Annotated in this window: 49 protein-coding genes, 1 tRNA gene, 1 rRNA gene and 1 pseudogene (1 of these 52 only partly in view); 29 read left to right on the forward strand and 23 right to left on the reverse strand. The window is 71.2% G+C overall.

The genetic code is table 11. From position 1 onward, the window contains the following. The 3 genes from rrf to ABT171_RS19065 all read left to right on the forward strand — a co-directional run. Positions 1-91 (forward strand): 5S ribosomal RNA (rrf, locus tag ABT171_RS19055); the annotation flags it as partial. A 115-nt stretch (positions 92-206) separates the two neighbouring features. Continuing rightward, positions 207-869: a DegT/DnrJ/EryC1/StrS family aminotransferase gene (locus ABT171_RS19060; RefSeq protein WP_351245581.1), complete on the forward strand. Its 663-nt coding sequence runs from the start codon at positions 207-209 to the stop codon at positions 867-869. 85 nt (positions 870-954) lie between these two features. After that, positions 955-1,030 (forward strand) — tRNA-Thr (locus tag ABT171_RS19065). 43 nt (positions 1,031-1,073) lie between these two features. On the opposite strand, the gene ABT171_RS19070 is transcribed toward ABT171_RS19065, so the two are convergent. Beyond that, on the reverse strand, positions 1,074-3,833 hold the full coding sequence (locus tag ABT171_RS19070; protein ID WP_351245182.1) for a SpoIIE family protein phosphatase: 2,760 nt from the start codon (positions 3,831-3,833) through the stop codon (positions 1,074-1,076). A gap of 427 nt (positions 3,834-4,260) precedes the next feature. Between ABT171_RS19070 and ABT171_RS19075 the strand changes: the two genes are divergently transcribed. From ABT171_RS19075 to ABT171_RS19115, 9 genes are all read left to right on the forward strand, one after another. After that, positions 4,261-9,720 carry a HAMP domain-containing protein gene (locus ABT171_RS19075; RefSeq protein ID WP_351245184.1) on the forward strand — a complete coding sequence of 1,820 codons (5,460 nt, stop codon included), beginning with the start codon at positions 4,261-4,263 and terminating at the stop codon, positions 9,718-9,720. A gap of 297 nt (positions 9,721-10,017) precedes the next feature. Beyond that, positions 10,018-10,698, forward strand: a complete 681-nt coding sequence (locus ABT171_RS19080; protein ID WP_351245186.1) for a response regulator — start codon at positions 10,018-10,020, stop codon at positions 10,696-10,698. Between the two features lie 124 nt (positions 10,699-10,822). After that, complete coding sequence (locus ABT171_RS19085; protein WP_351245188.1) at positions 10,823-13,558, forward strand: DNA translocase FtsK; 2,736 nt, start codon at positions 10,823-10,825, stop codon at positions 13,556-13,558. A gap of 315 nt (positions 13,559-13,873) precedes the next feature. After that, positions 13,874-14,719 (forward strand): helix-turn-helix domain-containing protein, encoded by an 846-nt coding sequence (locus tag ABT171_RS19090; protein ID WP_351245190.1) that lies wholly within the window; start codon positions 13,874-13,876, stop codon positions 14,717-14,719. A 91-nt stretch (positions 14,720-14,810) separates the two neighbouring features. Next, complete coding sequence (gene rimO, locus ABT171_RS19095) at positions 14,811-16,283, forward strand: 30S ribosomal protein S12 methylthiotransferase RimO (RefSeq protein ID WP_351245192.1); 1,473 nt, start codon at positions 14,811-14,813, stop codon at positions 16,281-16,283. Further along, positions 16,280-17,038 carry a CDP-diacylglycerol--glycerol-3-phosphate 3-phosphatidyltransferase gene (gene pgsA / locus ABT171_RS19100; RefSeq protein ID WP_351245194.1) on the forward strand — a complete coding sequence of 253 codons (759 nt, stop codon included), beginning with the start codon at positions 16,280-16,282 and terminating at the stop codon, positions 17,036-17,038. The genes rimO and pgsA overlap by 4 nt, the downstream gene beginning before the upstream one ends. After that, positions 17,035-17,580 (forward strand): CinA family protein, encoded by a 546-nt coding sequence (locus ABT171_RS19105; RefSeq protein WP_351245196.1) that lies wholly within the window; start codon positions 17,035-17,037, stop codon positions 17,578-17,580. The genes pgsA and ABT171_RS19105 overlap by 4 nt, the downstream gene beginning before the upstream one ends. Before the next feature lie 109 nt (positions 17,581-17,689). Continuing rightward, positions 17,690-18,064 carry a helix-turn-helix domain-containing protein gene (locus ABT171_RS19110; RefSeq protein ID WP_014675397.1) on the forward strand — a complete coding sequence of 125 codons (375 nt, stop codon included), beginning with the start codon at positions 17,690-17,692 and terminating at the stop codon, positions 18,062-18,064. Between the two features lie 205 nt (positions 18,065-18,269). Then, positions 18,270-18,740, forward strand: coding sequence for a Dps family protein (locus ABT171_RS19115; protein ID WP_351245199.1), 471 nt, complete (start codon positions 18,270-18,272; stop codon positions 18,738-18,740). A gap of 349 nt (positions 18,741-19,089) precedes the next feature. Here ABT171_RS19115 and ABT171_RS19125 read toward each other — a convergent pair whose 3' ends face one another. The 4 genes from ABT171_RS19125 to ABT171_RS19140 form a co-directional block, all read right to left on the reverse strand. Continuing rightward, on the reverse strand, positions 19,090-19,854 hold the full coding sequence (locus ABT171_RS19125; RefSeq protein ID WP_351245203.1) for an SDR family NAD(P)-dependent oxidoreductase: 765 nt from the start codon (positions 19,852-19,854) through the stop codon (positions 19,090-19,092). A gap of 112 nt (positions 19,855-19,966) precedes the next feature. Continuing rightward, complete coding sequence (locus tag ABT171_RS19130; RefSeq protein ID WP_351245205.1) at positions 19,967-20,812, reverse strand: Fpg/Nei family DNA glycosylase; 846 nt, start codon at positions 20,810-20,812, stop codon at positions 19,967-19,969. Between the two features lie 74 nt (positions 20,813-20,886). Then, entirely contained in the window at positions 20,887-25,878 is a 4,992-nt protein-coding gene (locus ABT171_RS19135) for an ATP-dependent helicase (RefSeq protein ID WP_351245207.1), read from the reverse strand. Between the two features lie 451 nt (positions 25,879-26,329). Beyond that, a complete protein-coding gene (locus ABT171_RS19140; RefSeq protein WP_351245209.1) occupies positions 26,330-27,274 on the reverse strand; it encodes a hypothetical protein in 945 nt (314 codons plus the stop codon). A gap of 80 nt (positions 27,275-27,354) precedes the next feature. Between ABT171_RS19140 and ABT171_RS19145 the strand changes: the two genes are divergently transcribed. The 5 genes from ABT171_RS19145 to ABT171_RS19165 all read left to right on the forward strand — a co-directional run bounded on the left by ABT171_RS19145 (position 27,355) and on the right by ABT171_RS19165 (position 33,903). Then, entirely contained in the window at positions 27,355-27,549 is a 195-nt protein-coding gene (locus ABT171_RS19145) for a DUF3046 domain-containing protein (RefSeq protein WP_351245211.1), read from the forward strand. Positions 27,550-27,663: 114 nt separating this feature from the next. After that, positions 27,664-28,908, forward strand: a complete 1,245-nt coding sequence (locus ABT171_RS19150) for an AI-2E family transporter (protein ID WP_351245213.1) — start codon at positions 27,664-27,666, stop codon at positions 28,906-28,908. Positions 28,909-29,160: 252 nt separating this feature from the next. Then, complete coding sequence (gene recA / locus ABT171_RS19155) at positions 29,161-30,288, forward strand: recombinase RecA (protein WP_351245215.1); 1,128 nt, start codon at positions 29,161-29,163, stop codon at positions 30,286-30,288. A 3-nt stretch (positions 30,289-30,291) separates the two neighbouring features. Then, positions 30,292-31,149, forward strand: a complete 858-nt coding sequence (recX, locus tag ABT171_RS19160) for a recombination regulator RecX (protein ID WP_351245217.1) — start codon at positions 30,292-30,294, stop codon at positions 31,147-31,149. A 216-nt stretch (positions 31,150-31,365) separates the two neighbouring features. Continuing rightward, positions 31,366-33,903 (forward strand): FtsX-like permease family protein, encoded by a 2,538-nt coding sequence (locus ABT171_RS19165; RefSeq protein WP_351245219.1) that lies wholly within the window; start codon positions 31,366-31,368, stop codon positions 33,901-33,903. Between the two features lie 28 nt (positions 33,904-33,931). Here the strand turns inward: ABT171_RS19165 and ABT171_RS19170 are convergent, their stop codons facing one another. The 5 genes from ABT171_RS19170 to ABT171_RS19190 form a co-directional block, all read right to left on the reverse strand. Next, positions 33,932-34,345 carry a rhodanese-like domain-containing protein gene (locus tag ABT171_RS19170; RefSeq protein WP_351245221.1) on the reverse strand — a complete coding sequence of 138 codons (414 nt, stop codon included), beginning with the start codon at positions 34,343-34,345 and terminating at the stop codon, positions 33,932-33,934. Next, positions 34,342-34,875: a cupin domain-containing protein gene (locus ABT171_RS19175; protein WP_351245583.1), complete on the reverse strand. Its 534-nt coding sequence runs from the start codon at positions 34,873-34,875 to the stop codon at positions 34,342-34,344. The genes ABT171_RS19170 and ABT171_RS19175 overlap by 4 nt, the downstream gene beginning before the upstream one ends. Positions 34,876-34,947: 72 nt before the next feature. After that, positions 34,948-35,034, reverse strand: a complete 87-nt coding sequence (locus ABT171_RS19180) for a putative leader peptide (protein ID WP_313960178.1) — start codon at positions 35,032-35,034, stop codon at positions 34,948-34,950. 77 nt (positions 35,035-35,111) lie between these two features. Then, positions 35,112-36,755 (reverse strand): FAD-dependent monooxygenase, encoded by a 1,644-nt coding sequence (locus ABT171_RS19185; protein WP_351245223.1) that lies wholly within the window; start codon positions 36,753-36,755, stop codon positions 35,112-35,114. 145 nt (positions 36,756-36,900) lie between these two features. Beyond that, complete coding sequence (locus ABT171_RS19190) at positions 36,901-37,470, reverse strand: LuxR C-terminal-related transcriptional regulator (protein ID WP_351245225.1); 570 nt, start codon at positions 37,468-37,470, stop codon at positions 36,901-36,903. A 354-nt stretch (positions 37,471-37,824) separates the two neighbouring features. On the opposite strand from ABT171_RS19190, the gene ABT171_RS19195 reads away from it, so the two are divergent. Together ABT171_RS19195 and ABT171_RS19200 are read left to right on the forward strand one after the other, a co-directional pair. Then, positions 37,825-38,295: a hypothetical protein gene (locus ABT171_RS19195; RefSeq protein ID WP_351245227.1), complete on the forward strand. Its 471-nt coding sequence runs from the start codon at positions 37,825-37,827 to the stop codon at positions 38,293-38,295. A 77-nt stretch (positions 38,296-38,372) separates the two neighbouring features. Continuing rightward, positions 38,373-38,819, forward strand: a complete 447-nt coding sequence (locus ABT171_RS19200; RefSeq protein WP_351245229.1) for a hypothetical protein — start codon at positions 38,373-38,375, stop codon at positions 38,817-38,819. Positions 38,820-38,880: 61 nt separating this feature from the next. Here ABT171_RS19200 and ABT171_RS19205 read toward each other — a convergent pair whose 3' ends face one another. The 4 genes from ABT171_RS19205 to ABT171_RS19220 form a co-directional block, all read right to left on the reverse strand. Further along, positions 38,881-39,801: an amino acid ABC transporter permease gene (locus tag ABT171_RS19205; RefSeq protein WP_351245231.1), complete on the reverse strand. Its 921-nt coding sequence runs from the start codon at positions 39,799-39,801 to the stop codon at positions 38,881-38,883. Next, complete coding sequence (locus ABT171_RS19210) at positions 39,798-40,445, reverse strand: amino acid ABC transporter permease (RefSeq protein WP_351245233.1); 648 nt, start codon at positions 40,443-40,445, stop codon at positions 39,798-39,800. Before ABT171_RS19210 ends, ABT171_RS19205 begins: the two co-directional genes overlap by 4 nt. A 197-nt stretch (positions 40,446-40,642) precedes the next feature. Then, complete coding sequence (locus tag ABT171_RS19215; RefSeq protein ID WP_351245235.1) at positions 40,643-41,560, reverse strand: glutamate ABC transporter substrate-binding protein; 918 nt, start codon at positions 41,558-41,560, stop codon at positions 40,643-40,645. A gap of 54 nt (positions 41,561-41,614) precedes the next feature. Further along, positions 41,615-42,391, reverse strand: coding sequence for an amino acid ABC transporter ATP-binding protein (locus ABT171_RS19220; RefSeq protein ID WP_351245237.1), 777 nt, complete (start codon positions 42,389-42,391; stop codon positions 41,615-41,617). Positions 42,392-42,681: 290 nt separating this feature from the next. Here ABT171_RS19220 and ABT171_RS19225 point away from each other — a divergent pair, with 290 nt between their 5' ends. Further along, positions 42,682-43,368 carry a response regulator transcription factor gene (locus ABT171_RS19225; protein ID WP_351245239.1) on the forward strand — a complete coding sequence of 229 codons (687 nt, stop codon included), beginning with the start codon at positions 42,682-42,684 and terminating at the stop codon, positions 43,366-43,368. A gap of 9 nt (positions 43,369-43,377) precedes the next feature. Further along, positions 43,378-44,781 (forward strand): sensor histidine kinase, encoded by a 1,404-nt coding sequence (locus tag ABT171_RS19230; protein ID WP_351245241.1) that lies wholly within the window; start codon positions 43,378-43,380, stop codon positions 44,779-44,781. A gap of 54 nt (positions 44,782-44,835) precedes the next feature. Here the strand turns inward: ABT171_RS19230 and ABT171_RS19235 are convergent, their stop codons facing one another. After that, the gene (locus tag ABT171_RS19235; RefSeq protein ID WP_351245243.1) at positions 44,836-45,834 is read right to left on the reverse strand and encodes a TAXI family TRAP transporter solute-binding subunit; all 999 of its coding nucleotides are present in this window, start codon (positions 45,832-45,834) and stop codon (positions 44,836-44,838) included. Between the two features lie 105 nt (positions 45,835-45,939). Between ABT171_RS19235 and ABT171_RS19240 the strand changes: the two genes are divergently transcribed. Next, positions 45,940-46,383 carry a pyrophosphohydrolase domain-containing protein gene (locus tag ABT171_RS19240; protein WP_351245245.1) on the forward strand — a complete coding sequence of 148 codons (444 nt, stop codon included), beginning with the start codon at positions 45,940-45,942 and terminating at the stop codon, positions 46,381-46,383. A 19-nt stretch (positions 46,384-46,402) separates the two neighbouring features. Here ABT171_RS19240 and ABT171_RS19245 read toward each other — a convergent pair whose 3' ends face one another. The 3 genes from ABT171_RS19245 to ABT171_RS19255 form a co-directional block, all read right to left on the reverse strand. Then, positions 46,403-47,839 carry a hypothetical protein gene (locus ABT171_RS19245; RefSeq protein WP_351245247.1) on the reverse strand — a complete coding sequence of 479 codons (1,437 nt, stop codon included), beginning with the start codon at positions 47,837-47,839 and terminating at the stop codon, positions 46,403-46,405. A gap of 233 nt (positions 47,840-48,072) precedes the next feature. Then, positions 48,073-48,516 (reverse strand): MarR family winged helix-turn-helix transcriptional regulator, encoded by a 444-nt coding sequence (locus ABT171_RS19250; RefSeq protein ID WP_351245249.1) that lies wholly within the window; start codon positions 48,514-48,516, stop codon positions 48,073-48,075. A gap of 76 nt (positions 48,517-48,592) precedes the next feature. Continuing rightward, a complete protein-coding gene (locus ABT171_RS19255; protein ID WP_351245251.1) occupies positions 48,593-48,952 on the reverse strand; it encodes a DUF6204 family protein in 360 nt (119 codons plus the stop codon). An 87-nt stretch (positions 48,953-49,039) separates the two neighbouring features. On the opposite strand from ABT171_RS19255, the gene ABT171_RS19260 reads away from it, so the two are divergent. Beyond that, positions 49,040-49,789 carry a PP2C family protein-serine/threonine phosphatase gene (locus ABT171_RS19260; protein WP_351245253.1) on the forward strand — a complete coding sequence of 250 codons (750 nt, stop codon included), beginning with the start codon at positions 49,040-49,042 and terminating at the stop codon, positions 49,787-49,789. Positions 49,790-49,853: 64 nt separating this feature from the next. Then, on the forward strand, positions 49,854-50,132 hold the full coding sequence (locus tag ABT171_RS19265; RefSeq protein WP_351245255.1) for a hypothetical protein: 279 nt from the start codon (positions 49,854-49,856) through the stop codon (positions 50,130-50,132). Positions 50,133-50,136: 4 nt separating this feature from the next. On the opposite strand, the gene ABT171_RS19270 is transcribed toward ABT171_RS19265, so the two are convergent. Next, the gene (locus ABT171_RS19270; RefSeq protein WP_351245257.1) at positions 50,137-50,559 is read right to left on the reverse strand and encodes an SRPBCC family protein; all 423 of its coding nucleotides are present in this window, start codon (positions 50,557-50,559) and stop codon (positions 50,137-50,139) included. Between the two features lie 161 nt (positions 50,560-50,720). Between ABT171_RS19270 and ABT171_RS19275 the strand changes: the two genes are divergently transcribed. Both ABT171_RS19275 and ABT171_RS19280 read left to right on the forward strand, forming a co-directional pair. After that, positions 50,721-51,590 (forward strand): ATP-binding cassette domain-containing protein, encoded by an 870-nt coding sequence (locus ABT171_RS19275; RefSeq protein WP_351245259.1) that lies wholly within the window; start codon positions 50,721-50,723, stop codon positions 51,588-51,590. Next, positions 51,587-52,246, forward strand: a complete 660-nt coding sequence (locus ABT171_RS19280; RefSeq protein ID WP_351245261.1) for a hypothetical protein — start codon at positions 51,587-51,589, stop codon at positions 52,244-52,246. The genes ABT171_RS19275 and ABT171_RS19280 overlap by 4 nt, the downstream gene beginning before the upstream one ends. A gap of 78 nt (positions 52,247-52,324) precedes the next feature. Here ABT171_RS19280 and ABT171_RS19285 read toward each other — a convergent pair. The 3 genes and pseudogenes from ABT171_RS19285 to ABT171_RS19295 form a co-directional block, all read right to left on the reverse strand. Further along, a pseudogene (locus tag ABT171_RS19285) lies at positions 52,325-52,447 on the reverse strand (50S ribosomal protein L32); the annotation flags it as partial. A gap of 93 nt (positions 52,448-52,540) precedes the next feature. Next, positions 52,541-52,966: a DUF4267 domain-containing protein gene (locus ABT171_RS19290; protein WP_351245263.1), complete on the reverse strand. Its 426-nt coding sequence runs from the start codon at positions 52,964-52,966 to the stop codon at positions 52,541-52,543. Positions 52,967-53,305: 339 nt separating this feature from the next. Then, positions 53,306-53,656, reverse strand: a complete 351-nt coding sequence (locus tag ABT171_RS19295; RefSeq protein ID WP_351245265.1) for an antibiotic biosynthesis monooxygenase family protein — start codon at positions 53,654-53,656, stop codon at positions 53,306-53,308. A gap of 183 nt (positions 53,657-53,839) precedes the next feature. Between ABT171_RS19295 and ABT171_RS19300 the strand changes: the two genes are divergently transcribed. Continuing rightward, positions 53,840-54,421, forward strand: coding sequence for a TetR/AcrR family transcriptional regulator (locus tag ABT171_RS19300; RefSeq protein WP_351245267.1), 582 nt, complete (start codon positions 53,840-53,842; stop codon positions 54,419-54,421). Between the two features lie 17 nt (positions 54,422-54,438). On the opposite strand, the gene ABT171_RS19305 is transcribed toward ABT171_RS19300, so the two are convergent. Further along, positions 54,439-55,794: a glutamine synthetase family protein gene (locus tag ABT171_RS19305; protein ID WP_351245269.1), complete on the reverse strand. Its 1,356-nt coding sequence runs from the start codon at positions 55,792-55,794 to the stop codon at positions 54,439-54,441. A 271-nt stretch (positions 55,795-56,065) separates the two neighbouring features. Between ABT171_RS19305 and ABT171_RS19310 the strand changes: the two genes are divergently transcribed. Together ABT171_RS19310 and ABT171_RS19315 are read left to right on the forward strand one after the other, a co-directional pair. Beyond that, positions 56,066-56,641: a MarR family winged helix-turn-helix transcriptional regulator gene (locus tag ABT171_RS19310; protein ID WP_351245271.1), complete on the forward strand. Its 576-nt coding sequence runs from the start codon at positions 56,066-56,068 to the stop codon at positions 56,639-56,641. A 225-nt stretch (positions 56,642-56,866) separates the two neighbouring features. Further along, positions 56,867-57,042: the start of an aldehyde dehydrogenase gene (locus tag ABT171_RS19315; protein ID WP_351245273.1), read on the forward strand. It continues 1,294 nt past the right edge of the window; 176 of the gene's 1,470 nt are visible here — the first part of the coding sequence; it begins with the start codon at positions 56,867-56,869; its stop codon lies off the right edge, out of view.

Here is a 57,042-nt window from a genome sequence, read left to right on the forward strand (position 1 = left end):
GCCCGGTTACATTCCGAACCCGGAAGCTAAGCCTCACAGCGCCGATGGTACTGCAGGGGGGACCCTGTGGGAGAGTAGGACGCCGCCGAACAATTTTTCAGAAAGGTCGGATCCTGAACTTCGGTTCGGGGTCCGGCCTTTTTACGTTTTCCTTAACGTGTCGTTCACGTCGCGCACCCAGCATCCAGCACATGGGAACTGCTGCAATGCTCAGGGCCGCCGGTGTCGGAGTCGGTGACGAGGTCGTCGTACCGGCCTTCGGGAACGTCGAGGTCGCCGAGGCCGTGACCCTGGCCGGTGCACTCCCGGTGTTCGCCGACATAGACCCGGTGACGTACTGCCTCGATCCCGGCGCCGTCGAGGCGGCCGTAACTCCCCGTACCGCCGCCGTCGTTGTCGTACACCGCTTCGGACGGGGAGCCGATCTGGGGCGGTTGCACGCGATCGGGCAGCGTCACGGGTTGCTGGTGCTGGAGCAGGGCGAGTCCGAGGCGCCGTACGACGAGATAGCGCAGCGCAGGGAGCGGGCCGCGTATCTCGACGCCAAGTTGAAGGGCGTACGGACACCGGACGGCGGTGACGGGCACACCTATCAGCAGTACGTCGTGCGGGTGCCGGGGAACGGCCGGCCGGACCGGGACGCCTTCGCGATGGCCCTGCGGGGCAAGGGAGTTGAGTGCCGGGTGCCGGTCAAGACGCCCGTGCACCGGCTGCCGGAGTTCCGCCGGTGCGTGTCCCTGCCGGAGACCGAGCTGGCCGCCGACGAGACACTGACGCTGCCCGTGGACGCCTCGCTCACCAAGCGGGAGATGCAGCGGATCGTCTCCGCCTGCAATGCCCTGGGGGGCCTGCTCCAGCCTGCCTTCTGAGCGGGTGCCCGAACGAATTTGGGAACTCGGGCCTGCTCGGGGTACAGTTTCTTCGTCGCCGCGAGGGAAACCTCGAAAATGACAGGCCCCTATAGCTCAGTCGGCAGAGCGTCTCCATGGTAAGGAGAAGGTCAACGGTTCGATTCCGTTTGGGGGCTCCAGCAAAAAGGCCCACCCTTCCGGGTGGGCCTTTTTCGTGCCTCCTCACACGTCCTTGTGGATTCCCGGGACGCGCATCGCAAGGATCGCCATGTCGTCCGACGGGGCGTCCGACGCGAAGCGTTCCACCGCGCGCATGATGCGTGCCGCGACCGCGCCCGCCGTCAGACCCGTGCACGTCGTGAGGACGTCGGCGAGGCCGTCGTCGCCCAGCATGCGCGTGCCCTCACGGCGTTCGGTGACCCCGTCGGTGACGCAGAGCAGCACGTCACCGGGGTCGAGGGTGACCGTCTCCTCGTGCAGCTCCAGGTCCTCGATCACGCCCAGCAGCGGCTGCGGTTCGGCGGCCGGCGTGACCGTGCCGTCCTGGCGCAGGCGCAGCGGGAGCGGGTGCCCGGCGCAGACCACCTTCAGCTCGGCACTGCCGTCCGCCTGCGGGCGCATCTCGCCGTACAGCAGGGTCAGGAAGCGGCTGCGGTCGCCCTCGTCGAGGATCGCGGAGTTGAGGCGCTGCAGGACGGCGGGGCCGCTCAGGCCCTCGCGGGCCAGCAGGCGCAGGGCGTGCCGGGCGAGGCCGGTGACCGCCGCCGCGTTCGGGCCCGTACCGCACACGTCGCCGATGGCGAAGCCGTAGGCGCCGTTGCCGATCGGGAAGAGGTCGTAGAAGTCACCGCCGACCTCGTTGCCCTCGCCGGCCGCGCGGTAGATGACCTCGACCTCGACGCCGTCGATGTGCGGCGTACCCGGCGGGAGCAGGCTGCGCTGGAGTGCCTGGCTGATGGCCGTGCGCTCCGAGTAGAGACGGGCGTTGTCCAGGGCGAGGGCGGCCCGGCGGGAGAGGTCCTCGGCCAGTTCCAGGATCTCCTGGCGGAAGTGTTCGTCGGTGGGTTTGCCGAGGACCAGCATGCCGATGACGCGGTTGCGGGCGACGAGCGGGAGCACGACCGTCTCGCCGCCGACCGCGGAGGCCGTGGCGAGCGTCGGGCCGATGCCCGAGGAGATCTGGTGGGTGGGTCCGCCGGCGAGGCCGAGGCTGCGCATGGAACTGCGCAGGGCGGCCTGGTGGGCGACCTCGGAGGGGGTCGTCCAGACGCGGGCGCCGGGCGTCGGTACCGGATCCGGCGGCTGGATCTTGGAGAGCAACGACTTGATGCCGTCGATCAGTTCCTCGTCCTCGTGCAGGACGTACGACAGGTACGGCTCCGAGGCCTGGTCGGCGATCGTGTAGACGGCGCACCAGGTGGCCAGGGTGGGGACCGTCATCTGGGCCATCAGGGCCAGCGTCTGGTCGCGGTCCAGGGTGCCGGCGAGCAGGTCGGAGGCCTCGACCAGGAAGCTCAGGGAGCCGCGGCGCAGCCGCTCCAGCTCGCCCAGGCGCGCCGACTCGACGGCCAGCGCGATGCGGTCGGCGGCGAACTGCAGGCGCAGGGCCTCCTCGTTGGAGTAGCGGCCGGGTGCCTCGGCGGCGACGCCGAGCGAGCCGGTCAGGCGGCCCTCGACCTTCAGCGGGACCGTGACGACCGAGCGCATGCCGGTGCCGTTCAGCAGCGGTACGGCCCCGGGGACGGATGTGAGGTCGTCGTGGACGGCCGGCATGCGCGCGGAGCCGTAGCGGCCGGGGCCGGCCTCGACGGGCACGCGCGCGAAGCGCTGGCGGGCGGAGGGCAGGCCGGTGGAGGCGCGGACCTCCAGCTCGGTCTCGTCGTCGGTGGCCAGCAGCAGGAACGCGGAGTCCGCGTCGAGCATGTCGCGGGCGCGCTCCACCGTGCGCTGCAGCAGGCTGTCGAGGTCGTCCGGGGCGGGGGAGCCGATGAACACCTCGAAGGGGTCGGTGCCCTGGCCGTCGGCGGTCTGGTTCTGGTCGCCGGCCGGGACGCGCGGCGGGGTCTGCAGGACGGCGCGTTCGTGGTCGCGGACCAGCAGGCAGACGGTGGAGGGTTCGCCGCCCGTGTCGCGGACCCGGAGGTGGGAGGCGTAGACCGGGGTCACCCGGCCGTCGGCGCCGCGGATGCCGTAGGTGCCCTCCCAGCGGGAGAGCTGGAGGGCCTCGGCCACGCCGGTGCTGGTGCCCGGGGTGTGCGGCCAGGCCGCGAGTTCGTTGAGGGGCCTGCCGACGACGTCGGCGGCCGGGTGGCCGAAGAGTTCCTCGGCGTCCTCGTTCCAGGAGGTGATGGAGCCCTTGCGGTCGACCTGGACGACGGCGACCCGGACCCGGCCGTCGGCCAGCGGGAGCAGGTCGGCGGGGAGGGACGGCCCTGCGGTGCGGGTGCCGACGATGCGTTCGGGGAGGTTGAGCTGGAACCAGACGTTCTTGTGGGTGGGTGTGTAGTCGACGCCCCAGCGGGTGGCCAGGGCGGCGCACAGCTGGAGTCCGCGGCCGCCCTCGCGGTCGGGGCTGCCCATGGTGGCGGGGGAGCTCTGGAGGGGGACCTCGCGCTCGGGATAGCGGTCGGAGACCTCGATGCGCACGCCGTCCTCGGTGCGCAGGCACAGGACGTCCGCGTGCGTGCCCGCGTGGACGACGGCGTTCGTGACGAGCTCGCTGGTGAGGACGACGGCGTCGTCGACGATGTCGGCGAAGCCCCAGCCCTGCAGGGTGTCGCGGACGAAGGACCGGGCGGTCGCGACCGATCGCCCGACGGGCTCGAAGGTGGCGGCCGCGCGCGCGGTGATCACAGAACTCCTCGGCCGGTTGTCTACGTGCAGGGCTGCGTGGCCGGCGGGCTCGTTCCGCTGCTGCGGCATCAGCGCGCCCGTCGGCTGTGGCTCCGGGGGCTGTCCCCCGGGGATGACTCCGGTGGTCATTGGTCTGCGGCCGCCCCTCCGATGCCCGCTCGTTCTCGTGCCACCGCCCAGGCCGGTCGGACCGGTGCGGCTGGACAGCCGCATGCAAGGTTACTTACCTTCGCCGTCCGAGCGGGTGCCGGTCGCCGGTGTTTACCCCCCAGGGTGTGCGGACGATGTGCGAAGCTGCCGAACTGTTATGGCCTGGTTCGGGCAGGGTGAAACACTGGGCAGGCTTCTGATGAAGGTCGGTCGGGCTGCGTGTGTTCCGTGTACGGCGGGCAGCAGCCCCTGGTGTGGCCGGATCTCATCTGGCAGAAATCCGCAGCAGTAACACATACGCAGCAGTAACAGGTACGCAGAAGCGACCGGTGTGCCGATGACCGGCACGCCGGGCCGAAGCGGCCGAGCACAGCAGTAACGGGTCTACCCCTCCGGGAGGGACACAGTGGAGTCTGGCGCGGCGACGCGTGGCACGAAGACGCGCGCGAAAGGCGGACCGTCCCTGGGCAGGCGCGGCGGCACCACCGAGGTGGACACGGCTGCCCTGAACCGGCTGCTGGCGGCCCTCGTCTCGATGCGTGACGGGAACTTCCGCAAGCGGCTCACCGTCTCCGGGGACGGTGTGATGTCGGAGATCGCGGCCGTCTTCAACGAGGTGGCCGACCGGAATCTGCATCTCACCGGTGAGCTGTCGCGGGTGCGGCGCATGGTGGGGCGTGAGGGAAAACTCACGGAACGGCTGGAGACGGGGGCCTGTGAGGGCTCCTGGGCGTCCGCGATCGACGCCTCCAACGCGCTGGTGGACGATCTCGTCTGGCCGGTCTCGGAGGTCGGCCGGGTGCTCACGGCCGTGGCCGAGGGTGATCTGTCGCCGCGGATGGAGCTGCGGACGCAGGCGCCGGACGACGGTGCGGGGCATCCGCTGCGGGGTGAGTTCCTGAAGGTCGGCCGTACGGTCAACAACCTGGTCGACCAGCTGTCGACGTTCACGGACGAGGTCACGCGCGTGGCCAGCGAGGTCGGCACCGAGGGCAAGCTCGGCGGTCAGGCCCAGCTGCGCGGTATGTCGGGTTCGTGGAAGGACCTGACCGAGTCCGTCAACACCATGGCCAACCGGCTGACCGCACAGGTGCGCGACATCGCGCTGGTGACGACCGCGGTCGCGCGCGGTGACCTGTCACGCAAGGTCACCGTGCATGTCGCGGGCGAGATGCTGGAGCTGAAGAACACCGTCAACACGATGGTGGAGCAGTTGTCGTCCTTCTCCTCGGAGGTCACGCGGGTGGCCCGCGAGGTGGGCACCGAGGGCATCCTGGGCGGTCAGGCGCAGGTGCCGGGCGTGGCCGGGGTGTGGAAGGAGCTGACCGACTCCGTCAACACGATGGCGGGCAACCTGACCGCGCAGGTCCGGGGGATCTCGCAGGTCACGACCGCTGTGGCGAACGGTGATCTGTCGCGGAAGGTGACGGTTCCGGCGCGCGGCGAGGTGGCGCAGCTCGCCGAGACGATCAACCAGATGACCGAGACGCTGCGGATCTTCGCGGACGAGGTCACGCGCGTGGCGAACGAGGTCGGTGCGGAGGGGCGGCTGGGCGGTCAGGCGAACGTGCCGGGTGCGGCCGGTACGTGGAAGGACCTGACGGACTCCGTCAACACGGTGTTCCGGAACCTGACCACGCAGGTGCGGGACATCGCCACCGTGACGACGGCTGTGGCCAGTGGTGATCTGTCGCAGAAGGTCACGGTCGACGTGGCCGGCGAGATGCTGGAGCTGAAGAACACCGTCAACGGGATGGTGGACCAGCTGTCGGCGTTCGGTGCCGAGGTGACGCGGGTCGCCCGGGAGATCGGTGTCGAGGGCGAGCTGGGCGGCCAGGCGCAGGTGCCGGGCGCGGCCGGTGCCTGGAAGGATCTGACCGACTCCGTCAACACGGCGTTCCGCAACCTCACCGGTCAGGTGCGCAACATCGCCCAGGTCACGACGGCGGTGGCCAACGGCGACCTGTCCCAGAAGGTCACCGTGGACGTCTCCGGCGAGATGCTGCAGCTGAAGAACACCGTCAACACGATGGTGGACCAGCTCTCCAGCTTCGCCGACCAGGTCACGCGAATGGCCAGGGACGTGGGTACGGAGGGCCGGCTGGGCGGTCAGGCCCGGGTGGACGGTGTGTCCGGCACGTGGAAGGAGCTGACGGACTCCGTCAACTTCATGGCCGGCAACCTCACCTCCCAGGTGCGGCAGATCGCCCAGGTGACGACGGCCGTGGCGCGCGGTGACCTGTCGCAGAAGATCGATGTTGACGCGCGCGGCGAGATCCTTGAGCTGAAGAACACGATCAACACGATGGTTGATCAGCTGTCCGCCTTCGCCGACCAGGTGACCCGGGTCGCGCGGGACGTGGGTACGGAGGGCCGCCTCGGCGGTCAGGCGCAGGTGCCCGGTGTCGCCGGTGTGTGGCGGGACCTGACGGACTCCGTGAACGGCATGGCCGGCAACCTGACGGCCCAGGTGCGCAACATCGCGCAGGTCGCCACCGCGGTGGCCCGCGGTGACCTCTCCCAGAAGATCACCGTGGACGCCCGCGGGGAGATCCTGGAGCTGAAGAACACGCTGAACACGATGGTCGACCAGCTGTCGTCGTTCGCGGAGGAGGTCACCCGGGTGGCCCGTGAGGTGGGTACGGAGGGCATCCTCGGCGGCCAGGCCGAGGTGCAGGGTGTCTCCGGCACCTGGAAGGACCTCACGCAGTCCGTGAACTTCATGGCGAACAACCTGACCATCCAGGTGCGCAACATCGCAGAGGTCACGACGGGGGTGGCCAAGGGCGACCTGTCCAAGAAGATCACTGTTGACGCGAAGGGCGAGATCCTTGAGCTCGTCACGACGGTCAACACGATGGTTGACCAGCTGTCGAGCTTCGCCGAGCAGGTGACCCGGGTGGCCCGTGAGGTGGGCACCGAGGGCATTCTGGGCGGCCAGGCGCACGTTCCGGGCGTCACCGGTATCTGGAAGGACCTCAGCAACAACGTCAACCTGATGGCGAACAACCTGACCATGCAGGTGCGGAACATCTCGCAGGTGGCCGCGGCGGTCGCCAACGGTGATCTGACGCGTCAGGTGACCATCGAGGCGCGCGGTGAGGTCGCGCAGCTCGCCGACACCATCAACACGATGGTCAAGACGCTGAGTTCGTTCGCCGACCAGGTCACCAAGGTGGCCCGCGAGGTGGGCACGGACGGCATCCTGGGCGGCCAGGCGCACGTGCCGGGTGTGGCCGGCACCTGGAAGGACCTGACCGAGTCCGTGAACCAGATGGCGTCCAACCTGACCGGGCAGGTGCGCAACATCGCCATGGTCACCACGGCCATCGCCAAGGGTGACTTGACGAAGAAGATCGACATTGACGCCCGGGGCGAGATCCTTGAGCTGAAGACGACGATCAACACCATGGTTGATCAGCTGTCCAGCTTCGCCGAGGAGGTCACGCGCGTGGCCCGCGAGGTGGGCACGGAAGGCCAGCTCGGCGGCCAGGCACGCGTGCGTGACGTCGACGGCACCTGGCGGGACCTGACCGAGTCGGTGAACGAGATGGCCGGGAACCTGACCCGGCAGGTGCGTGCCATCGCGCGCGTGGCGACCGCGGTGACCCGCGGCGACCTGAACCTGAAGATCGACGTGGACGCCTCCGGCGAGATCCAGGAACTGCAGGACTACATCAACAAGATGATCGCCAACCTGCGCGACACCACGATCGCCAACGAGGAGCAGGACTGGCTCAAGGGCAACCTGGCCCGTATCTCGGCGCTGATGCAGGGGCGCCGGGACCTGGAGGACGTCGCCTCGCTGATCATGAGCGAGCTGACGCCGGTGGTGTCCGCCCAGCACGGCGCGTTCTTCGTGGCGATGTCCCTCATGGACCAGGAGCTGAGCGGCGACGCCGAGGACCGGTACGAGCTGCGCATGCTCGGCTCGTACGGCTACTCGATGGGCTCCATGCCGACGTCGTTCCGGCCGGGTGAGGCGTTGGTCGGTACGGCCGCGCAGGAGAAGCGCACGATCCTGGTGGAGAACGCGCCCAGCGGGTATCTGAAGATCTCCTCCGGGCTCGGCGAGGCCCCGCCGGCGCAGGTGATCGTGCTGCCGGTGCTGTTCGAGGGCACGGTGCTCGGTGTGATCGAGCTGGCCTCCTTCACGCCGTTCACGCAGATCCAGAAGGACTTCCTCAACCAGATCGCCGAGATGATCGCGACCAGCGTCAACACCATCTCGGTCAACACCAAGACCGAGCAGCTGCTGAAGCAGTCGCAGGAGCTGACGGAGCAACTGCGCGAGCGGTCGGCCGAGTTGGAGAACCGGCAGAAGGCGCTGCAGGCCTCCAACGCCGAACTGGAGGAGAAGGCCGAGCTGCTGGCCCGGCAGAACCGCGACATCGAGGTGAAGAACACCGAGATCGAGGAGGCCCGGCAGGTCCTGGAGGAGCGTGCGGAGCAGCTCGCGGTGTCGATGCGCTACAAGAGCGAGTTCCTCGCCAACATGTCGCACGAGCTGCGTACGCCGCTCAACTCGCTGCTGATCCTGGCGAAGCTGCTCGCGGACAACGCCGAGGGCAATCTCTCGCCCAAGCAGGTGGAGTTCGCCGAGACCATCCATGGCGCGGGCTCCGACCTGCTGCAGCTGATCAACGACATCCTGGACCTGTCGAAGGTCGAGGCGGGCAAGATGGACGTCTCGCCGACGCGGATCGCGCTCGTGCAGCTCGTGGACTACGTGGAGGCCACCTTCCGGCCGCTGACCGCGGAGAAGGGCCTGGACCTGTCCGTACGGGTCTCGCCGGAGCTGCCGGCGACACTGCACACCGACGAGCAGCGGCTGCTGCAGGTGTTGCGCAACCTGCTGTCGAACGCGGTGAAGTTCACCGACTCGGGGTCGGTGGAGCTGGTGATCAGGCCGGCCGGCGCGGCCGTACCGGTGGGCATCCGGGAGCAGCTGCTGGAGGCCGGCTCGCTGACGGATCCGGACGCACCGCTGATCGCGTTCTCGGTGACGGACACCGGCATCGGCATCGCCGCCAGCAAGATGCGGGTGATCTTCGAGGCGTTCAAGCAGGCGGACGGCACGACCAGCCGCAAGTACGGCGGCACCGGCCTCGGCCTGTCCATCTCCCGGGAGATCGCACAGCTGCTCGGCGGTGAGATCCACGCGCAGAGCGAACCGGGCCGCGGCTCGACGTTCACGCTGTACCTGCCGCTGCACCCGAGCGAACTGCCGCCGCAGGGCTACCAGCAGTCCGTGCCCCCGCTGGAGGCCGGTGAGCTGCTCGCCTCCGAGGCGGAGCAGTCCTCGGAGCTGTCGGCCGTGGAGATCGAGACCCCGGCCGAGGTGAAGTCGTACCGCGAGACGCAGAACGGCGCCGCGGCGCTCTTCCGGCGCCGGAGGCGGAGTCTTCCGCAGGGTGAGCAGCGGTCCGAGCAGCGGCTGGCGGTCCCGGAGCAGGAGAGCGCGGCGCACACCGCGCGCGGGGTGCGGTTCGGCGGCGAGAAGGTGCTGATCGTCGACGACGACATCCGCAATGTGTTCGCGCTGACCAGCGTCCTGGAGCAGCACGGTCTCTCGGTGCTGTACGCCGAGAACGGCCGCGAGGGCATCGAGGTGCTGGAGCAGCACGACGACGTGGCGGTCGTGCTGATGGACATCATGATGCCGGAGATGGACGGGTACGCGACGACCACGGCGATCCGCAGGATGCCGCAGTTCGCCGGGCTGCCGATCATCGCGCTGACGGCGAAGGCGATGAAGGGCGACCGGGAGAAGGCGATCGAGTCGGGTGCCTCCGACTACGTGACCAAGCCGGTCGACCCGGATCATCTGCTGGCCGTGATGCAGCAGTGGATGGGCGGCGAGTGACCTGGCCGGCCCACCCGGATGCGCACGGCCGGGAACACTCGGCGCGTGTCGGGAGTTGCCCACATGAGGTGCCGGTGAACGGACGGCTTAGGGTGGCCGGGGACGTATGGGAATGCGGGATTCCGGGAACCATCCCGGCTCCCGCCGCGTTTCCGGTACGTGCACAGTGACATCGCGGTGACAGGGTGTGTCGACAGGCGGGGTGCGGCTACGATGACCGGCACAAGGACGGGCGGCGAAAGGGAGTCGTCCCCTGGGGCGGCGCCCGGTGTACCGCCGGGGCGAGGAGGGCGGGCCATGGTGCAGAAGGCCAAGATCCTCCTGGTCGATGACCGGCCGGAGAATCTGCTGGCGCTGGAGGCCATCCTCTCTGCGCTCGATCAGACGCTGGTGCGGGCATCGAGCGGGGAGGAAGCGCTCAAAGCACTGCTCACGGACGACTTCGCGGTCATTCTGCTGGACGTCCAGATGCCGGGCATGGACGGGTTCGAGACCGCCGCGCACATCAAGCGGCGCGAGCGGACCCGGGACATCCCGATCATCTTCCTCACGGCGATCAACCACGGACCGCACCACACCTTCCGCGGCTACGCGGCGGGAGCGGTCGACTACATCTCCAAGCCGTTCGACCCGTGGGTGCTGCGCGCGAAGGTCTCGGTGTTCGTCGAGCTGTACATGAAGAACTGCCAGCTGCGCGAGCAGGCGGCGCTGCTGCGGCTCCAGTTGGAGGGCGGCGGCAAGGGCGCGGTCGGCGGCAAGGAGTCCGCCGGGCTGCTTGCCGAGCTGTCCGCGCGGCTCGCGGCCGTCGAGGAGCAGGCCGAGGCGCTGTCCAAGCAGCTGGACGACGACTCGGCGGACGCGGCCGCGGTGGCCACGGCGGCCCATCTGGAGCGCAAACTCACCGGGTTGCGGCGCGCGCTCGACGCCCTGGAGCCGGGCGCCGGCACCGGCGGTTCGTCGGTCCCGGCGCAGAACTGACATACGCCCGGGCGGCGGTTGTCCATGAGCGCGCGTCAGTTCCGCGCCCCGGCAAGGGCGACACGAACGGGTGAAGCCGTGGGCACACGTTTCCGCTGTCGTCTCCCCCGGTAACCTCACACCCATGGCCTCACGTCCCTCCGCAGCCAAGAAGCAGCCCGCCAGGAAGGCGGCTGCTCCCGCGAAGGCTCCGGCGAAGAAGGCCGCAGCGAAGAAGGCCCCGGCCAAGAAGGCGCCCGCGAAGAAGGCTCCGGCCAAGAAGGCGGCGCCGAAGCCGGCACCGAACCCCACCGGGGGCGTGTACCGGCTTGTGCGCGCCCTCTGGCTGGGCCTCGCGCACGCCGTCGGCGCCGTCTTCCGCGGCATAGGGCAGGGCGCGAGGAACCTCGACCCGGCGCACCGCAAGGACGGCGTCGCGCTGCTGCTGCTCGGCGTCGCCCTGATCGTCGCGGCCGGCACCTGGGCGGATCTGAAGGGGCCCGTCGGCGACCTGGTGGAGATCCTCGTCACCGGCGCCTTCGGCAGGCTCGACCTGCTGGTGCCGATCCTGCTCGCGGTGATCGCCGTACGGTTCATCCGGCACCCGGAGAAGCCGGAGGCCAACGGCCGGATCGTGATCGGCCTGTCCGCGCTGGTCATCGGCGTGCTCGGCCAGGTCCACATCGCCTGCGGCTCGCCCGCGCGCAGCGACGGCATGCAGGCCATAAGGGACGCCGGCGGCCTCATCGGCTGGGCGGCGGCCACCCCGCTGACGTACACCATGACCGAGATGCTGGCCGTACCGCTGCTGGTGCTGCTGACGATCTTCGGTCTGCTCGTGGTGACCGCCACCCCGGTCAACGCCATCCCGCAGCGGCTGCGGGCGCTCGGCGTACGCCTGGGCGTGCTGCACGACCACGAGGCGCTGGAGTACACCGAGGACGACGCGCGCTACGACGAGCAGTGGCGCGAGGCGCTGCCCGCGCGCCCCCGCAAGCGCTCGTCCGCCCCACGGGCGTACGACGCGGACAGCGCCGAGGAGGACGCCCTCTCGCAGCGCCGCAGCCGCCCCAGGCGCTCCGCGGTGCCCCAGCCGGATCCGCAGCGCCAGATGGACGCCGTGGACGTCGCGGCGGCCGCCGCCGCGGCGCTCGACGGCGCGGTGCTGCACGGCATGCCGCCCTCCCCGCTGGTCGCCGACCTCACCCAGGGCGTCAGCGTCGGTGACCGCGAGGAGACCACGCCGGTGCCCGCACCGGCGCCGGAACCCGCGCCCTCGCCGGTCCCGGCCGCACGCCCCAAGCAGGACAAGCCCAGGCCCGGGATCGTCCCCGACCTGACCAAGAAGGCCCCCGACGAGCCGCGCGACCTGCCGCCCCGGGCGGAGCAGCTCCAGCTGTCCGGGGACATCACCTACGCACTGCCGTCGCTGGACCTCCTCACCCGCGGCGGTCCGGGCAAGGCGCGCAGCGAGGCCAACGACGCGGTCGTCGCCTCGCTCACCCAGGTCTTCACCGAGTTCAAGGTCGACGCCGCCGTCACCGGCTTCACCCGCGGCCCGACGGTCACCCGCTACGAGGTCGAGCTCGGCCCCGCCGTGAAGGTCGAGCGGATCACCGCGCTGACCAAGAACATCGCGTACGCCGTCGCCAGCCCCGACGTGCGGATCATCAGCCCCATCCCCGGCAAGTCCGCGGTCGGCATCGAGATCCCGAACACCGACCGCGAGATGGTCAACCTGGGCGACGTGCTGCGCCTCGCGGAGTCCGCCGAGGACGACGACCCGATGCTGGTCGCCTTCGGCAAGGACGTCGAGGGCGGGTACGTGATGCACTCGCTGGCGAAGATGCCGCACATGCTGGTCGCCGGCGCCACCGGTTCCGGCAAGTCGTCCTGCATCAACTGCCTGATCACCTCGGTCATGATGCGGGCGACCCCGGAGGACGTCCGGATGATCCTGGTCGACCCCAAACGCGTCGAGCTGACCGCCTACGAGGGCATCCCGCACCTGATCACACCGATCATCACCAATCCCAAACGGGCCGCCGAGGCGCTGCAGTGGGTCGTACGCGAGATGGACCTGCGCTACGACGACCTCGCGGCCTACGGCTACCGGCACATCGACGACTTCAACCAGGCCGTCCGCGAGGGCAGGGTCAAGCCGCCGGAGGGCAGCGAGCGGGAGCTGCAGCCGTACCCGTACCTGCTGGTGATCGTGGACGAGCTGGCCGACCTGATGATGGTCGCCCCGCGCGACGTCGAGGACGCGATCGTGCGCATCACGCAGCTCGCGCGCGCGGCCGGCATCCACCTGGTGCTCGCCACCCAGCGGCCCTCGGTGGACGTCGTGACGGGTCTCATCAAGGCCAACGTGCCCTCCCGGCTGGCCTTCGCCACCTCCTCGCTCGCCGACTCCCGGGTCATCCTCGACCAGCCGGGTGCCGAGAAGCTGATCGGCAAGGGCGACGGCCTGTTCCTGCCGATGGGCGCGAACAAGCCGACCCGTATGCAGGGCGCGTTCGTGACCGAGGCCGAGGTCGCGGCCGTCGTCCAGCACTGCAAGGACCAGATGGCGCCGGTCTTCCGCGACGACGTCACGGTCGGCACCAAGCAGAAGAAAGAGATCGACGAGGACATCGGCGACGACCTCGACCTGCTGTGCCAGGCGGCCGAGCTGGTCGTCTCCACCCAGTTCGGGTCGACCTCCATGCTCCAGCGCAAGCTGCGCGTCGGCTTCGCCAAGGCCGGGCGGCTCATGGACCTCATGGAGTCCCGCAACATCGTGGGACCGAGCGAGGGCTCCAAGGCACGTGACGTTCTCGTGAAGCCCGACGAGCTGGACGGCGTGCTCGCCGTGATCCGCGGGGAGTCAGAGGAGTAGCGGGGAGTCAGAGGAGTAGGGGAACACAGGGAGCAGGGCGAAGGGCCGTCCGGCGGAAGCCGCTTACGCCGGGTGGCCGGATCGCCGTGATCCAGCTGTTAGAGAACGGCGAGCAACCGTTTCCCTTTGTCGTACGTCCAGTTGAGCGAGAGGACAGGTAGTAGTCCCATCATGGGGTATCTGCCTGTCAAGCCCTCGGTGCGTCCGGCCGTTCCGATGGCGTACAAAGTCCCACCGCCCGGTTGCCCCACCCTTTCGTCCCACCCCTAGACTGAGCTTCCAGCACAGGTGGCTACACGCTCGAAAGGCGCCCCCGTGTCCATCGGCAACTCCCCTGAAGACGAGCGTCCGTTCCCCGACGAGTCCCGGGAGGCCCGTGTCTCCGTGGGCCGTGCCCTGCAGCAGGCGCGGATCGCGGCCGGGCTCACCGTGGACGACGTCAGCAGCGCCACTCGAGTCCGTATCGCCATCGTGCACGCCATCGAGGCGGACGACTTCGGCCCGTGCGGCGGCGATGTGTACGCCCGCGGGCACATCCGCACGCTGGCCAGGGCCGTCCGCCTCGATCCCGCCCCCTTGATCGCCCAGTACGACGCCGAGCACGGCGGCCGTCCCGCGCCCACCCCGGCCGCACCCCTGTTCGAGGCGGAGCGCATCCGGCCCGAGCGGCGCGGCCCGAACTGGACGGCGGCCATGGTCGCCGCGATCGTCGTCGTGATCGGCTTCGTCGGCTTCACCGCGGTCAGGGGCGGTGGCTCCGGAAACGATGCGAAGTCGCAGGTCGCCGAGGGCGGCGGTACACCCGCCGCGAGCAGGTCCGCCTCGCCCACGCCGAAGAAGGGCAAGCCCGCCGCGCCGAGCACCGAGCCCTCCGACAGCGCCATCGCCGCCGCACCCCAGGACAAGGTGACGGTCCAGGTCAGCGCGCCGGGCGGACGCAGCTGGATCTCGGCCAAGGACCACAACGGCCGGATGCTCTTCGACGGGCTGCTGAAGAAGGGCCAGTCCAAGACCTTCCAGGACAGCTCGAAGATCAACCTGATCCTCGGCGACGCCGGCGCGATCGAGCTGTACGTCAACGGCAAGAAGATCGACGACAACTTCCAGCCGGGTGCGGTGGAACGCCTCACCTACACGAAGGGCGACCCCGTCGCGGGCTAGCGGGTCCTCGACAGGGCGATGTGACGGGGTCGTCCAAGATCGGCAACCCCGTCGACGTGGGCTGTCGGTGGGACGAAGTAGTCTTGAGCCCATGCCTGAACGCCGTACCGTCGCCCTCGTCACTCTTGGCTGCGCCCGTAACGAGGTGGACTCCGAGGAGCTCGCAGGCCGTTTGGAGGCGGACGGCTGGCAGCTCGTGGAGGACGCCGCGGACGCCGACGTCGCCGTGGTCAACACCTGTGGCTTCGTCGAGGCCGCCAAGAAGGACTCCGTCGACGCCCTCCTTGAGGCCAACGACCTCAAGGATCACGGCAGAACCCAGGCCGTCGTGGCGGTGGGCTGCATGGCCGAGCGGTACGGCAAGGAGCTGGCCGAGGCGCTGCCCGAGGCCGACGGCGTGCTCGGCTTCGACGACTACGCGGACATCTCCGACCGCCTGCAGACCATCCTGTCCGGCGGCATCCACGCCTCCCACACCCCGCGTGACCGCCGCAAGCTGCTCCCGATCAGCCCGGCCGAGCGGCAGGAATCGGCCGGCGCCGTCGCCCTGCCCGGGCACGCCCCGGCCGACCTCCCGGAGGGCCTGGCGCCCGCCTCCGGCCCCCGCGCGCCCCTGCGCCGCCGCCTGGACGGCGCCCCGGTCGCCTCGGTGAAGCTCGCTTCCGGCTGCGACCGCCGCTGCTCCTTCTGCGCCATCCCGTCCTTCCGCGGCTCCTTCATCTCCCGCCGCCCCAGCGATGTGCTGAACGAGACGCGGTGGCTGGCCGAGCAGGGCGTGAAGGAGATCATGCTGGTCTCCGAGAACAACACCTCCTACGGCAAGGACCTGGGCGACATCCGCCTGCTGGAGTCCCTGCTGCCGGAGCTGGCCGAGGTCGACGGCATCGAGCGGGTGCGGGTCAGCTACCTGCAGCCCGCCGAGATGCGCCCGGGCCTGATCGACGTGCTGACCTCCACCCCGAAGGTCGCCCCGTACTTCGACCTGTCCTTCCAGCACTCCGCGCCCGGCGTGCTGCGCGCCATGCGCCGCTTCGGCGACACCGACCGCTTCCTGGAGCTGCTCGACACGATCCGCTCCAAGGCCCCCGAGGCCGGTGTGCGCTCCAACTTCATCGTCGGCTTCCCCGGCGAGAGCGAGGCGGACCTGGCCGAGCTGGAGCGCTTCCTGAACGGCGCCCGCCTGGACGCCATCGGTGTCTTCGGCTACTCCGACGAGGAGGGCACGGAAGCGGCGACGTACGACAACAAGCTCGACGAGGACGTCGTCGCCGAGCGCCTCGCGCGGGTGTCCCGGCTGGCCGAGGAGCTGGTCTCGCAGCGCGCCGAGGAGCGCGTCGGCGACACGGTGCACGTCCTGGTCGAGTCCGTCGACGAGGAGGAGGGCGTGTACGGCCGCGCCGCACACCAGGCGCCCGAGACCGACGGCCAGGTGCTCCTCACGAGCGGCGAGGGCCTGGGCGTCGGACGTATGGTCGAGGCAAAGGTGGTCGGTACGGAAGGTGTCGACCTGGTGGCCGAGCCGATGGCCGGCTCGCCCACGTGTCGTGAGGAGGCGGGCAGATGACCGGAGTCCCGGCATCCGCCGCGGGCGGCTCCTCCGGCGCGCACGGCGCCCGGGGGCCCGCCGCCGCTGCCGACGGCGCCGCGTCCGAGGTCTCCGGTTCTGCTTCAGGTCCCGAGGGCGGCGGCAGGACACCGCGCGGCGGGAAGATCGCGGCCGCGGCCGTCAACCAGGCCAGCGTCTGGAACGTCGCCAATCTGCTGACCATGCTCCGGCTGGTCCTCGTGCCCGGCTTTGTGGCACTGATGCTGGCGAACGGCGGCTACGACCCGGCCTGGCGCTCGCTGGCCTGGGCGGCCTTCGCCATCGCCATGATCACCGACCTGTTCGACGGGCATCTGGCACGCACCTACAACCTGGTCACCGACTTCGGGAAGATCGCCGACCCCATCGCCGACAAGGCGATCATGGGGGCGGCGCTCATCTGTCTGTCGGGCCTGGGCGATCTGCCGTGGTGGGTGACGGGCGTCATCCTCGGCCGGGAACTCGGCATCACGCTGCTGCGTTTTCTGGTCATTCGCTACGGAGTGATCCCGGCCAGCCGCGGCGGCAAGCTCAAGACCCTCACCCAGGGCGTGGCGGTCGGGATGTACGTCCTGGCACTGACGGGATGGCTGGCCACTCTGAGGTTCTGGGTGATGGCCGCGGCCGTCGTCCTCACCGTCGTCACCGGCCTCGACTACGTGAGACAAGCCATTGTGCTGCGCCGAAGGGGAATCGCCGAGCGCGCGGCAGCGTTGGAGGAGAAGGAAGCGTGAGCTCAACGGCCACCGAACTGGTGCGACTACTGACCGTGAGGGGCGAGACCCTCGCCGTCGCCGAGTCGCTCACCGGTGGTCTGGTGGCGGCGGAGATCACTGCGGTTCCCGGAGCGTCCAAGGTGTTCCGGGGTTCGGTCACCGCCTACGCCACCGAGCTGAAGCATGAGCTGCTGGGTGTCGACGCCACCCTGCTGGCGCAGCGAGGAGCGGTGGATCCGCAGGTCGCAGGCCAGATGGCAGCCGGCGTACGGAAGGCTCTGGACGCCGACTGGGGCGTCGCCACCACCGGGGTCGCCGGCCCCGAGCCGCAGGACGGCAACCCCGTCGGGACGGTCTTCGTGGCCGTGGACGGGCCGCTCACGGACCGCCTCGGTTCCGCCGGTGGCGGAAAAGTGGAGGCCCTGCGGTTGAACGGCAGCCGTGCGGAAATTCGTATGGAGAGTGTACGGAGCGTACTCGCACTGCTTTTGAGAGAGCTTGCGGGCGAACAGACCGGGAATGAGCGGGCACAGGATACGGAACGGAACGGGGGGTTTTGATGTTTGCAGCCCTGAGTGAACACGACATCGCTCCCCGCACGGCCGCGGCGCAAGGCGGTACGGTGGGGCGAGAAGGTTGCGGCTACGCGGTCCGAGGAGGGAGCCACCGATGATTCTGCTCCGTCGCCTGCTGGGTGACGTGCTGCGTCGGCAGCGCCAACGCCAGGGCCGTACTCTGCGCGAAGTCTCCTCGTCCGCCCGAGTCTCACTCGGCTATCTCTCCGAGGTGGAGCGGGGGCAGAAGGAGGCTTCCTCCGAGCTGCTCGCCGCCATCTGCGACGCGCTGGACGTACGGATGTCGGAACTCATGCGGGAAGTGAGCGACGAGCTGGCGCTCGCCGAACTGGCCCAGTCCGCCCGGGCCACCGAGCCCGTGCCCACGCCGGTCCGTCCGATGCTGGGTTCGGTGTCGGTGACCGGTGTGCCACCGGAACGGGTGACCATCAAGGCGCCCGCGGAAGCGGTGGACGTCGTCGCCGCGTGATGTACGCGCGCGGTTCCGCGAACGTGTGAGGCCCCGGCCGGGCTTCTCGGGGCGAACCCGGGGAGCGTGGTCGGGCCTTTCGTTTTGCCGGCCTACGTTTACCGGCCTACGTGCGACGTGTGTCACTTCTGCTCCCGTTTGCCGGGCTCGGTCGGTGCGGTCATGGTGGAGGGACGTGGCGGCGCAGAGGCACCGGAGGAAGCGGATGTACGTCGTGAAGAGCCAGTTGGCCGAGGCTGATCTGAAGACCGTGGCCGAGGCGCTGCAGGGCGCCCTCGTCGACCTGGTGGACCTCTCGCTGGTCGCCAAGCAGATCCACTGGAATGTCGTCGGGCCCCGCTTCCGCTCCATCCACCTTCAGCTCGACGAGGTCGTCGCCTCGGCGCGCACCCACTCCGACACCGTTGCCGAGCGGGCCTCGGCCCTGGGCGTGCCGCCCGACGGGCGCGCCGCCACGGTGTCCTCCGGCAGCGGCATCAAGACCACCCCGGCGGGCTGGATCAAGGACACGGACGCCGTCGGGGCCATGGTGGACGCGCTGGGCGCCGTGATCACCCGGATGCGGGAGCGTGTGAGCGCGACGGGGGAGCCGGATCCGGTGTCCCAGGACATCCTGATCGGGATCACCGCTGATCTGGAGAAGCACCACTGGATGTTCCAGGCGGAGCACGCGTAGGAGCCCCGTCCGGGACGGGGCGCCCCGGACGGGCCGCTTACGCTGCTGCATCCGTGAGCCCTCGGTGCGCCTCCCGCGTGGCCGGTGCGGCGGTCTAGCGTCCGGCGGGAGGTGGTGGCGGGCATGGTGGGACGGACAGTGCGCCGGGTGGCCGTCCTGGCGCTGGGGGCCGTGTGGTGGTGGGCGGTGCTGCGGATCGCCCTGGGGCATGGCGCGGGCGTTCTGGAGGGCGCCGTCGTGGCCGGCGGCTGGGGGGTGAGTCTGCTGCCGGTGCACTGTGTGCCCGAGGGGCAGGCGACCGACGTGTTACCGGCGGGGCGCTGGCTGACGGCCTGGCGGGCGCGCGGCGCTACCAGGGCATCGCCACACCCCCGTTCGGGCGAAGTATCTGACCGGTCGTGAACGCCGACGCGTCCGACGCCAGATACAGCACCGCGTGAGCGACGTCCTCCGGCTCGCCGACCCGGCCCAGCGGTGACATCCGGGCCATCACGCCCTCGGTGTGCGCCTGCGCGTCGCGGTCGTGCCGGTCGGTCATCGGGGTGCGGATCCAGCCCGGCGCGATCGCGTTGACCCGGATGCCGTGCCGTCCGACCTCCGTGGCCAGCGTCTTGGTCAGCTGGACCACGGCCGCCTTCGCCACGCCGTAGCAGAGCAGTCCGGGGCCGCCGGTGTCGACCGCGCCGGACGCCATGGTGACGATGCTGCCCCGCATGGCCCGGACCAGCATCAGACGGGCCGCCTCCTGGCAGGCGTACAGCACGCCTTTGAAGTTGACGTTCAGGACGCGGTCGAGGTCCTCGTCGCGGGTGTCCAGCACGGGGCTGCTGTGCATGATCCCGGCGATCGCCGCCATCACGTCCAGGCGCTCGCACGAGCGGACCGCCTCGGCCAGCGCCGCCCGGTCGGTGACGTCCAGGACATGTGTACGGGCCGTGCCGCCGCGTTTCTCGATCAGCTCCGCCGTGCCGTGCAGCCCGTCCGCGTCCCGGTCGGCGCAGTGCACCGCCGCGCCCGCCTCGGCGAGCAGGACGGCGGAGGCCCGGCCGATCCCGCCGCCGGCTCCGGTGACGAAGGCGGTGCGACCGGTGAGGTCGTACGGGGTGAGGGGCATGAAAGAACCGTACGAGCGTTTCTGACGGATCGTCAATTAGTCGGGCTTGGCGACCGGTTCGACTCCCCCCGGGCTTGGTGGCACACCGGGTGCCCGACGGGCGGACCCGTCGTCAGGCGGTGCGGCGGGGATACCGGTCTCGCCAGCGCTGCGGCGCGCCGGGGGCGGGGGCGGGGCCGCTCTGGCAGGTGGGGCACCAGTAGGTGGGGCGTTCCTGGGTGCCGTCGCCCTGGTCGGCCACGCGGACCGGCGTGCGGCAGCGCAGGCAGGGGCGGGGTGCGCGGCCGTAGACGAACAGGTCGTACCGGTGCAGGCCCGTGGTCTGCCGGACCGGGCGGTCGCGGTTCGCCTCCAGGAGCTGCTTGGCGAGCCCGGGCAGCTTCTCGGCGCGGTCCCGGGGCAGCGCGCCGGCCGCGAGCCACGGGGTGACGCCGAGCAGGAAGCACAGCTCGCTCTTGTAGACGTTGCCGATGCCGGCGAGATTGCGCTGGTCGAGCAGGGCCTCGCCGAGCGGGCGGGCGGGATCGGCGAGGAGGTTGGCGAGCGCGCGCTCGGGGTCCCAGTCCGGTCCGAGCAGGTCGGGTCCCAGGTGACCCACCACCCGCTCCTCCTCACCGGTGCGCAGCAGCTCCAGAACCTGGAGGCGGTAACCCACGGCCGTACGGTCCGCGGTGCCGAGGATCGCGCGGATCTGGTGTGCCGGGCCGCCCTGCCAGCGCTCGTCCGCGCCGTACACCTTCCAGGTCCCCTCCATCCGCAGATGGGTGTGCAGGGTCAGGCCGCCCTCGAACCGGGTGAGCAGGTGTTTGCCGCGCGGGATCGTACTGAGCACCGTACGGCCGGTGAGATCCACCGTCGCGTACTTCGGCACCCGGAAGTCGCTGCGGGTCAGCGCCTTGCCCGCGAGGGCCTCGTGCAGCCGCTTCGCGGCCTGCCAGACCGTGTCACCTTCGGGCATGCGTCAAGGGTGCCACGGTGTGTCTCCGGCCGCGGGCGCGGTGCGGCCGGCCGCTCCGCCACGTTCTCGGCCGGTCATGCTCTGAGGCGCAGGCCGCGGGGTGTGGCCACGAAGCCCGCTGCCTCCAGCAGGGCGCCTATCGGCGAGGTCAGGGCCTGGGCGCCGTTGATCCGCTCGACGGTGACCGTGCCGAGGGAGCCCGCGCGTGCTGCCGCGGCCAGGGCATCCGCGGCCGTGCGCAGGCGGGGGTCGTCCGGAGGCGCGATGCCGGGGCCGGCGGGCCAGGCCAGCAGCGTCTTGCCGCCGCGCTCCATGTACACGGTCAGCTCGCCCTCGACCAGGACGACGAGCGAACCGGCCTTGCGGCCCGGCTTGTGCCCGGCACCGGACGGTGGCTCGGGCCAGGACAGGGCCGCGCCGTAGGCGTTGGCGGGGTCGGCCGCGGCGAGGACCACGGCACGGGGGTCGGCCGAGGACGTGCCCGTACGACCGCTGCCGTACGCCCGGGGCGCCGACGAGCCGTACGCGCCGGCTCCGCCTCCGCGGGGGCCGCCGTAGCCGGGGGAACCGAAGGGGTCGGCCAGGTCGCGTGGGGAGACGTAGTCACCGGGGGCGGGCGAGGGGTCCGCCGGTGGCCAGGTGAAGTCACCGTCGAGGCCGGGGTGCGCGAAACCGCCGTCCGACCCGTCCAAGGCGCCGGGGAAGGGGTGTTCGTGAGGTGTGCCGTCGCTTCCGCCGAAGCCGTCCGGGAACGCCGGTCCGGCAAAGCCGCCCGAGGGATGCGCGGAGCCGTCCCCGGGGGCCGCGGCGGTCAGGCTCTCACCGCGCTCCCGGGCGTTGGACACCGCGCGGAGCCGGTCCACCGCCCCGTCCATGGCGAACTGGGCCGCGCCCAGGCCCTCGACGACATAACCGCGCCGCGCCTGGCCGCTCTCCTCGAAGGCGGACAGCACGCGGTACACCGCCGAGAACCCGCCCTCGATCCCCTCCGCGGCGACCGCCCCTCGGGTGACCACACCATGCCGGTCCAGCAGGGTGCGGGCCAGCGCGTGGGCGCGCACGGTGGCATCCGGCTCGGCCGCGGGCAGCAGGGACCAGCGGCCGGCGACCGTCGGCGGGCCCGTACGGGACGCGGTGCGCGCGGCGGCCGTCAGGGAGCCGTAGCGTCCGCGTGGCACGGCGCGCTTGGCGCGGTGGGCGGTCGACCCCGCCGTACGGCCCGAGCCCAGCAGGGAGCGCATCGGCGCCAGGGTGTCGTTGGTGAGCCGACCCGACCAGGCCAGGTCCCACAGGGCGTCGGCCAGTTGGGGGTCGGTGGCGTCGGGGTGGGTGGTGGCACGGACCTGGTCGGCGATCTGGCGGAAGAACAGGCCGTAGCCGCCGGAGAGCGCGTCCAGTACGGACTGGTGGAGCGCGGTCAGCTCCAGGGGGTGGGGCGGCGGGAGCAGCAGGGGCGCCGCGTCCGCCAGATAGAGGGAGACCCACCCGTCCTTGCCGGGCAGCGCACTCGCCCCGGCCCACACCACCTCGCCCGCGGCGGTCAGCTCGTCGAGCATCGAGGGCGTGTAGTTCGCCACGCGGGAGGGCAGGACCAGTTTCTCCAGCGCCGAGGCGGGCACGGAGGCGCCCTGCACCTGCTCGATGGCGCGCACCAGTCCGTCGATGCCGCGCAGGCCATGTCCCTTGCCGATGTGCTGCCACTGGGGCAGGAACTGGGCGAACGCGGCCGGTGGCACCGGCTCCAGTTCATGTCGAAGGGCTGCCAGGGAGCGGCGGCGCAGGCGGCGCAGTACAGCCGCGTCGCACCATTCCTGACCGATGCCCGCAGGGTGGAACTCGCCCTGCACCACCCGGCCGTTCCCGGCGAGCCGCTGCAGTGCGCCCTCGGTGACCGCCACGCCGAGGCCGAACCGGGCCGCCGCGGTGGCGGACGTGAACGGGCCGTGCGTGCGGGCATAGCGGGCCAGGAGATCACCGAGCGGATCCTTGACCGGCTCGGTGAAGGCCTCGGGCACGCCGACCGGCAGTGCCGTACCGAGCGCGTCGCGCAACCGGCCCGCGTCCTCGACCGCCGCCCAGTGGTCGGCGCCGGCGATCCGGACCTTGATGGCCCGGCGCGCGCCGGCCAGCTCGCGCGCCCACTGCGGGTCCGCGCCCCGCGCGACCAGCTCGGCGTCGGTGAGCGGACCGAGCAGCCGCAGCACATCGGCCACGCCCTCCACGTCCTTGACCCGGCGGTCCTCGGTGAGCCACTGCAGCTCGCGCTCCAGCTCGGTCAGCACCTCGGCGTCCAGCAGTTCGCGCAGTTCTGCCTGGCCCAGCAGCTCGGACAGCAGCCGCGAGTCCAGGGACAGTGCGGCGGCGCGGCGCTCGGCCAGCGGGGAGTCGCCCTCGTACAGGAACTGGGCGACGTACCCGAACAGGAGCGAGCGGGCGAACGGGGACGGCTCCGGGGTGGTGATCTCGACCAGGCGCACCTTGCGGGACTCGATGTCGCCCATCAGCTCGACGAGCCCGGGGACGTCGAAGACGTCCTGGAGACACTCGCGGACTGCTTCCAGGACGATCGGGAAGGAACCGAACTCGCTCGCCACCTGCAGCAGTTGGGCCGCACGCTGGCGCTGCTGCCACAGCGGAGTGCGCTTGCCCGGGTTGCGGCGCGGCAGCAGCAGCGCGCGTGCGGCGCACTCGCGGAACCGGGAGGCGAACAGGGCGGAGCCGCCGACCTGGTCGGTGACGATCTGGTCGACCTCGCCCTTGTCGAAGGCGACGTCCGCCGCGCCGACGGGCGCCTGCTCGCCGTCGTACTCCGTGCCGGCCTTCATCGGTGCCTGGTCGAGCAGGTCCAGGCCCATCAGGTCGGCATCCGGCAGGCGCAGCACGATGCCGTCGTCGGCGTGCATGACCTGCGCGTCCATGCCGTACCGCTCGGACAGGCGGGCGCCGAGCGCGAGGGCCCAGGGGGCGTGCACCTGGGCGCCGAAGGGGGAGTGGACGACGACCCGCCAGTCGCCCAGCTCGTCGCGGAAGCGCTCCACGACGATCGTGCGGTCGTCCGGGACATGACCGCAGGCCTCGCGCTGCTCGTCCAGGTACGCCAGCACGTTGTCCGCCGCCCAGGCGTCGAGGCCCGCCGCCAGCAGGCGCAGCCGGGCGTCGTCCTTGGGGAGCGAGCCGACCTCGCGCAGGAAGGCGCCCACCGCGCGGCCCAGTTCGAGTGGGCGGCCCAGCTGGTCCCCCTTCCAGAAGGGGAGCCGACCCGGCACACCGGGGGCCGGGGAGACCAGGACCCGGTCGCGGGTGATGTCCTCGATGCGCCAGGAACTCGTGCCGAGCGTGAAGACGTCACCGACGCGGGACTCGTAGACCATCTCCTCGTCCAGCTCGCCGACCCGGCCGCCGCCCTTCTTCGGGTCGGAACCGGCGAGGAAGACGCCGAAGAGGCCGCGGTCGGGGATCGTGCCCCCGGAGGTGACGGCGAGGCGCTGGGCGCCGGGGCGGCCGGTGATCTCGCCGGTCACGCGGTCCCACACCACGCGCGGGCGCAGTTCGGCGAAGGCGTCGGACGGGTAGCGGCCGGCGAGCATGTCGAGGACCGCCGTGAACGCCGACTCGGGCAGCGATGCGAAGGGGGCCGCACGGCGGACCATGGCGAGCAGGTCGTCGAACTGCCAGGTGTCCAGCGCCGTCATGGCGACGAGCTGCTGCGCGAGCACGTCCAGCGGGTTCGCGGGCACCTTCAGGGACTCGATCGAGCCCGAGCGCATCCGCTCGGTGACCACGGCCGCCTGGACCAGATCACCGCGGTACTTGGGGAAGACGACGCCGGTGGAGACGGCGCCGACCTGGTGTCCCGCACGGCCGACGCGCTGGAGGCCGGAGGCTACCGAGGGCGGGGACTCGACCTGCACGACCAGGTCGACGGCGCCCATGTCGATGCCCAGCTCCAGGCTGGACGTGGCGACCACGGCGGGCAGCCGGCCCGCCTTCAGGTCCTCCTCGACCAGGGCGCGCTGCTCCTTGGAGACCGAGCCGTGGTGCGCCCGGGCGATCACCGGGGGCGCGCCCTGGGCGGCGCCCGAGCCGCCCATCAGCTGCGCCGGGGAGTGGTGCTCGTCCAGGGTCTCGCCGGTCGCCCGCTCGTAGGCGATCTCGTTCAGCCGGTTGCACAGGCGCTCGGCGAGGCGCCGGGAGTTGGCGAACACGATCGTGGAGCGGTGGGCCTGGACCAGGTCGGCGATCCGCTCCTCCACATGCGGCCAGATCGACGGCCGCTCGGCGCCCTCGCTCGCGTCGGCCGCCGGGGAGCCGCCCAGCTCGCCCATGTCCTCGACCGGGACGACCACGGACAGGTCGAACTCCTTGCCGGACTCCGGCTGGACGATCTCCACCTTGCGGCGCGGGGACAGATACCGGGCGATCTCGTCGACCGGGCGGACGGTCGCCGACAGGCCGATCCGGCGGGCCGGCCGCGGCAGCAGCTCGTCGAGCCGCTCCAGGGAGAGCGCGAGATGGGCACCGCGCTTGGTGCCGGCGACCGCGTGCACCTCGTCGAGGATCACCGTCTCCACGCCCGTCAGCGCGTCGCGCGTGGCCGAGGTCAGCATCAGGAACAGCGACTCGGGGGTGGTGATCAGGATGTCCGGCGGGCGGGTGGACAGGGCCCGCCGCTCGGCCGCCGGGGTGTCGCCGGAGCGGATGCCCACCCTGACCTCGGGCTCGGGCAGGCCCAGGCGCACGGACTCCTGCCGGATGCCGGTGAGCGGGCTGCGCAGATTCCGCTCGACGTCGACCGCGAGGGCCTTCAGCGGGGAGACATAGAGAACCCGGCAGCGCTTCTTCGGGTCGGCCGGGGGCGGGGCCGAGGCCAGCTGGTCCAGGGCGGCGAGGAACGCGGCCAGCGTCTTGCCCGATCCGGTCGGGGCCACCACCAGCACGTCCGAACCCGCACCGATGGCCTGCCACGCGCCGGCCTGGGCCGCGGTGGGCGCGGAGAACGCCCCCGTGAACCAGCCGCGGGTCGCGGGGGAGAAGCCGTCGAGGGCTCGGTGTGCGGAGCTGACCATGCGTCCATCCTGCACCCGACCACTGACAATCGCGCTGACCTGGGCAAACGGCGTGCGGCGGGAGAGCGCGGGCGCCGGTCGCGGGCGGTGGGGCCGAGAACGGGCGTACGGCGGGTGGAACGTGGCAGGGCGACGAACGGAGCGGCGGGGCAGAGGAGCGGGGACCGGCCGGTGGAGCGTGCTCGGCACTGGCGGTACGACGACCCGCCGGGCGTGGACCCGCTGCGCGCCCGGCATGTCCGCAAACCTGCCTCCGCCCTACGCCCCTTCCTCCGCCCCTGCGCCGCCCGGTCCACCAGGCGCCCCTGCCGCCACGAGGGCAACGTGCCGGCCGCCGCCCCTGGAACGGCCGGCCACCGGCCCTCGGCTCCAGCCGTTCGCGCCACTGCGGGCGTTCCCTGACGCCTGCGGCATGCCGCCGCCCGTATGAGTCGCGCCCCAGGGCGCCGGCTCAGCCCACGAAACGGCCGTACGCCCGCAGCGTGCACAGCGCCCCGATGGTGACCATGGCCCGGGCCTCCAGTGCGGGGGCCGGTGCCCACTGGCGCCATCGGATCGGCCAGCCGCCGTCGTCCTGCTGCTCCGCGGCCAGATGATCGAGGGACCGTGCCATCTCCTCGTCCGTGAACCACGCGCGCGCTAGCGACTCCGGACTTTTCGCGAAGTCGTGGGGGAAGTGGTGCTCGCCGGGGGCGTAGCCGGACGCGACCGGATACGCGTCGCGCCGGTCCGGGTCGAGTGCCGCGAGCCGTTGCTCCCGCACCATGCGGCCGAGCCGGTCCGCGGCGGCCTCCGCGCGCGAGCGGTCGGGAGCGGAGTCCAGGAACGCCACGGCGGCCTCCACCTCGTACGGGTGGGACTTGTCCAGGGACTCCACTGCCTGCCAGCAGAAGTCCGTGGCCCGGAACAACCAGGCGTGCCACACCTCGTTGCGGTGCAGCAGCCCGACCACCGGCCCGGTGGCGAGCAGCTCGCTGGGAGGATCGTCGACGACCGGGACGAACGGCGCCGTCGGATACCCGCGCTGGCTGGGACGGATCGCCGGCAGGGCACCGTCCGCTGTGGAGACCGAGGTCAGATAGCGGCACACGCGCTCGATCCGCTGCCCGCCGCAACGCCCGACGGCGTCCAGGACACGCAGTGCGTGCGCGGTGTGCAGGGGCTGGCTCACGGGACCGCGCAGATCGGGCTCCAGCGCGTGCCCGTACCCGCCGTCCTCGTTGCGGTAGGCGTCCAGCGCCGCTTCCACCGCGTCCGGGGTGCCGTGCAGGAAGTGGTACGCGAAGAGGCGCTGTTCCAGCACGCGCGCGGTGAGCCACACGAACTGCTCGGCGCGGAAGAGCGGGGAGCGCGCCGGGGGCGGGGAAGGGAGTGGGGAAGCTCCGGTTTCGGCCATGCGTCAGACCGTAGGGCGGAAAGCGGTCTCGGCAAGCGCTCCGGGCCGGGGCCCCCACCCACGGGCGGGATACTGGAGTCATGCGGTTGACGGTCTTCTGGCAGCGGATGGCGGAACATTTCGGTCCGGGGTACGCCGACACCTTCGCGCGCGATCACGTCATGTCGGAGCTCGGCCAACGCACGGTGAACGAGGCGCTGGACGCCGGCTGGGACGCGAAGGACGTGTGGCGGGTGGTCTGCACGGTCATGGACGTGCCCGGCGAGCGGCGCTGACAGCTGCCCGAAACACCCTGATCGTCCCTGAACGCGGCCGGCCCTGCGGCACCGGTCGGTCACGAAGATCGCAGGTGGGCGCCGGTTGTCGGCGGTGTGGGCGACACTTGGCGGGTGGCACCCACTGACGAGACCCACGAGCCGCTTCCCCGGCAAGCGGCGCCGACCGGTACGACACCGCCCGACCGGCCCCCGGCCCCCGGCGCCGTCGCTCCGGGCGGCCGCATGCCGCGCTGGCTGCCGCGCGCCATGGTGCTCGCGCTCGCGTTGATCGCCGCGTTCCAGCTCGGCAGCTGGGCCTTCCACCAGCTGACCGGTCTGTTGATCAACATATTGATCGCGTTCTTCCTGGCGCTCGCGATAGAGCCGGCGGTGAGCCGGATGGCCGCCCGCGGCATGCGCCGGGGGCTCGCCACCTTCCTTGTCTTCCTCGGGTTGGCGATCGTCACCGCCGGGTTCGTCACCTTGCTCGGCTCCATGCTGGCCGGCCAGATCATCAAGATGGTCGAGGGTTTCCCCGACTACCTTGACTCGCTCATCAACTGGATCAATGAGACCTTCCACATGGAGCTGCGGCGTGTGGACATCCAGGAGGGCCTGCTCCACTCCGACTGGCTGCGCAAGTACGCGCAGAACAGCGCCGCCGGTGTCCTGGACGTCTCCGCGCAGGTGCTCGGCGGACTGTTCCAGATGCTGACAGTGGGGCTGTTCTCGTTCTACTTCGCCGCCGACGGTCCCCGGCTGCGCCGCGCGCTGTGCTCCGTCCTGCCGCCCGCCCGCCAGGCCGAAGTGCTCCGCGCCTGGGAGATCGCCGTCGACAAGACGGGTGGCTATCTCTACTCGCGCGGCCTCATGGCGCTCATCTCCGGCATCGCCCACTACATCCTGCTCCAGGCCCTGGGCGTGCCCTACGCGCCCGTGCTCGGTGTCTGGGTGGGCCTGGTCTCACAGTTCATCCCGACCATCGGCACGTACCTCGCCGGGGCGCTGCCGATGCTGATCGCGTTCACCGTGGCGCCCTGGTACGCGGTGTGGGTGCTGGTGTTCGTCGTGATCTACCAGCAGTTCGAGAACTACATGCTCCAGCCGAAACTGACGGCCAGGACGGTCGACATCCACCCGGCGGTCGCCTTCGGCTCCGTCATCGCGGGCACCGCGCTGCTGGGCGCCGTCGGTGCGCTGATCGCCATCCCGGCGGTCGCCACCCTCCAGGCCTTCCTCGGAGCGTATGTGAAGCGGTACGCCGTCACGGACGACCCGAGGGTGCACGGGCACCGCGGCCGTGGGCCCGGCGGTCCCGGGGTGCTGGCGCGCATACGCCGGCTGCGGGCCGGACAGCCGGAGGCTGAGGAGGCGTAGGAGTCCGAGGGCCGACGAGCCTCGGCGGGCCTGGCGTCGCGCGGCGCCAGGCCTGGTGCGCTTGACACAAAAATCGAACATCCATTCCTATGGAGGCTCAGGCAAGGCTTGCGGTGGTGGATTTCGTCCCGGTTTGAGGGTAGAAGTCCCTCGGTTATCCACAGGCTGGGCCTGCGTCGGGGCGCATTGTCAGTGGCAGGCGTTAGCGTCTTTGACGTGAAGCGATCGACTCAAGCAAACCGGGTGGAACCCATGGCAGGAACCGACCGCGAGAAGGCGCTCGACGCCGCGCTCGCACAGATTGAACGACAATTCGGCAAGGGCGCGGTCATGCGCATGGGCGAGCGGTCGAAGGAGCCCATCGAGGTCATCCCGACCGGGTCGACCGCACTCGACGTGGCCCTCGGCGTCGGTGGCCTGCCGCGCGGCCGTGTCGTGGAGATCTACGGACCGGAGTCCTCCGGTAAGACGACCCTGACCCTGCACGCGGTGGCGAACGCGCAGAAGGCCGGTGGCCAGGTCGCCTTCGTGGACGCCGAACACGCCCTCGACCCCGAGTACGCGCGCAAGCTCGGCGTCGACATCGACAACCTGATCCTCTCCCAGCCGGACAACGGCGAGCAGGCGCTGGAGATCGTGGACATGCTCGTCCGCTCCGGCGCGCTCGACCTCATCGTCATCGACTCCGTCGCCGCGCTCGTCCCGCGCGCGGAGATCGAGGGCGAGATGGGCGACAGCCACGTCGGTCTGCAGGCCCGCCTGATGAGCCAGGCCCTGCGGAAGATCACCAGCGCGCTCAACCAGTCCAAGACCACCGCGATCTTCATCAACCAGCTCCGCGAGAAGATCGGCGTGATGTTCGGCTCCCCGGAGACCACGACGGGTGGCCGCGCGCTGAAGTTCTACGCCTCGGTGCGCATCGACATCCGCCGCATCGAGACGCTGAAGGACGGCACGGAGGCGGTCGGTAACCGCACCCGCTGCAAGGTCGTCAAGAACAAGGTCGCCCCGCCCTTCAAGCAGGCCGAGTTCGACATCCTCTACGGCCAGGGCATCAGCCGCGAGGGCGGTCTGATCGACATGGGCGTGGAGCACGGCTTCGTCCGCAAGGCCGGCGCCTGGTACACCTACGAGGGCGACCAGCTCGGCCAGGGCAAGGAGAACGCCCGCAACTTCCTCAAGGACAACCCCGACCTGGCCAACGAGATCGAGAAGAAGATCAAGGAGAAGCTGGGCGTCGGTGTCCGGCCGGAGGAGCCCGCGGCCGAGCCGGGCGCGGACGCGGCGGTCACCACCCCGGCCGGCGACGACGCCAAGACCGTGCCCGCCCCGGCAGCCGCCAAGGCCACCAAGCCCAAGGCCGCCGCAGCCAAGAGCTGACCCGTGACACGACGAACCGACTGGGCCGGGTACGAGTACGCCACCCCCGGCGCCCCACGGGGGAGGGGCACCGGGGGCTACGCAGACTCCGCCCCGGGCGGTGACGACGGATACCGGGCCGGTCGTGACGACGGTGACGACGAGTACCGCAGAGGCGGGGGACGGGGCGATGACGGCCACGCCCGCCTGGGTGACCCGGGCGGCGAGCCGTCCGGGGGTGGCTCGCCCGGCCGCGGCTCCGGCAGTGGCGGCGGCCCGCGCGGCGGCCGGGGGCGTGGCCGGCGGCGCGGCTTCGGGGACGCACCCGGTGAGGACGAAGGCGCCCCTTCCTCGTCGAGGGCCGAGCGGGGGGAGTCTTCAGGGGACCCGGCTGAGCGGGCACGGGCGATCTGCCTGCGCCTGCTCACCGGGACCCCGCGCACCCGCAAGCAGCTCGCGGACGCCCTGCGCAAGCGGGAGATCCCCGAGGACGTGGCCGGGGAGGTGCTGTCGCGGTTCGAGGAGGTCGGGCTGATCGACGACAGCGCGTTCGCGGACGCCTGGGTGGAGTCCCGGCACCATGGCCGGGGACTCGCCCGCCGGGCACTCGCCCGGGAACTGCGCACGAAGGGAGTCGACTCGGCGCTGATCGACGAGGCCGTCTCCCAGCTCGACTCCGAGCAGGAGGAGGCGACGGCCCGCGAGCTGGTCGCCCGCAAACTGCGCGCCACCCGGGGCCTCGACCGCGACAAGCGGATCCGCCGCCTCGCCGGCATGCTCGCGCGCAAGGGCTATCCCGAGGGCATGTCCCTCCGCGTCGTCCGCCAGGCCCTGGAGGAAGAGGGCGAGGACACGGAGTTCCTCGGAGAAGGGGACTGCTGAGTCCTCGGGACGGGCGGGCTCCGGATCGCGCGTCTCTCCGGGCTCTCAAGGCCCGCGGTGGGGATAGCCCCCGCCGAAGACGCCGGGCCGCCGCAGTGCTCTCCCGGGCACGCACGGACGAACCTGTACGCACGCTCCGGACCACGGCACGCACCCTTGTCGTGGCCGGCCGCGTACGACCCCGGCCGACGCGTACAACAGAAGAGAGCCCGCCCGATGATGCTGCGATACGCCCTCCGGACACTCCGCGCCCGAAAGGCGGGATTTCTCGGCGCCTTCCTCGCGCTGATGTGCGCGGCCGCTCTGATCACCGCCTGCGGCACCCTCCTCGACACCGGCCTGCGCGGCACCATCCGCACCGAGCGCTACGCCGCCGCTCCCGTCGTGGTCTCCGGCGACCAGTACGTCCACCAGACCACCGTCAAGCACAAAAAGGGCAGGACCAAGGTCAAGCACAAGGCGAAGCCCATCGCCGAGCGCGCCTGGCTCCCGGAGGGACTGCGCACCAGAATCTCCCAGGTTCCCGGCGTGGCCCGTGTGGTGCCGGAACTCACCTTTCTCGCCCAGCCCTTGACCCCGGCAGGCACCGGCGGCCGTACCGCCTACGGGCACGCCTGGGAGTCCGCCGCGTTGACGTCGTACCGGCTGACCGCCGGCAGCGCTCCCCGCTCCGGCGACGACCTGGTCATCGACAGCGACCTTGCCGCACGCGCCGGGTTGCGGCCGGGGGACCGGCTCACCGTGCAGTCCACGCGGGCCCCGCGTGGTTACCGCATCACCGGTATCGCCACCCCGGCCACCGTCGTACGCCACCAGACATCCCTGTTCTTCTCCGCAGCCGAGGCCCGCCGGCTCGCCGCGCACCCCGGGCAGGTCAGCGCGTTCGGCGTGCTGCCGGACAAGGGGACGGACCCCGAGCGGGTGCGGCACGCCGTCGGGCAGGCTCTGCACGGCACCACCGTCCAGGTCAGCACCGGCACCGCCCGCGGGCCCGTCGAGTTCCTGGACGCGGCTGCCGCCCGCACCCGGCTGGTCAGCATGGGCGGTGCCATGGGCGGGACCTCGCTGCTGGTGGCGGTGCTCGTGGTCGTCGGCACCTTCGCGCTCACCGTGCAGCAGCGCCACCGCGAACTCGCCCTGCTCCGCGCCATCGCCGCCACCTCCGGACAGATCCGCAAGCTGCTCGGCCGGGAGGCGCTGATCGTCGGCGCGGCGGCGGGCACCTTGGGCGCGCTGCTCGGGCTGCCGCTGGGGGGCTGGCTGCACTCCAGGTTCGTCGCCCTGGGCGCCGTACCCGACACGCTCGAACGCACTGTCAGTGTCTTCCCGCCGCTCGCCGCCCTCGCCGCCACCCTGCTCGGCGCCTGGGCGGCGGCCCGGATCGCCTCCCGCAGGATCGCCCGGATCCGCCCGACCGAGGCTCTGGCCGAGGCCAGGACCGAGCGGACCCGTCCCGCCTGGGGGCGGATCGCCGCCGGACTGCTGCTTCTCGTTGGTGGAGTGGCCCTCGTCGTCGTCCTCACCTCCCTGCGCACCGAGCCCGCCTCGACGCCCGTGACCTTCCTCGCCGTCGTCGTCCTGTCCACCTCCGTCGCCCTGCTCGGTCCGCTGCTGGTCAGGACGGCCGCGCTGCTGCTCGCCGGCCCGCTGCGGCTCACCGGCCACGGCGGCCGCCTCGCCACCGCCAACCTGCGCGGCAACGCTGCCCGAATGGCCTCCGTCGTCACCCCCCTCACCCTGCTCATCGGCATGACCTGCACGGTGCTGTTCGTCCAGTCGACGCTCGGCGACGCCGCCCGCAGTCAGGCCCGGGACGGCGTCCGAGCCGACTGGGTCGTCGCCGCGCAGGGACCGGGCGTCCCCGCCGAGGCCGCCCAACGGCTGCGCGCAGCGCACGCCACCGCCACCGTCACCGAGGTCGTCCGTACGACTGTCCGCGTCGGCCTCGACAAGTACCCCGCGCAGGGCGTCACCCCGGCAGGCCTGGACCGCACCTGGGACCCGCGGGTCACCGCCGGCACCCTCGGCCGGCTCGGCCCCGGCACGGTCGCCGTCAGTCAACTGGCCGCAGACCAGCAGCATGTGAAGCCCGGCAGCACCCTGAAACTCACCCTCGGCGACGGCACGCCCGCCACGCTCACCGTCGCCGCCGTCTATACCCGCGGTCTCGGCTTCGGTGACTTCACCCTCTCCCACGACCTCGTCGCCCGCCACGTCGACAACCCGCTCGCCTCCTCCGTCCTTGTCAGCACGACCCGTACACAGACACAACTTGCGACTACTCTGCGTAAGTTCCCGGGGCTGCGGGTTCTTTCGCCGGCCGCTGCCGACGACGCCCTGCAGGCGGCTCGGCAGCGGACGAACGCCGAGGTCAACTATCTCGCCATGGGGCTCGTGCTGGCCTTCACCGCCATCGCCGTCGTCAACACCCTCGCCATGTCCGTGGCGGAGCGTGTCCGGGAGTTCGCCCTGCTCCGCCTCGCCGGAGCGACCCGCCGTCAGGTGCTCGGCATGCTGCGCACCGAGGTGCTGTCCGTCCTGTTCCTCGCCACCGCGCTCGGCAGCGGGATCGCCCTCGCCGTGCTCACCGCGTTCAGCATCGGGATGACAGGCCGGGCGGCGCCGACGGTCACGCCCCTGCTCTACGTCGCCGTCGTCGGTATCGCCGGGCTCCTCGCGCTCATGGGCAGCGCGTTTCCGGGGCGGGCGGCGCTCCGGGTGCGCGCGGTGACGGTGGCCATGGCGAAGGAATAGGAGCCGGGCTGCCGGAGCCGCCCCCGCCTCAGCGGCTCGCCGGCTCCACCGGGAGTCCCTCAGCCCGCCACGCCTGGAAGCCGCCCACCAGGTCCGTTGCCCGGTGCAGGCCCAGTTGGTGGAGGGAGGCGGCGGCGAGGCTGGAGGCGTAGCCCTCGTTGCAGATCACCACGACACGCAGGTCGTGGCCGGTGGCCTCGGGGACGCGGTGGCTGCCCTGCGGGTCGAGGCGCCACTCCAGCTCGTTGCGCTCGATGACGAGTGCTCCGGGAATCAGCCCGTCCCGCTCGCGCAGGGCCGCGTACCGGATGTCGACCAGCAGCGCCTGTCCCGTCCGCGCCGCCTCGTGCGCCTCATGTGCCCCGATGCGCCGGTAGCCCGAGCGCACCCGCTCCAGCAACTCGTCGATGCCGGACGGCGGTTGGCCGGGGGTGCCGCTCACTGCCAGTCCTCCGGGCGTTCGACCTGCTCCAGGCGCAGCACCTGGCCGGTGCGACTGTAGCGGCGGATGCGCGGCAGCGGCGGGTAGTAGGCGTGGACGGAGATCGCGTGCCGGTCGCGGGACTCGTTGAGGACCTCGTGGACATGGTGACGGCCGAAGGCGCGGCCCTGACCGGCCGGCAACCGGCGCCCGCGGTCCACGTCCTCGGCGAGTTCCAGGGTCTTCCAGCCGTCGGTCGGCAGCCGGGCGGCGAGCGAGTTCTCCCTGAGCTCACCGGAGGCCGTGAGGAACGCGCCGACCGAGTCGGCGTGGTCGTGCCAGCCGGTACCGGTGCCGGGCGGCCAGCCGATCAGCCAGGCCTCGCTGCCGCCCGGCCCCTCCAGCCGCACCCAGGTGCGGCCCTCCGGGTCGAGTGGAAGGGAGGCGATCAGCTCGGTGTCGGCGGCCGTACGCCGCACGAAGTCGAGGAGGTCCGCCTGCGTGGGCGCCGGGCCGACGGCAGGCGAGACGGAAGGAGAGGGCACAGACACGTACACACACCGTCCTGAAGAGCGTTCGCGGAACGGGCACACGACGGCGCCCGGAAAAAGGGGGAGGCGAATTCAGCAGGACGGGCGACACACGCAGCCCGCATAGCGGACCAGGTCCATATGGACCCTCCGCCACAGGCGCACGCAGGTGTCGGTCATGGTCCGGAGTACAGCATGTCGGTGCACTTCGGTCAACTCACTGTCACCATGTGGACGGAGGGTGACGGGGCGCACGGTCAGCGCACGCCGGAACCGGCCTCCGCCTCCGCCTCCTTCACCGCCCCGTCTTCGTTCACCGCCCCCTTCTCCTTCACCGTGCCGCCCAGCGTCGCCTCCGCCGCCGCGTACAGGTCGGCCGGGCGGACCCCGCTCAGTGCGGTGACCAGGTGGCCGTCGGGGCGTACGAGCAGCACGCTGTGCGCCGGCGCGCCCGGGTAGCTCTCGGCGACCAGCAGCTCGGCGGGGTGCGGCAGCGCGGTCACGGCGGCGGCGAGCCGGGGCATCACCCCGGCGGAGACCCAGTGCTTGCGGTCCCACACACCCGTGCCCGGCGCGATCAGCACGACCAGCAGGGCGCCGCGGCCGAGCCGGTCGCGCAGCTGTACGAAGGAACCGTCCTCCGCGGTCACGCGTACGTCGGTGACCTGCGCGCCGGGCGGGGTGTCGACCGGGATCTCGGCCTCCAGATGCCGGGGCGCCAGCGGTGAGTCGGCGTACGCCCCCGGCGCACCGAGCAGCCCGCGCCCCAGGTGACCGTCCGTGAGCAGTACATCGTGGTTCCGGGCGGTGCCGGGAACGATCTGACGCAGCCCGCCGGCGCCGCGCAGCACCGGCAGCACCTGGTCGGCGGCGCGCAGCCGGGCGGCGACCAGCGCACGCCGCTCGGCCTGGTAGCTGTCCAGCAGCGCCTCGTGCGGGCCGCGGTGCCAGGCCACGCCCAGCTTCCACGCGAGGTTGTCGACGTCCCGGAGGCCCTCGTCGAGCCCCTGGGTGCCGAGTGCGCCGAGCAGATGCGCCGCGTCCCCGGCGAGCAGGACCCGGCCGGCGCGCCATCGGCGGGCCAGCCGGTGGTGCACCGTGTGGACACCGGTGTCGAGCAGTTCGTACGCCGGTGTGGAGCCGTCCGTCCAGGCCGCGAGGGTCTCGCGGATCCGGGCCACCAGGATCTCGGGTGTGACCAGCTCCTTGCCCGGTGGCAGCAGCCAGTCCAGGCGCCACACGCCGTCCGGGAGGGGGCGGGCGGTCACCTCCCCGGCCGAGGGCCCGGACTGCCGCCACGGCGGCATCCGATGGAGCAACGCCCGGCCCTGCCACGGAAGTTCCACCCGCAGCGCGGCGACCGCGTGCCGCTCCACCGCCGTCCGGCCCGGGAAGCGGATGTCCTGGAGTTTGCGCACGGTGGAGCGCGGCCCGTCGCAGCCGACCAGATAACTGCCGCGCCACCAGGTGCCCTTGGGCCCGCGGGTGTGCGCGGTGACGCCGGAACGGTCCTGCTCGATCGCGTCCAGGCGGCTGTCCACGGCCCACTTCACCAGTGGCTGGTCGGCGATGGCCGCGCGCAGGGCGCCCGTGATCACGTGCTGGGCGATGTGCAGCGGAGCGGCGGGGCCCGCCTCGCCGAAGGCGATCTCGCTCATCACCTGCTTGCGCCGCAGGGACCGCCATCCGGCCCAGCGCACGCCGTGCGCACCGAGCGCCACCCCGGACAACCGTTCCAGCAGGGCGGCCGTGTCCTCGCGCAGCACGACGGTGCGCGCGGGGCGGGGTTCGTCCTTGCCGGGGCCCTCGTCCAGGACGACGGACGGCACCTCCTGGCGGGCCAGCGCCAGGGCGAGCGTGAGCCCGACGGGCCCCGCTCCGACGATGATCACCGGGTCCATGACGCGGCGCCCCCTGTCCGCAGCGGTGCCCTGACGGCGGTGGGTGAACAGGAAGGTGAAGCAGGGTGCACGGTCACAGAACGTATGCAACCCAGTGCGCGTGCTTGCGTCAAGTGACGTCGGCCGTCATGCGGCTGAGTGTTGGTCAGTCGGCGACACCGGCCTGCCAGGCGATACGGGCGGCGTGCATCCGGTTGTCGACGCGCAGTTTCCCGCACAGCGTACGGATATGGTCCTTGACCGTCTCCGGGCTGATGTAGAGGGCCTGGGCGATGGCGCGGTTGGGGAGGCCGTCGCTGAGGAGGGCCAGGACCTCCCGCTCGCGCGAACTGAGGCCGGCCACGCGTTCATGAGCGCCGTGCCGGGCGCGGGGCGGGGCGGGGCAGCCGTGGAGGATCGCGTCGGCGATCTCGGGGGAGAGCGCGCGGCTGCCCTCGGTGACGGCGGTGAGGGCCCAGGGGAGGTGCTTGGGCGCGGAGCAGTGCAGCAGGACACCGGCCGCGCCACGGGCGAGAAGGGTGCGGGCGTCCCGTTCCGTGACGCGTTCCGCGATGACCAGGACGGCGGGGGACGCCGGAAGGCGGGCGACGGTCTCCACCAGCGCCAGGGAGTCCTTGCCGCATGTGTCACCGCAGACGAGGAGATCCGGGCGGGTGGCCCGCACCAGCGCGGCCGCGTGGGCACGCTTTCCCTCGGCCACGACGCTGGGTCTCATATTCCGGAGTGTGTCCGGTGCCAGGGAATGGAGCATTCCGCGCAGTCCCGCGCGTGAGAGTGATCTGTCATCGATGATTCCCACCCGTAGCATGCCGACCCCCGTGTGGCTCTGTGCGTACGCAACGGAACGTGTGACATCGCACTCGCATGGTCAGGCGAGTGACGCTCGGGCGATCCTCCCGATCGTCGCTGCCATGCGTCAAGTTCCTTCTGGTGCACGCACCGTGGTGATGTCAATCCCCGCCTTAGGGGGGCACTAATTCGCGATCCCCCGAATGGGGGTCATCGCTTCGTCTCCCGGAACGCAGGATGGAGGCGCTTCGCAAGCCTGAGCGAAAGGAACGGAATTCAGATGACCAATGTGCGTCGACGCGGTGCGGTGTGGGCAGCGGCCGCAGCCGTCGGTATGTTGACCATGGGAGCGGCGAGCGTTCCGGCGGAAGCGGCTGCCGCGCCCGCGCCGGGTCTCAAGGTCAGTTGCGGCAACCCGGAAATCAAGGTCTGGTACGACTCGGACCAGTTCGGCAAATACCTCAAGGTGTGGTTTCAGACGGCCAAGGGCTGCCCCAGGGGACGGAATGTCGACAACCTGGGTGGGCAGATCTACTGCACGTCCCCGTCCGGGCACGCCAAGCTGGTCTACCGCGACAATGTCACGCGCGTGAAGGCCCCCGTGGAAACCCTGACGAAGGCGTTGCCGCCGAAGAGCCAGTGCAAGTCCTTCTACGCCGAGGCGAAAGTCGTCTACAGGATCAGCGACAGCCACTTGACGCCGGTGTACAAGGACACCTGGCACTGGAACTGGGGCGAATACCCGGCGTAGTCCTGTTCCCCTCGCAAAACTCACGCCCTCCTCACGTCCGGGTACTCCCTGCGCGAGGTTCCTGAAGGAGTTTGTTCATGCGCACCAATGGAGGTACGAAGGTGAAGCGTCGCGCGGCCGTACTTCTCGGCACGGCGGTCCTGGCTTCCGCCCTGGCCGCACCTACCGCGTTCGCGGACGGCCCCTCCGAGATCTATCTCGGCAAGGTGTCCGGCACCATCAAGGTCGGCGGCTTCCCCACCAAGTACACCTGGGTCGACAAGCAGTACCGCAGCACCTCGCTGCCCAACCTGCGCGAGCACTCGATCCGCATCACCTTCCCCGGCTGTGCCGCCTGGCGGGCCCGCGCGTCCGTCAAGTGGGGCTCCACCTACGACACCGAACAGTCGTCGACCAAGGGCTGCAACAAGTCGATCCTGCTCACGCCCATGGGTGACATGAACGCCAATGTCACCCTGGCCGTCCACCAGGATCCCGCGGACATGTCGGCCACCGTCGTCATCAAGCCCGTCGGGGGAAGGTGATCGCCGTGTGAAGCGGGTGCGGGCGGCGCGACCGGCTGCCGCCCGCACCCTCGCTTCCCTGCTACTGCACCACCTGGTCGCCCTCGCCCACGGCGTCGAGCACCGCCGGCTGCTCGGCCGGCTCGGCCGCCGCCGCGACGGCGACACCCGTCTTGGTACGGCGGCCCCGCCGTTCGATCCAGGTGGCGAGCGACGAGAGCGCGAGGCACATCGCCACGTAGATCGCACCGGCGACGATGGTGACCGCCGTGTACGGGTTCTCCCCGTTGACGATGATGTTGCCGGCCATCTGCCGGGTGGCGTACAGCAACTCGGTGTAGGTGATGACGTAGCCGAGCGAGGTGTCCTTCAGGGTGACCACCAGCTGGCTGATCATGGTCGGCAGCATGGAGCGGACCGCCTGCGGCAGCAACAGGGTCGTCATCACCTGGTACTTGCGCAGCCCCAGCGCGTAAGCGGCCTCGACCTGCCCCCGGGGCACGGCGTTGATGCCCGCCCGGAACACCTCGGCCTGCACACAGCCGTTGTAGACGGTCAGGCCGATGACCAGGCCCCAGAAGGCGGAATTGTCCCCGATGGCCCCGAGGTCGCCCTTGTAGCTGAGGAACAGCACCCACAGGGCGTAGATGGTGATGAGCAGCGGGACCGCGCGGAACAGCTCGATGAATCCGGTCGCGAACCAGCGGACCGGCCGGTGCTCGGACACCCGGGCCACGGCGAGCAGCAGGCCGAGCAGCAGGGACAGCGCGCCGGCCACGGCGAACACCTTCAGCGTGGTCAGCAGACCGTCGCGGATCATGGTGCGCACACCGGCGTTGTTGAAGATGTTCCAGACCTTCGGGTCCAGCTGGCCCTTGACGTCCAGCCGGTACACGACGAAGGCGAGCAGGCCGACCAGCGCCAGCGAACCGAGCGCCGTGTAGAGGCGGTTGCGCACCCGGGCCTTGGGGCCCGGCGCGTCGTACAGAACGCTCGAAGTCATCGCGCGACCCCCAGACGGCGCTCCAGCAGCCGGAACAGGCCGCTGATCGAGAAGGTGACGACGAGGTAGCCGAGGGCCACCCACAGGAAGATCCAGGCGATGGCGTAGCCCTGGTCGCTCATCGTCTTCTGCCAGCCGAACAGTTCGGTGACGCTGAACGCGCCCGCGATGGCCGAGTTCTTGGTCAGGGCGATGAAGATGGAGCTGAGCGGCGCCACGACGGTCCGCGTCGCCTGCGGCAGCACGATCAGGCGCAGCGTCTGGGAGAAGGTCATGCCGAGCGAGCGGGCGGCCTCCGCCTGGCCCATCGGCACCGTGTTGATGCCCGACCGCACCGCCTCGCAGACGAAGGCCGAGGTGTAGAAGCCCAGGGCCAGCAGCGCCTTCATCCAGGGACTCAGACCCGGCGCGAAGACGACCGGGACGACGAACCACGCTACGAGGAACAGCAGCGTCAGCGGCGTGTTCCGGAAGAGGGTGACCCACGCGGTGCCGAACATCCGCAGCGGAGGCACGGGGGAGACGCGGAGGCCCGCGATGATGACACCCAGCACCATCGCGAGGAGTCCGCTGGCCAGAGTCAGCAGCACGGTGCCGATGAACCCCTCGCGGAAGTCCGCGAGATGGTCGAGCAATACGTTCACGGGGAGGTCCTCGTGGCGGTGTACGGGCAGGGCAGGACCCGTCCGGGGCGAAGCGCCGGACGGCGTCGCCGGCACGGTCCGGCACGCCGCCGCGGACCCGCGGGAAACCGGGTCGGCGGCGGCCTGGTCGGCGGCGGCCGGATGCGTCGACGCCGCGGCGGCGACGTCTCAGCGGCGCGTCAACAGTGCTCGGCGCGTCAGTAGCGGTCGACGGCCGGCGGCTCGGTGTACGCGGAGCCGGACAGGCCGAGCGTCGCGTCGTACGCCTTCTTGTAGTCGCCGTTCTTCTCGTGCTTCTCCAGGGCGTCGTTCACGGCGTTCCGCAGGGCCTTGTCGTCCTTGTTCACGCCGACGCCGTACGGCTCCTTGGTGAACGGCTTGCCGACCACCTTGAGCTGGCCCGGGCGCTGCGCCGCGTAGCCCTTGAGGATGGCGTCGTCGGTGGTGACGGCGTCGACCTCGTTGTTCAGCAGCTGCTGCACGCACTCGGAGTACTTCGACAGCTCGACGGTCTTCGCGCCGTACTTGGGCTTCTTGATCTCCTGCAGCGGGGTCGAGCCCTTGATGGAGCAGACCGTCTTGCCCTTGAGCGAGTCGGGCCCGGTGATGCCCTTCTCGTCCTTGCGCACGAGCAGGTCCGCGCCGGCGAGGAAGTACGGGCCCGCGAAGCCCACCTGCTTCTTGCGCTCGTCGTTGATCGTGTACGTGCCGACGTACAGGTCCACCTCTCCCTTGGAGATGGTGGTCTCGCGGACGTTGGAGTCCACGGTCTTGAACTCGATCTGCTCCGGCTTGAAACCGAGGTCGGCGGCGACCATCTTGGCGATCTCGATGTCGAAGCCGGACCGCTTGCCGGTCGTGTCCTCGAAGCCCAGGTACGGCTGGTCGCTCTTGGCGCCGATGACGAGCTTGCCCGCCTTCTGCGCCTTCTTCAGCGTGGCGGAGTCGATCTTCACGTTGCTCGCGACGGCATACGACGGCAGCTTCGGCGCGTTCGCCCCGGTGCTCCCGCCGCCGGGCTGGTCACCGGCGTTGCCGGACTCACCGCCACAGGCCGTCAGACTCAGCGCGAGAGCGGCGAGAACGGCCGCGGGGGCGGACTTGCGGAACTTCATCTGGAACATCCTTCGGGTCATCGGGTGGGGCGGCGGGGTGACGTCCCGGCGCTGTCAGTGGTGCAGGATCTTCGACAGGAAGTCCCTGGCCCGGTCGCTGCGCGGGTTGCTGAAGAACTGGTCGGGCGCGGCCTGTTCGACGATCCGGCCGTCCGCCATGAAGACCACGCGGTTCGCGGCCGAGCGCGCGAAGCCCATCTCGTGGGTGACGACGACCATCGTCATGCCCTCACGGGCGAGCTGCTGCATGACCTCAAGGACCTCGTTGATCATCTCGGGGTCGAGGGCGGAGGTCGGCTCGTCGAAGAGCATGACCTTCGGGCCCATCGCCAGCGCCCGCGCGATCGCCACGCGCTGCTGCTGGCCGCCGGACAGCTGGGCGGGGTACTTGTCGGCCTGGGTGCCCACGCCGACCCGGTCGAGCAGGGCCCGGGCCTTCTCCTCGGCCTGCTTCTTGTCCGTCTTGCGGACCTTGAGCTGCCCCAGCATCACGTTTTCGAGCACGGTCTTGTGCGCGAAGAGGTTGAAGGACTGGAAGACCATCCCGACGTCCGCCCGCAGCCGGGCCAGCTCCTTGCCCTCCTGGGGCAGGGGTTTGCCGTCGATCGTGATGGTGCCCGAGTCGATCGTCTCCAGGCGGTTGATGGTGCGGCACAGAGTCGACTTCCCGGACCCGGAGGGCCCGATGACGACGACGACCTCGCCGCGGGCGATCGTCAGGTCGATGTCCTGGAGCACGTGCAACGCGCCGAAGTGCTTGTTGACGCTCTTCAGGACGACCAGTTCGCCGGACGTGGCCACGTCCTCCTTGGCCACCGATACTTTGGTCATCGCTCTCGGGCTCCGTCCTCCTCGGGTTTCCGAGGACAGTAGTGAGGCGCTGTGACCTGCGTCATCACATCTGAGGGAGATCTGAGCATCACGATCCGATAGCAAACGGACACGTGTCGTAGCACTTGCCCCTCGTGCGCGTATCGGCCGGATAACGGAACCGGCGGGCAACCGGAACGCTCTTGACGCCGTCCTAGTCCATCGGCGTCACTGCCATGGTGCACGCGCGCGTGAGTCACCCACTGCGCGCGGACCCAGACCGTACGACCGCTGAACCGGAGGGGGCCGGAATGAGACTGCTGCTCGTCGAGGACGACAACCATGTCGCCGCTGCCCTGTCCGCCGTGCTGGCGCGGCACGGCTTCGACGTCACCCACGCGCGCAGCGGCGAGGAGGCCCTCCAGGCGCTCGTCCCCGACGGCGCCGGCTTCGGCGTGGTCCTGCTCGACCTGGGCCTGCCCGACCAGGACGGCTACGAGGTCTGCGGCAAGATCCGCAAACGCACCAGTACCCCGGTGATCATGGTCACCGCGCGTTCCGACGTCCGCTCCCGCATCCACGGGCTCAACCTGGGCGCCGACGACTACGTGGTGAAGCCGTACGACACCGGGGAACTGCTCGCCCGTATCCACGCCGTCAGCAGGCGCACCGTCCACGAGGACCCGGTGACCGGCGGCGAGAGCGCCCTGCACCTCGGTCCCGTACGCATCGAACTGCCCACCCGGCAGGTCACCCTGGACGGCTCCGCGATCCAGCTGACCCGCAAGGAGTTCGACCTGCTCGCCCTGCTCGCGCAGTGCCCCGGCGTGGTGTTCCGGCGGGAGCAGATCATCAGCGAGGTCTGGCGCACCAGTTGGGAGGGCACCGGCCGCACCCTGGAGGTGCACGTCGCCTCCCTGCGCGCCAAACTGCGCATGCCCGCACTGATCGAGACGGTACGCGGCGTCGGCTACCGGCTCGTCGTCCCGGCCGCCTAGCGGGGACGGGTGCGCACCCGGCTCCTGCCGCTGCTCATCGTCCTGATGGCGGCCGTCCTCCTCGCCCTCGGGCTTCCCCTGGCCCTCAGCCTGGCCGCCGCCCAGCAGCAGAAGGTCGTCGTCGACCGCATCGACGACACGGCACGCTTCGCGGCGCTCGCCCAGTTCGTCACCGCCGGTCCCGGCGGATCGCGCCGCACCGGCACCGACGAGCGCCTGGAGGCCCTGCGCAGCGAACTGGACAGCTACTACGGCGTCTACGGCATCCGTGCCGGCGTCTTCTACCGCAACGGCTCGGCGATGGCCAACGCTCCCGGCGACTGGTTCGTACCGCGCCAGGGGGAGGTACGGGAGGCCTTCGACGAGGCCCTGCTCAGCCGGCGCAGCCACGACCCCCAGCAGGTGTGGCCCTGGCAGCGCAGTCGGCTGCTGGTCGCCTCGCCGGTGATCCGGGACGGGGACGTCGTGGCGGTCGTGGTCACCGACTCGCCCACCGGGCAGATGCGTTCGCGGACCCTGCGCGGCTGGCTGCTCATCGGGGCCGGCGAGAGCGCGGCGATGCTGCTCGCCGTCGGGGCGGCGCTGCGGCTGACCGGCTGGGTGCTCAGACCGGTCCGGGTCCTGGACGCCACCACCCACGACATCGCCACCGGGCGGCTGAAGTCCCGGGTCGCGGTCGCCGGCGGTCCGCCGGAACTCAGACGGCTGGCCCGTTCGTTCAACGAGATGGCGGACAACGTCGAGGACGTGCTGGAGCAGCAGCGCGCCTTCGTCGCGGACGCCTCGCACCAGCTGCGCAACCCGCTCGCGGCGCTGCTGCTGCGCATCGAACTGCTCGCTCTCGAACTCCCCGAGGACAACGAGGAGATCGCCTCGGTCCGCACCGAGGGCAAGCGTCTCGCGCAGGTCCTGGACGACCTGCTCGACCTGGCGCTGGCCGAGCACGCCGACGCGGACCTGACGCTGACCGACATCGGCGCGCTCGCCGGGGAGCGGGTTGCCGCCTGGTCCCCGGTCGCCGACGCCAAGGGTGTCCGGCTGACCGGCGACTGCCCGCCCACCACCGCCTGGGCGGACCCGATCACACTGTCCAGCGCTCTGGACGCGGTGATCGACAACGCCGTGAAGTTCACACCCGAGGGGGGCACGGTGGAGGTCACCGTCGCCGCCGAGGGCGGCACCTCCAGGGTCGTCGTCACCGACACGGGGCCCGGCCTCACCGACGAGGAACTCGCGCGCGTGGGCGACCGGTTCTGGCGCAGCGGCCGCCACCAGAACATCAAGGGCTCGGGCCTGGGCCTGTCCATCACCCGAGCCCTGCTGGCGGCGGGCGGCGGCTCGATCGAGTACGCCCACCACGAGCCGCGGGGATTGCGGGTGACGGTGTCGGTGCCTCGGCAGCGGGCGTCCTGACCCCCACCTGCTGCTAGGGCCTGTCTGACCGTTCCTGCCTGCCGCGCGACGCCATCAGGGCTTCACCGAGCGGTAGTAGCGTCGGGCGCCCTCCTGCAAGGGCAGGGGGTCGGTGTAGATGGCGGTGCGCAGGTCGACCAGTTGGGCGGAGTGGACGTGCGCGCCGATGCCGTCGCGGCTCTTGATGACGGTGCGCGTCACCCACTCGGTCAACCGGGGGTCGACGTCCCTGCGGGTCATCAGGAGGTTGGAGACGGCGATCGTCGGGACCACACTGCCCTGCTGCACAGTCGGGTAGGCGGACTCGGGGATGGTGGTCGCCCGGTAGTAGCGCGCCGCCTGGCCCTCGTCGTGCAGCTTGGTGACGAGGCCGCCCCCGATCGGCACGAACTTGAAGCCGGACTTCTTCGCCAGCGTGACCAGTCCCTTGGTGGGCAGCCCGCCCGACCAGAAGAACGCGTCGATCCTGTGTTGCGCCAGGTGGTCGGGCCCGGTGTCGATGCCGTCCGCGGCCGGGGTGATGTCCTTGCGCGGATCGATGCCGGCGGCCCTCAGCACCCGTTCGGCGATCAGCCGCACCCCGGAGTCGGGCAGGCCCGTCGCCACCCGCTTGTGCCGCAGATCCGCGATGCTCCTGATGTCCGAGTCGCTGCGCACCACGAGATGCACGTAGTCGTCGTAGAGCCGGGCCACCCCGCGCAGTCGTCCGGCACCGCGTCCGCGCCCCAGCTGGTACGCCTCCACCGCGTCGGCCGCCGCGATGGTGAAGTCGGCCTTGCCGGTGGCCACCCGCTGCACGTTCTCCTGCGAACCGGCGCTGTTGAGCAGCTTCACCTTCAGGCCGGGCATGTCCTTGGCGAACTCGGCGCGCAGCCGCTCGCCGTACTCCTGGTAGACCCCCCGGGGCGTGCCCGTGCTGAAGACGATCGTCCCGCTCGGCGGCTTCTCGCCCAGGGGCAGCAGCCACCACAGCAGCAGCCCGAGCACCACGGCACCGGCGACCGCGGCCGGCACCGCCCGGCGCCGGCCGATTCGGGGGAACACCTTGGACATGCGGCGATCCTGCCAGGCCGGGAGCGCCGCTGACCAGGGCCGCGGTCACTCCGCACCCGGAGGCGGACCGGGGGCTCTGTCAGTGGCGGCCGATACAGTCGTCGCATGAGCACTTCTCCCGCCGGACTCGTCCGTGAGTTCCACCGCGCCTTCGGCCTCGACGCCCGCAGTACGCCGACGGCGGTGGACCCCGAACTGGCCGCGCACCGCGGGGAACTGCTCGCCGAGGAAGCCGCGGAGGTCGCCGAGGTGGCGGTCGACGGCCCGCTGGACAAGCTCGCGCACGAACTGGCGGACGTGGTCTACGTGGCGTACGGCACGGCTCTGGTCCACGGCATCGACCTCGACCAGGTGATCGCCGAGATCCACCGGGCCAATATGAGCAAGCTCGGCCCGGACGGGCAGGTGGCCCGCCGGGCCGACGGCAAGGTCCTCAAGGGGGAGCACTACCGGGCGCCGGACGTGTCGTCCGTCCTGCGCCGCCAGGGCTGGATACCGGCGGCGCAGGACAGTGCCGCGCAGGACAGTGCCGCGCAGGGGGGTGCCTAGAAGGTCCGCGGGGGAGCGCCTAGAAGGTGCCGCCCGCCAGCCTCCACTCGCGGTTCAGGGCGCCCAGCGGGATGCTCCGCTGGATGACCGGGGTGCCGAAGACCGACAGCTGGAGCCGCAGGGTCCCGGACAGGTCGACCCCGCCGTACACGGTCCAGGCACCCTCGGCCTTCGCCTTGCCGTCGGAGGAGGCGGTGACCGTGCCGGAGGCCTCGCCGCGCAGATACGGTGCCAGGTCGGCGGTGACACCGACGGCGCCGTAGAGGCCGACCGAGGCCTCGGCGCCGAGCGCCGTCTTCACGGTCCCGGCGGTGGTGACCGAGGCGCGCACGGGCGTGCTCGTCATGTCCGACGAGCTGACCGGCGTCCAGCCCTTGGCCAGGCCGAAGGTGCCGCCCGCCTTGAAGTCGCCCTTGAGCTTCTGTTCGACGTCGACGGTGACCTTGCCGTCGCCGCTGATCTGGACGTAGCAGGTCAGATCGAGGTTGACGACGACGGGGACGGGACCGACCTGGAGGACCGGGTCGGCGTGCAGCTTGGCGAACGGGATGCGCAGCGGGGTGCCGGTGGTCAGGGCGGCCCGCCCCTTGACCGCCCAGCCGGAGGTCCAGTCGCCGGACACGCCGAGGTAGGCGGAGCCGGGCGGCGCGTCGGTGCCGGCGCCGCCGTAGGTGAAGTCGACCTGCGGGGCGACCTGGACGTACCCGTCCACCGATGCGGCGGCCGAAACCGGCGCGCCCTGGGCCGCCGGTATGCCGGCGCTGACGTCGAGGCGGAGGCTGCCGAGCGGCACCGTCGCACCCTTGGGGCCGACGTGCACGTCACCGGCCTTCGCCCAGGACACCTTCACATCGGGGAGCAGCTTGTCGACGGTGAAGGACGACGGGTCGACCGGCACCTCGCCCTTCGCCGTCTCGTCGCCGAGCAGTGCGTTGAGCGTGGCCGGTTCCGTCTGCACCTCGGTGCCGCCGTGCCTCTCGCCGACCACCTTGGTGACCTTGGCGAGCAGCCCGTGCGGTGCCCCGGGCGCGGGCGCGCTGGCGATCACGTCGCCGACGGCGGCCTTGTGCGGGGCACCGGAGGGGACGGGGGAAGAGGCGGGGGACGGGGAGCCGTGCGAACCGCCCCTGCGCGCGGGCTGGTCGGAGAGCACGGCCCGCCGGGTGTGGCTGTCGTACGAGCTGATGGCGAGCGCCGTCTTGTGCGCGCGCCGTCCGGAACCGGCCGGTCCCGCCGTGGCGGTGGCGGTGGCGCCGGTGGCGGGAGCGGCGGCGACGGCGAGCGAGTGGGCAGGGCCGTCGGCGGGTTGGTCGGCGACCTTGACCTGCGTGGGGCCGTTCCCGGCGGTTCCCGCCGCTGCGTGCGGTGTGGGCGAGGAGCAGCCCGCGGCGAGCAGGAGGGCGGTCACGGCGAAGGCGGGCAGCAGGGCGCGTCTGTGCCGCATGCGTCTGCGCATGGAGTGTCCTGGTGTGAAATGGGGGGTGGCAGAGAGTTACCGGGCACACGGTGTACTCAGAGGTAGAACCGGCCGGTAACTCGTGACGAGCCCTGAGCATGCCATGCCCTCGTACAGAGATCCCTCACAAACCAGCCACAACGCAACGTGAGCTGCACCACGGCGAGTTCGAGTCGGCCGTGGCTGAAACCCCGGAGAGGGCAAGCGGGTTGGGGCGGGCCGGGGTTCGAGGATCAGCGGCCGGTCAGGCCCGTGCCGCCGAGACGGGTCAGCAGGGCGGACAACCGGGCGATGTCCTCGGCGCTCAGGGCCGGTGCGGTGAAGATCTCGGTGGCGGTCTCCTCGGCCGTGGCGCGCATCTCCCGCAGTCGCCGTCGGCCCGTCGTGGTCAATGACGCATAGGCCACGCGCGCGTCCCGGGCGTCCGCTTCGCGGGTCACCAGCCCGATCCGCTCCAGCGGGGCCAGCCCGCGCGTGACCCCGGAGGCCGTCAGGCCCAGCGCCTCGGCCAGGTCGACCCGGCGCATGCGTCCCCCGGGTGCCTCTCCCAGCCGTAGCAGCAGCGTGAAGTCGGCGAGGCTGACGCCGTGCAATGCGCTCAGCCGGGCGTCGAAGCGCCGTACGACCGCCGCCTGGGCCCGTACCAGCCGCAGTGCCGCGTCCAGGGTGTCACTCATCGCCGCAGCTCACGCCCCTCCGCCGCTGCCCGGGTGAGCCCGCCGTGTTCATTGCCATCTCCTTGAGTGCTCAAGTTCATGAGCCGTTCGAACGGGCCGCGCGGCGCTGTCGCTTGCCCATCGGCGCCTGGGAGAGGTCCTCGGCGGTGGAACGGAGGTTCTTGAAGCCGTATCCGCGCTCGGTCAGCCAGGCCTTCGCCGCCTCCTCGGCCCGCTCGGTCGCCTCCAGGATGTCCTCCTCTTCCTCCCCGGTGTCGGAGAAACGGAAGACGAAGGCCGGGCGGGCGGCGATGTCGTAGGTGAGGCTGCCCTCGGGTGTGAACGCGGCGCGCAGCACGTCGTGCTCGGCGGCGTCGGCCAGCAGCGCGGCCCGCTGGGCGGCGGTGAGGCCGTCGAAGACGCCGCGGACGGTGATCCGGAAAGTGCGGGTGCTCATCCCGCGACCCTAGGCACGGCAGGCCCGCCGCCTCCACCGGTTTTCCGGGGAGCGCCTACGCTGGAGCCGTAAGGCGGTGGCTGCTCCATGCGGTACGTGGCGGTGAGTGCGCTGAGCCATCCCGGGCTGCTTCGCGAACGGAACGAGGACAGTCTCGTGATCGGGCCGTGGACCCTGTGCGCCACGGTGACGGAGAGTCCGCAGACCCTGGTCTTCCCGCTCGGCACGCCCCTGGTCGTCGCGGTCGCCGACGGGCTGGGCGGGCATCCCGGCGGCGACGTGGCCAGCGCCCTGGTGGTCCGCCGGATCGCGTCCATCGGATCGGCCCTGGGCAGCGAGGACGCCGTCCGCGACGCCTTGCACGGCTGCAATCGCGACGTGTACCAGGCCGCCGGCGGCGACGCGGGAGGTGAGCTGGCGGCCATGGGGACGACCATCGCCGGCACCGTCGTGCGGCCCGGCTCCCTGCTGGTGTTCAACGTCGGCGACAGCCGGGTCTTCACGGCCTCCCGTGACGGTTTGCGCCAGGTGAGCGTCGACGACAGCCCCCCACTCGAACCCGGACGGCGTACCACGTCCATCGTCACCCAGTGCCTGGGCGGCAGCCGCTCGTACCGCGCCATCCGCCCCCATGTGACAGCCGCGCCCCTGGCTCCCGGCGACCGGTACCTCGTCTGCACCGACGGCCTGACCGATCCGCTGCCGCAGGAGGCGCTCGACGAGGTGATGCGGGAGCAGGACGACGGCCGGGCGGCCTTCGAGCTGTGGAAGGCCGCCATCGGGGCGGGCGGCCCCGACAACATCACGCTGGCGGTCGTCCGCGTCGCGGACGCATAGTCCTCCGGTTCCGTCCGCCGGTTCGGTCCGCCGGTTCGGGCTCAGGACCGCCTACGGTGGACACATGACCGAGATCGTCGTCTACGAAGTCGACAAACCGGTGACACCACGCTCCTCCACCGGACCGACGAAGAGCGGGGAACGGCGCGTCCGCAAGGTGCACATGGCCCCCGCGGCCCCGGGTTCGCGCACTACCGCCGGACCGCGGACCCTCTGCGGCAAGGACACCTTCGCCATGGAGACGGCCCGCTGGACGCCCTCCGAAGAGCCCGGAGCGCCCTGGTACCCCGCGGAATACGCATCCGTCGTCTGCCAGGAGTGCGCTGCCGTGATCGAGGTCTGACCGCTCAGTCTCGTTCCACGTACTCCTTGAAGTGCTCCAGATCGCTGCGGACGAGGCGTTGGATCGCGTTCGTCTGCGCGAACCCCTTGGGCCCGCCGAAGGCGTCCCGGACCGTGCCGGGGTCGTACTCCAGCCGGGCCTGGATCCGGGTGTGGTTCTGGTCGATCGGCTGAACCGAGAAGGAGCCCGTCAGCTCGGGGGTGCCCGTGGTGAGCCACTCCATCACGCGCTCACCTCGGTCGGTGACCTCGGCCTCGATCTCCCGGGCCCGGCCGCCTGCCTCGACGTCCAGATGCGCGCGGCCCCCCGCCGTACGCGCGCCCCGCACGCCGTCCACGAAGCGCGGATAGTTCTCCACCCGGTGAAGGGTCTCCCAGGCCTTGTCGACCGGAACCTCGACGTCGACGTGCAGTTCGAGGGTGCTCATGGCTCACCTCCGTGTGCGGCTCATGGCGCATGACCTTCTGCTTACAGTGTGCGCCCGACGGGAGCAGGCGCAGGCGCCGTAATCTGCGGGCAGTGGAGGCAGCCGAGGCAGACGAGGCAGGTGTCCGGGACGGAGGACTTCGCTTGTTACGACTTCAAGCAGTGAGCAAGCGCTATGGCCGTGGCGACTGGATCCTGCGGGACGTCGATGTGGAGGCCCCGGCTGGAGAGGTCGTGGCAGTCACGGGTGGGAACGGTTCCGGGAAGTCGACGCTGTTGCGGATCGCGGTGGGCCTGTCCCGTCCGACCCGCGGCCGGGTGACGGCGCGGCCACCGGTCGTGGGCTACGTGCCCGACCGCTTCTCCCCCAACGAACGCATATCGGCGGTGGCCTACTTGACCCATGTGGGGCGCGTGCGCGGGCTGACCACCGCGGTCGCCTCGTCGCGGGCGCACAGGCTGCTGGACCGGCTGGCACTGGTGGGCGGCGAGCGGGCCCCGCTGCGGAGCCTTTCCAAGGGCAACGCCCAGAAGGTCGCGGTGGCCCAGGCCCTCCTGGTGGATCCCGGACTGCTCGTTCTCGACGAGCCGTGGTCGGGGCTGGACGCCGATGCCCACGGTGTCCTGGCCGAGATCATGACCGAGGTCGCCGGCGCCGGAGGGACGGTGGTCTTCACCGACCACCGCGAGTCGGTGACGCGGGCCCGTGCCACCCGGACCTACAGCGTCGGCGGTGGCCGGGTCGCGTTGCGCGGGCCGGAGTCCCGGCCGGACGGGCACCGGCCCCCCTGTGACGTCGTCCTGACCGGATACCCGGGCGGCCGTGCGCCTCAGCACCTGGTCTGGGAGGAGCTGGACGGCGTGCTGACGGTGAGCCGCACGGCCTCGGGTGTCCGGGTGCGAGTGGCGCGCGAGGCCACCGACGCCCTGCTGCTCGCCGCGCTTCACCACGGCTGGTCCGTGGAACGGGTGGAAGGGACGGCGGCGGACCTCCTGGCGCGGGACGCTGCCGCGAACGGAGGCATACAGTGATCGCCCTCATCCGCTACACGTTCGCCACCGTGCTGCACACCCAGCGCTACGTCGCCCCGTTGCTCCTGTTCATGGGTCTGCTGGGCGTGCTGACGGTGAACGGCAGCGGCCCCTTGCCTCCCGCGTACGCGTCGTCCGCCGGTGCGCTGTTCGTCTGCTCGACCTGGTTGACCGTTGCGCTGATGAGCCTGGACGAACCGGCACAGCGGGCGATCGTCGTCGTCGCGTCCGGCGGCCGGTCGCTCAAGGTCCTGCTCGCGGCGATCGGCACGGCGCTGCTGAGCTGTCTGGTGCTGATGGTCTTCGGCCTGCTCTTCCCGCTGTGGACGGGGCGCTACGACGTCACCGTGGGGGATCTTCTGCTGGGAGTCGAGGCCCAGCTGACCTGTGCCTTCGTGGGCATCGCCATCGGCGTGCTGTGCTCGCGGCTGGTCTTCGGGCGACAGGGCTACGCGGTGGTCTCCGCCGTCGCACTGGTGACGGGAGCCCTCTTCGCCAAGGGGGTGCCCCCGGTGAACCGGCTCTTCACCCTGATGGCGACGACCCCCCAGGCGGCGAAGCTGCTGGCTCCCGCGGGCGGCATGCTGGCGATCGCGGCCGTGATCCTGGCCGCGTTCACGGCCGTCGCCCAGTTCGTCGCCACCCGGAGAGAGTGACGACGACTCCTCGCTCCCTGCGGCCCGAGGAGCGATCACCGCCAAGGCGCGGCCGGAGGGGCCGTACGGCATCAACGCTCAGCCCCCGGGGCGCAGCAGCCCGCGCTCGTACGCCTTGACCAGCCGCGGGGGTACCAGGTGTGACACTCCGTCGACGGTGACGGGCACCAGGGCGGGCGTGGTCGCGTCGAAGCTCGCGCGCACAGTGGCCCGTCCCCGCCACCGGCCCGGACAGCCGGTGCGATCCGCCAACTCGCCCGCAGTCCCCGCATCCCGACACGCGCCAAGGTGGCGTCAGGCGGGCTGCGGGACGTGCGTTGCCGCAACGGCCGCGACCTTGCGGGTCTCGCGCATGATCAGCAGGCCGTTGACCATCATCAGTGCCGCGGTCAGGCCGTGGACGCCGAGCGCGGTGGCCACGGAGCCGTGATGGGCCAGCACGGTGGCCATGTCGCCGTACGCGGCGAGGGCCTCCACCAGCAGGACCCAGCCCAGCGCCCGGCGGTGGCCCGTCACCAGCAGGATGCCCAGGACCAGGGCCAGGACGACGTCGCGGATTCCCTTGATGATCAGGAAGCCGCCGCCGTCGCCGGACGGCCAGCTCGGCAGGCCGAAGCTCGGCGCGGTCGTCTCCGGGCTCAGGATGAACTCCGTCCCGAACCACAGGATGAAGAGGATGAAGGCGGCGGCCAGGACGGTGTTGATCTTCTTCAGCGACACTGTTCTTCTCCTTGCGAGTCTTCGTCGGATGGGTGAGCTCGTGGAGCTGGAGCGCGCGTTACGCCCGTGGGCGTGACAGAAGAGCCGGTGACGTCACCCGACCGTCCGCGCACGGCATCGCGTCGGTCGCGACTGTGTACGCGATCCCGCCACCAGCGAAGCCGTAATGATGAACGCGTAGTGGCGTGGCTCGAAGTCGTCCAGCTGGTCGTAGTCCAGGCTGACCCGGTTGGCCAGCGTGACCGGCGTGAAGTGCGCCACCGGCGGATCGACCGTCAGGCCGAGGATGTCGGCCAGGAACCGCGCCGAGGCCTGCCCTCCCCGGCTACAGCTGCCGTGTCATACGTCGATCTGCTCGAAGATGTGCGGGTACGACACGATGTCGTCGGGGAACTCGGCCGCCATGCGCTGGAACTCCGGGCTGCCGAACGCCGTGGCGAGCGCCTCGGTCGACTCCCAGACCGCGACGTTCATCAGAAGCCGACTGTCCGCCGTTCCCTTGTGCATCCGCAGGGATACGAATCCCGGCTGGGCCTCCATGAACTCCGCCTGCCTTCGAAAGAGGGTCAGGAACGCCTCGGTCCTCTCCTTCGGGACGAAGAAGGTGTTGGCCAGGACGATGGGTCCGGTCTTCTCCTTGAACTGCGCGAACATCGGCGTATTCGGGTCCAGGCTCTGCAGCTTGGCCATCTTCGGCACTTCCTCTCGCTGTCGGTTGTCCCACGGGCATCGCGGCCGGCCGCCGCTCAAGGGCATCACCGGTGCCGGCCTCGGACGGGTGCCACCTTGCCAACGCTTGTTGGTCAACGCTTGTGGGCAAACGTAGAGCCGTAGTGCTGGACTGTCAACACGTGTTGGCCTACGCTTGTTGGTATGACCGGCACCACGGAGAACCAGCAGGCCGCACGGCGTTCCGACGCCACCCGCGCCACGATCCTCGCCGCGGCCCGCGAGCGGTTCGCGGCGGACGGCTACGAGAAGGCGACCATCCGGGCCATCGCGCGCGACGCGAAGATCGACCCGTCGATGGTGATGCGCTACTACGGCAACAAGGCGGGCCTGTTCGCGGCGGCCGTCGCGATCGACCCCGGGCTGCCCGGCCTGTCCGTCGAACCGCGCGAGGAGATCGGCCGGACGCTGGTGCGCCACTTCCTCACCCTGTGGGAGGAGAACGAGGAGCTCACCGCGCTGATGCGGGTCGGCGCCACCGACCCGGCCGCCGCCGATCGCATGCAGAGCGTGCTGCGCGAGCAGTTGATCCCGCTGGCCCGCCGGGTGGGCCCCGAGCCGGAGCAGGCGCCGGCGCGGGCGGCACTGTGCTCCTCGACTGTGCTGGGGCTCGCGCTGACGCGCTACGTGCTGCGGTTCCCGGCGAGCGTGGCGCTCAGCCGCGAGGAGATCGTGGACTGGGTCGGACCCACGGTCCAGCGGTATCTCACCGCACCCACGCCCTGAAAGGGAAGCGGGCGGTGTCAGTTGGTCCGGGCGTACTCCCGGAACTCCCAGTCGGTGACGTACCCGTGGAACCGGGCGAGCTCGTCCCGCTTGAAGGTGAGGAAGGCGTCGGCGAACGACTTGCCGAGGACGTCGATGAGTTGGTCGTCCGCCTGCAGGGCGTCGAGGGCCTGGCCGAGGCCGGTGGGCAGCCGGTCGGCGGTCCCGGTGTCGGCGGCGAGGCCGGTCGCCGGCGCCGGAGGCTCGGCCGCGGCAGTGATGCCGAGGTGGATGGCGGCCAGGAGGCCGGCGACGGCGAGGTACGGATTGGCCGTGGCGTCGCCGAGGCGGACTTCCAGCCGGGATGCGGCACCCCGCTCCGGCGGGATCCGCACCAGGGCGTTCCGGTTGTCCAGGCCCCAGTTGATCAGCCAGGGGGCGGTGGTGCCCGGGCCGAACCGCTTGTACGAGTTGACGGTGGGGTTGAGCAGTGCGGACAGGGCGGGCGCGTGTACGAGGACGCCGGCCAGGGCGTGACGGGCCGTGGCCGAGAGGCCGTGGGCCTCCCGGGGGGCGTCGAAGACGTTGTTCCCGTCCGCGTCGGCCAGGGAGACGTGCAGGTGGAATCCCGATCCGCCGCCGTCGTTGAACGGCTTGGCCATGAACGTCGCCAGCCGGCCCTCGGCGCGGGCGAGTTCCTTGACCGCGGCCTTGAACCGGAAGGCGCGGTCAGCGGCGTCGAGCGCTTCTGAGTGGCTGAGGTTGATCTCGAACTGTCCGCCGTCGAACTCGCGGTTGCCGCCGCTGACGTCCAGGCCGAGCGCGTGCAGGGCGCGCATCGTGCGCAGCAGGTGTCCGTCCGGGTCGGCGCGGCGGCCGGTGGTGTAGACGTCGCCCGGGGCAGGGGCGTAGCGCCGCCATCCGGTGGGCGTGTCGGCGTCCGGTTCGAGCAGGACGTATTCCAGTTCGGGGCCGACGAGCGCGGTCAGGCCCGCCTTGTTCAGCCGGGTGAGGACCTGGCGCAGCAGGTCCCTGGGCGACTCGGGCACGCTCCGGCCGGTGGCCGGGTCGAGGACGTCACCGATGCACCAGGCGACGTTCGGCTCCCACGGCAGCGGGGCGACGGTATCCAGGTCCGGGCGCACCAGGACGTCGGGCATGCCCGCCTGAAGGCCGCCCGCGATGTCGGAGTGATCACCGAGAGCGCCGGTGTGATACACGGCGCGGCTGAAGGCGAGGCCGTGTCCGGCCGCGTGCGGCAGATGGTGCAGCAGGATGTCCCGGCTGCGGTCGGAGCCCATCAGGTCCGGGTAGGCGACGCGGAGGACGTCGATCCCCTGGGCGTCGAGCGCCTCGATCGTCTGTCGGACCCGGCCGTCTGCGCGAGCGCTCAAGTGATACTCCAGGGATGCGGTGAGGGCTTGCCGGCTGTCCTGATTCGCCCGCTCGGTAGCTGTGCGGCCCCAAGGCCGGGCGGTTGCGCCGAGACCGCATCCGTTTGGTGTCAAACGATAGAAGCCGGCCGTACCGCCCACAAGAGGGCGCCGAAAGCTCGCCTGCCTCCACCCGGGGTCGAGGACGCCGGATCCGGCGGCTGCGGAGATACATTTGACCGCAAACGAAGCCTCGGCGGCCCGCACCGCCCCGACGACGAGGAGGAGCCCCGTGCCCGGGCCCCGCCGATCCATCACAGAAACCGAGCGGGCCGTACAGCAGCGGCTGGGTGGCCTGACTCTGCAGCGCGAGGCCATGGCCGCCGTGGCCAACATCCACCGGGCGGCCGCCGCCGTCCGGCAGCACCTGGAGAACTCGGTGCTGCGTCCGCACGAGCTGACGTGGACCGGCTTCGTCGTGCTGTGGGTGCTGTGGATCTGGGGCGAGGCGGAAACCTGGTCCGTGGCCGAGGAGGCGGGTATCTCCAAAGGCACCCTGACCGGCATTTCGCGCACCCTCGAATCGCGCGGTCTCGTGGCCCGTTCCCCCCACCCCGAGGACCGCCGCCGGGTCCTGCTCTCGCTGACCCCCGCAGGGGAGAGGCTCATGGAGAGGCTGTTCCCGGCCTTCAACGCCGAGGAAGCGTTCGTCGCCGCCCCGCTCAGCCCCGACCAGTGCCTCCAGCTCGCCGACAGTCTGCGGGTCATCGTCGGCCGGCTTGAGGAGCACGGTGAGCAGCGCAGGCGGGAGCTCCTCGACGGCGCGAGCCTCGCCCCGCGGCGCTCGGGCCGCCGCCCGCGCCCGTAGCCCGGCCGCCGGAGGCCGCGGTCCCGGCCGGTCGGCGTGCCGCTCGCAGTGTCGTTCTTCGGCAGGGGTGGCGTGCGCCCGCCGGAGGTGCCCGGCTCCGCCGCCGGGGAAGGGTGTCGACCTCCAGCCAAAACGTTTGATCCCAAATAAAACTTCCGGCAGGGCTTGACGCTCCCGCGGCCCGGCTGTCTATTTGGGGTCAAACGAAACGGAGGGTGGTGGGACATGACCCGCGAGGTCCCAGCAGCCGTCATCGCCGGGGTACCGGTTGACGGCCGGCACTGGATCGGCGGCGAGCGCGTCGCCTCCGGTGAGACGTTCACCGACATCTCACCGATCGACGGCAGCGTCATCGGGGAGATCGCCCGGGGTACCGCGGAGGAGGCCGCCGCGGCCGTCGC

The sequence above is a fragment of the Streptomyces sp. NPDC001851 genome, assembly GCF_040297165.1.
Classification (GTDB): domain Bacteria; phylum Actinomycetota; class Actinomycetes; order Streptomycetales; family Streptomycetaceae; genus Streptomyces.

Bases quoted from the DNA above. Each gene is read 5' to 3' on its own strand.
- ABT171_RS19060 (WP_351245581.1), top strand. From the start codon at position 207: ATGCTCAGGGCCGCCGGTGTCGGAGTCGGTGACGAGGTCGTCGTACCG.
- ABT171_RS19070 (WP_351245182.1), bottom strand. From the start codon at position 3,833: ATGACCACCGGAGTCATCCCCGGGGGACAGCCCCCGGAGCCACAGCCG.
- ABT171_RS19080 (WP_351245186.1), top strand. From the start codon at position 10,018: ATGGTGCAGAAGGCCAAGATCCTCCTGGTCGATGACCGGCCGGAGAAT.
- ABT171_RS19085 (WP_351245188.1), top strand. From the start codon at position 10,823: ATGGCCTCACGTCCCTCCGCAGCCAAGAAGCAGCCCGCCAGGAAGGCG.
- rimO (WP_351245192.1), top strand. From the start codon at position 14,811: ATGCCTGAACGCCGTACCGTCGCCCTCGTCACTCTTGGCTGCGCCCGT.
- pgsA (WP_351245194.1), top strand. From the start codon at position 16,280: ATGACCGGAGTCCCGGCATCCGCCGCGGGCGGCTCCTCCGGCGCGCAC.
- ABT171_RS19110 (WP_014675397.1), top strand. From the start codon at position 17,690: ATGATTCTGCTCCGTCGCCTGCTGGGTGACGTGCTGCGTCGGCAGCGC.
- ABT171_RS19115 (WP_351245199.1), top strand. From the start codon at position 18,270: ATGTACGTCGTGAAGAGCCAGTTGGCCGAGGCTGATCTGAAGACCGTG.
- ABT171_RS19125 (WP_351245203.1), bottom strand. From the start codon at position 19,854: ATGCCCCTCACCCCGTACGACCTCACCGGTCGCACCGCCTTCGTCACC.
- ABT171_RS19130 (WP_351245205.1), bottom strand. From the start codon at position 20,812: ATGCCCGAAGGTGACACGGTCTGGCAGGCCGCGAAGCGGCTGCACGAG.
- ABT171_RS19135 (WP_351245207.1), bottom strand. From the start codon at position 25,878: ATGGTCAGCTCCGCACACCGAGCCCTCGACGGCTTCTCCCCCGCGACC.
- ABT171_RS19140 (WP_351245209.1), bottom strand. From the start codon at position 27,274: ATGGCCGAAACCGGAGCTTCCCCACTCCCTTCCCCGCCCCCGGCGCGC.
- ABT171_RS19145 (WP_351245211.1), top strand. From the start codon at position 27,355: ATGCGGTTGACGGTCTTCTGGCAGCGGATGGCGGAACATTTCGGTCCG.
- recA (WP_351245215.1), top strand. From the start codon at position 29,161: ATGGCAGGAACCGACCGCGAGAAGGCGCTCGACGCCGCGCTCGCACAG.
- ABT171_RS19165 (WP_351245219.1), top strand. From the start codon at position 31,366: ATGATGCTGCGATACGCCCTCCGGACACTCCGCGCCCGAAAGGCGGGA.
- ABT171_RS19180 (WP_313960178.1), bottom strand. From the start codon at position 35,034: ATGACCGACACCTGCGTGCGCCTGTGGCGGAGGGTCCATATGGACCTG.
- ABT171_RS19185 (WP_351245223.1), bottom strand. From the start codon at position 36,755: ATGGACCCGGTGATCATCGTCGGAGCGGGGCCCGTCGGGCTCACGCTC.
- ABT171_RS19190 (WP_351245225.1), bottom strand. From the start codon at position 37,470: ATGAGACCCAGCGTCGTGGCCGAGGGAAAGCGTGCCCACGCGGCCGCG.
- ABT171_RS19195 (WP_351245227.1), top strand. From the start codon at position 37,825: ATGACCAATGTGCGTCGACGCGGTGCGGTGTGGGCAGCGGCCGCAGCC.
- ABT171_RS19200 (WP_351245229.1), top strand. From the start codon at position 38,373: ATGCGCACCAATGGAGGTACGAAGGTGAAGCGTCGCGCGGCCGTACTT.
- ABT171_RS19205 (WP_351245231.1), bottom strand. From the start codon at position 39,801: ATGACTTCGAGCGTTCTGTACGACGCGCCGGGCCCCAAGGCCCGGGTG.
- ABT171_RS19215 (WP_351245235.1), bottom strand. From the start codon at position 41,560: ATGAAGTTCCGCAAGTCCGCCCCCGCGGCCGTTCTCGCCGCTCTCGCG.
- ABT171_RS19220 (WP_351245237.1), bottom strand. From the start codon at position 42,391: ATGACCAAAGTATCGGTGGCCAAGGAGGACGTGGCCACGTCCGGCGAA.
- ABT171_RS19225 (WP_351245239.1), top strand. From the start codon at position 42,682: ATGAGACTGCTGCTCGTCGAGGACGACAACCATGTCGCCGCTGCCCTG.
- ABT171_RS19235 (WP_351245243.1), bottom strand. From the start codon at position 45,834: ATGTCCAAGGTGTTCCCCCGAATCGGCCGGCGCCGGGCGGTGCCGGCC.
- ABT171_RS19240 (WP_351245245.1), top strand. From the start codon at position 45,940: ATGAGCACTTCTCCCGCCGGACTCGTCCGTGAGTTCCACCGCGCCTTC.
- ABT171_RS19245 (WP_351245247.1), bottom strand. From the start codon at position 47,839: ATGCGCAGACGCATGCGGCACAGACGCGCCCTGCTGCCCGCCTTCGCC.
- ABT171_RS19250 (WP_351245249.1), bottom strand. From the start codon at position 48,516: ATGAGTGACACCCTGGACGCGGCACTGCGGCTGGTACGGGCCCAGGCG.
- ABT171_RS19255 (WP_351245251.1), bottom strand. From the start codon at position 48,952: ATGAGCACCCGCACTTTCCGGATCACCGTCCGCGGCGTCTTCGACGGC.
- ABT171_RS19260 (WP_351245253.1), top strand. From the start codon at position 49,040: ATGCGGTACGTGGCGGTGAGTGCGCTGAGCCATCCCGGGCTGCTTCGC.
- ABT171_RS19265 (WP_351245255.1), top strand. From the start codon at position 49,854: ATGACCGAGATCGTCGTCTACGAAGTCGACAAACCGGTGACACCACGC.
- ABT171_RS19270 (WP_351245257.1), bottom strand. From the start codon at position 50,559: ATGAGCACCCTCGAACTGCACGTCGACGTCGAGGTTCCGGTCGACAAG.
- ABT171_RS19295 (WP_351245265.1), bottom strand. From the start codon at position 53,656: ATGGCCAAGCTGCAGAGCCTGGACCCGAATACGCCGATGTTCGCGCAG.
- ABT171_RS19300 (WP_351245267.1), top strand. From the start codon at position 53,840: ATGACCGGCACCACGGAGAACCAGCAGGCCGCACGGCGTTCCGACGCC.